55 protein-coding genes (2 of these 55 running past the window's edge) are annotated in these 57,671 nt (G+C 40.0%); 31 read left to right on the top strand and 24 right to left on the bottom strand.

Features of this window, described 5'->3' with window-relative positions:
• Positions 1 to 150 carry the 3' end of a hypothetical protein gene (locus H5126_RS05770; RefSeq protein WP_182719968.1) on the top strand. It extends 372 nt beyond the left edge of the window, so only the last 150 of its 522 coding nucleotides appear in the window; its start codon lies off the left edge, out of view; it ends in the stop codon at positions 148 to 150.
• Between the two features lie 80 nt (positions 151 to 230).
• Here the strand turns inward: H5126_RS05770 and H5126_RS05765 are convergent, their stop codons facing one another.
• Positions 231 to 2,483 (bottom strand): TonB-dependent receptor, encoded by a 2,253-nt coding sequence (locus H5126_RS05765; protein ID WP_182719967.1) that lies wholly within the window; start codon positions 2,481 to 2,483, stop codon positions 231 to 233.
• A gap of 285 nt (positions 2,484 to 2,768) precedes the next feature.
• Here H5126_RS05765 and H5126_RS05760 point away from each other — a divergent pair, with 285 nt between their 5' ends.
• The 4 genes from H5126_RS05760 to H5126_RS05745 all read left to right on the top strand — a co-directional run bounded on the left by H5126_RS05760 (position 2,769) and on the right by H5126_RS05745 (position 7,579).
• Positions 2,769 to 3,776, top strand: coding sequence for a LacI family DNA-binding transcriptional regulator (locus H5126_RS05760; protein ID WP_182719966.1), 1,008 nt, complete (start codon positions 2,769 to 2,771; stop codon positions 3,774 to 3,776).
• 175 nt (positions 3,777 to 3,951) lie between these two features.
• Positions 3,952 to 5,190 (top strand): sugar MFS transporter, encoded by a 1,239-nt coding sequence (locus tag H5126_RS05755; protein ID WP_182711757.1) that lies wholly within the window; start codon positions 3,952 to 3,954, stop codon positions 5,188 to 5,190.
• 14 nt (positions 5,191 to 5,204) lie between these two features.
• Entirely contained in the window at positions 5,205 to 6,707 is a 1,503-nt protein-coding gene (locus H5126_RS05750; RefSeq protein ID WP_182719965.1) for a trehalase family glycosidase, read from the top strand.
• A 182-nt stretch (positions 6,708 to 6,889) separates the two neighbouring features.
• A complete protein-coding gene (locus H5126_RS05745; RefSeq protein WP_024595599.1) occupies positions 6,890 to 7,579 on the top strand; it encodes a LuxR C-terminal-related transcriptional regulator in 690 nt (229 codons plus the stop codon).
• Between the two features lie 81 nt (positions 7,580 to 7,660).
• Here the strand turns inward: H5126_RS05745 and H5126_RS05740 are convergent, their stop codons facing one another.
• From H5126_RS05740 to H5126_RS05725, 4 genes are read right to left on the bottom strand one after another with little or no spacing between them, the layout of a single operon-like run.
• Entirely contained in the window at positions 7,661 to 8,434 is a 774-nt protein-coding gene (locus H5126_RS05740; protein ID WP_182197166.1) for a CsgG/HfaB family protein, read from the bottom strand.
• A complete protein-coding gene (locus H5126_RS05735) occupies positions 8,434 to 8,859 on the bottom strand; it encodes a curli assembly protein CsgF (RefSeq protein WP_024595597.1) in 426 nt (141 codons plus the stop codon). Before H5126_RS05735 ends, H5126_RS05740 begins: the two co-directional genes overlap by 1 nt.
• Positions 8,849 to 9,247, bottom strand: coding sequence for a curli production assembly/transport protein CsgE (locus H5126_RS05730; RefSeq protein WP_024595596.1), 399 nt, complete (start codon positions 9,245 to 9,247; stop codon positions 8,849 to 8,851). The genes H5126_RS05735 and H5126_RS05730 overlap by 11 nt, the downstream gene beginning before the upstream one ends.
• A gap of 41 nt (positions 9,248 to 9,288) precedes the next feature.
• Positions 9,289 to 10,791, bottom strand: coding sequence for a curlin (locus H5126_RS05725; protein ID WP_182719964.1), 1,503 nt, complete (start codon positions 10,789 to 10,791; stop codon positions 9,289 to 9,291).
• A gap of 584 nt (positions 10,792 to 11,375) precedes the next feature.
• Between H5126_RS05725 and H5126_RS05720 the strand changes: the two genes are divergently transcribed.
• Positions 11,376 to 13,877 (top strand): S8 family serine peptidase, encoded by a 2,502-nt coding sequence (locus H5126_RS05720; RefSeq protein ID WP_182719963.1) that lies wholly within the window; start codon positions 11,376 to 11,378, stop codon positions 13,875 to 13,877.
• A gap of 64 nt (positions 13,878 to 13,941) precedes the next feature.
• Here H5126_RS05720 and puuE read toward each other — a convergent pair whose 3' ends face one another.
• From puuE to xdhA, 8 genes are read right to left on the bottom strand one after another with little or no spacing between them, the layout of a single operon-like run.
• Entirely contained in the window at positions 13,942 to 14,874 is a 933-nt protein-coding gene (puuE, locus tag H5126_RS05715) for an allantoinase PuuE (protein ID WP_182719962.1), read from the bottom strand.
• Between the two features lies 1 nt (position 14,875).
• Complete coding sequence (locus H5126_RS05710; protein ID WP_182719961.1) at positions 14,876 to 16,087, bottom strand: urate hydroxylase PuuD; 1,212 nt, start codon at positions 16,085 to 16,087, stop codon at positions 14,876 to 14,878.
• Between the two features lie 5 nt (positions 16,088 to 16,092).
• Complete coding sequence (guaD, locus tag H5126_RS05705; RefSeq protein ID WP_182719960.1) at positions 16,093 to 17,457, bottom strand: guanine deaminase; 1,365 nt, start codon at positions 17,455 to 17,457, stop codon at positions 16,093 to 16,095.
• 2 nt (positions 17,458 to 17,459) lie between these two features.
• The gene (gene uraH / locus H5126_RS05700; RefSeq protein WP_182719959.1) at positions 17,460 to 17,798 is read right to left on the bottom strand and encodes a hydroxyisourate hydrolase; all 339 of its coding nucleotides are present in this window, start codon (positions 17,796 to 17,798) and stop codon (positions 17,460 to 17,462) included.
• The gene (gene uraD / locus H5126_RS05695; protein ID WP_096794328.1) at positions 17,795 to 18,295 is read right to left on the bottom strand and encodes a 2-oxo-4-hydroxy-4-carboxy-5-ureidoimidazoline decarboxylase; all 501 of its coding nucleotides are present in this window, start codon (positions 18,293 to 18,295) and stop codon (positions 17,795 to 17,797) included. The genes uraH and uraD overlap by 4 nt, the downstream gene beginning before the upstream one ends.
• Positions 18,292 to 19,182, bottom strand: coding sequence for a xanthine dehydrogenase accessory protein XdhC (gene xdhC, locus H5126_RS05690; protein WP_182719958.1), 891 nt, complete (start codon positions 19,180 to 19,182; stop codon positions 18,292 to 18,294). Before xdhC ends, uraD begins: the two co-directional genes overlap by 4 nt.
• On the bottom strand, positions 19,175 to 21,514 hold the full coding sequence (gene xdhB, locus H5126_RS05685) for a xanthine dehydrogenase molybdopterin binding subunit (RefSeq protein ID WP_182719957.1): 2,340 nt from the start codon (positions 21,512 to 21,514) through the stop codon (positions 19,175 to 19,177). The genes xdhC and xdhB overlap by 8 nt, the downstream gene beginning before the upstream one ends.
• A complete protein-coding gene (xdhA, locus tag H5126_RS05680) occupies positions 21,501 to 23,000 on the bottom strand; it encodes a xanthine dehydrogenase small subunit (RefSeq protein ID WP_182719956.1) in 1,500 nt (499 codons plus the stop codon). The genes xdhB and xdhA overlap by 14 nt, the downstream gene beginning before the upstream one ends.
• A gap of 197 nt (positions 23,001 to 23,197) precedes the next feature.
• Here xdhA and H5126_RS05675 point away from each other — a divergent pair, with 197 nt between their 5' ends.
• From H5126_RS05675 to H5126_RS05640, 8 genes are all read left to right on the top strand, one after another.
• Positions 23,198 to 24,757, top strand: a complete 1,560-nt coding sequence (locus tag H5126_RS05675; RefSeq protein ID WP_182695349.1) for an ABC transporter ATP-binding protein — start codon at positions 23,198 to 23,200, stop codon at positions 24,755 to 24,757.
• Positions 24,754 to 25,857 carry an ABC transporter permease gene (locus H5126_RS05670; protein ID WP_182719955.1) on the top strand — a complete coding sequence of 368 codons (1,104 nt, stop codon included), beginning with the start codon at positions 24,754 to 24,756 and terminating at the stop codon, positions 25,855 to 25,857. The genes H5126_RS05675 and H5126_RS05670 overlap by 4 nt, the downstream gene beginning before the upstream one ends.
• Positions 25,858 to 25,860: 3 nt before the next feature.
• Positions 25,861 to 26,787, top strand: coding sequence for an ABC transporter permease (locus H5126_RS05665; protein WP_024591976.1), 927 nt, complete (start codon positions 25,861 to 25,863; stop codon positions 26,785 to 26,787).
• A 72-nt stretch (positions 26,788 to 26,859) separates the two neighbouring features.
• Entirely contained in the window at positions 26,860 to 27,927 is a 1,068-nt protein-coding gene (locus H5126_RS05660; RefSeq protein ID WP_182719954.1) for a BMP family ABC transporter substrate-binding protein, read from the top strand.
• Between the two features lie 74 nt (positions 27,928 to 28,001).
• Positions 28,002 to 29,378, top strand: coding sequence for a uracil-xanthine permease family protein (locus tag H5126_RS05655; RefSeq protein WP_182719953.1), 1,377 nt, complete (start codon positions 28,002 to 28,004; stop codon positions 29,376 to 29,378).
• Between the two features lie 29 nt (positions 29,379 to 29,407).
• Entirely contained in the window at positions 29,408 to 30,142 is a 735-nt protein-coding gene (locus H5126_RS05650) for a DUF5020 family protein (protein ID WP_182719952.1), read from the top strand.
• 343 nt (positions 30,143 to 30,485) lie between these two features.
• A complete protein-coding gene (locus tag H5126_RS05645) occupies positions 30,486 to 30,887 on the top strand; it encodes a hypothetical protein (protein ID WP_024595034.1) in 402 nt (133 codons plus the stop codon).
• A gap of 578 nt (positions 30,888 to 31,465) precedes the next feature.
• On the top strand, positions 31,466 to 32,101 hold the full coding sequence (locus tag H5126_RS05640) for a trimeric intracellular cation channel family protein (protein WP_004334621.1): 636 nt from the start codon (positions 31,466 to 31,468) through the stop codon (positions 32,099 to 32,101).
• Positions 32,102 to 32,203: 102 nt separating this feature from the next.
• Here H5126_RS05640 and H5126_RS05635 read toward each other — a convergent pair whose 3' ends face one another.
• Positions 32,204 to 32,449 carry a GNAT family N-acetyltransferase gene (locus tag H5126_RS05635; RefSeq protein ID WP_259412863.1) on the bottom strand — a complete coding sequence of 82 codons (246 nt, stop codon included), beginning with the start codon at positions 32,447 to 32,449 and terminating at the stop codon, positions 32,204 to 32,206.
• Positions 32,450 to 32,799: 350 nt separating this feature from the next.
• On the bottom strand, positions 32,800 to 34,266 hold the full coding sequence (locus H5126_RS05630; protein ID WP_182719951.1) for a DASS family sodium-coupled anion symporter: 1,467 nt from the start codon (positions 34,264 to 34,266) through the stop codon (positions 32,800 to 32,802).
• 285 nt (positions 34,267 to 34,551) lie between these two features.
• Between H5126_RS05630 and H5126_RS05625 the strand changes: the two genes are divergently transcribed.
• The 14 genes from H5126_RS05625 to H5126_RS05560 all read left to right on the top strand — a co-directional run bounded on the left by H5126_RS05625 (position 34,552) and on the right by H5126_RS05560 (position 43,524).
• Positions 34,552 to 35,391, top strand: a complete 840-nt coding sequence (locus tag H5126_RS05625) for a DUF417 family protein (RefSeq protein WP_182719950.1) — start codon at positions 34,552 to 34,554, stop codon at positions 35,389 to 35,391.
• Between the two features lie 10 nt (positions 35,392 to 35,401).
• Entirely contained in the window at positions 35,402 to 35,653 is a 252-nt protein-coding gene (locus H5126_RS05620; protein WP_182711742.1) for a Rho-binding antiterminator, read from the top strand.
• Positions 35,654 to 35,888: 235 nt separating this feature from the next.
• On the top strand, positions 35,889 to 36,209 hold the full coding sequence (locus H5126_RS05615) for a hypothetical protein (RefSeq protein ID WP_024596161.1): 321 nt from the start codon (positions 35,889 to 35,891) through the stop codon (positions 36,207 to 36,209).
• A gap of 111 nt (positions 36,210 to 36,320) precedes the next feature.
• Positions 36,321 to 36,719 carry a hypothetical protein gene (locus H5126_RS05610; RefSeq protein ID WP_182716229.1) on the top strand — a complete coding sequence of 133 codons (399 nt, stop codon included), beginning with the start codon at positions 36,321 to 36,323 and terminating at the stop codon, positions 36,717 to 36,719.
• 79 nt (positions 36,720 to 36,798) lie between these two features.
• The gene (locus H5126_RS05605; protein ID WP_182719949.1) at positions 36,799 to 37,221 is read left to right on the top strand and encodes a hypothetical protein; all 423 of its coding nucleotides are present in this window, start codon (positions 36,799 to 36,801) and stop codon (positions 37,219 to 37,221) included.
• A gap of 319 nt (positions 37,222 to 37,540) precedes the next feature.
• The gene (locus H5126_RS05600; protein WP_024596159.1) at positions 37,541 to 38,125 is read left to right on the top strand and encodes a GNAT family N-acetyltransferase; all 585 of its coding nucleotides are present in this window, start codon (positions 37,541 to 37,543) and stop codon (positions 38,123 to 38,125) included.
• Positions 38,126 to 38,312: 187 nt separating this feature from the next.
• Entirely contained in the window at positions 38,313 to 38,774 is a 462-nt protein-coding gene (locus tag H5126_RS05595; protein ID WP_024596158.1) for a DUF2846 domain-containing protein, read from the top strand.
• A gap of 251 nt (positions 38,775 to 39,025) precedes the next feature.
• The gene (locus tag H5126_RS05590) at positions 39,026 to 39,403 is read left to right on the top strand and encodes a hypothetical protein (RefSeq protein ID WP_310736026.1); all 378 of its coding nucleotides are present in this window, start codon (positions 39,026 to 39,028) and stop codon (positions 39,401 to 39,403) included.
• Positions 39,404 to 39,526: 123 nt separating this feature from the next.
• The gene (locus tag H5126_RS05585) at positions 39,527 to 40,039 is read left to right on the top strand and encodes a hypothetical protein (protein WP_024596157.1); all 513 of its coding nucleotides are present in this window, start codon (positions 39,527 to 39,529) and stop codon (positions 40,037 to 40,039) included.
• Positions 40,040 to 40,210: 171 nt separating this feature from the next.
• Positions 40,211 to 40,435, top strand: a complete 225-nt coding sequence (locus H5126_RS05580; RefSeq protein WP_007378552.1) for a ribosomal protein L7/L12 — start codon at positions 40,211 to 40,213, stop codon at positions 40,433 to 40,435.
• 363 nt (positions 40,436 to 40,798) lie between these two features.
• The gene (locus H5126_RS05575; protein WP_182719948.1) at positions 40,799 to 42,337 is read left to right on the top strand and encodes a glucan biosynthesis protein; all 1,539 of its coding nucleotides are present in this window, start codon (positions 40,799 to 40,801) and stop codon (positions 42,335 to 42,337) included.
• Positions 42,338 to 42,573: 236 nt separating this feature from the next.
• Positions 42,574 to 42,936, top strand: a complete 363-nt coding sequence (locus H5126_RS05570; protein WP_007584341.1) for a 2OG-Fe(II) oxygenase — start codon at positions 42,574 to 42,576, stop codon at positions 42,934 to 42,936.
• The gene (locus H5126_RS05565) at positions 42,930 to 43,178 is read left to right on the top strand and encodes a DUF1272 domain-containing protein (RefSeq protein ID WP_182719947.1); all 249 of its coding nucleotides are present in this window, start codon (positions 42,930 to 42,932) and stop codon (positions 43,176 to 43,178) included. Before H5126_RS05570 ends, H5126_RS05565 begins: the two co-directional genes overlap by 7 nt.
• 43 nt (positions 43,179 to 43,221) lie before the next feature.
• On the top strand, positions 43,222 to 43,524 hold the full coding sequence (locus H5126_RS05560; RefSeq protein WP_007584337.1) for a hypothetical protein: 303 nt from the start codon (positions 43,222 to 43,224) through the stop codon (positions 43,522 to 43,524).
• Positions 43,525 to 43,662: 138 nt separating this feature from the next.
• Here H5126_RS05560 and H5126_RS05555 read toward each other — a convergent pair whose 3' ends face one another.
• The 7 genes from H5126_RS05555 to H5126_RS05525 all read right to left on the bottom strand — a co-directional run bounded on the left by H5126_RS05555 (position 43,663) and on the right by H5126_RS05525 (position 51,331).
• Positions 43,663 to 44,946 (bottom strand): allantoate amidohydrolase, encoded by a 1,284-nt coding sequence (locus tag H5126_RS05555; protein ID WP_182719946.1) that lies wholly within the window; start codon positions 44,944 to 44,946, stop codon positions 43,663 to 43,665.
• A gap of 14 nt (positions 44,947 to 44,960) precedes the next feature.
• A complete protein-coding gene (locus H5126_RS05550; RefSeq protein ID WP_024596152.1) occupies positions 44,961 to 46,190 on the bottom strand; it encodes an alanine--glyoxylate aminotransferase family protein in 1,230 nt (409 codons plus the stop codon).
• Positions 46,191 to 46,193: 3 nt separating this feature from the next.
• Positions 46,194 to 47,018: a sulfite exporter TauE/SafE family protein gene (locus tag H5126_RS05545; protein WP_007378545.1), complete on the bottom strand. Its 825-nt coding sequence runs from the start codon at positions 47,016 to 47,018 to the stop codon at positions 46,194 to 46,196.
• On the bottom strand, positions 47,006 to 48,589 hold the full coding sequence (locus tag H5126_RS05540) for a gamma-glutamyltransferase family protein (RefSeq protein ID WP_182719945.1): 1,584 nt from the start codon (positions 48,587 to 48,589) through the stop codon (positions 47,006 to 47,008). The genes H5126_RS05545 and H5126_RS05540 overlap by 13 nt, the downstream gene beginning before the upstream one ends.
• On the bottom strand, positions 48,586 to 49,788 hold the full coding sequence (locus H5126_RS05535; RefSeq protein ID WP_182719944.1) for an amidase family protein: 1,203 nt from the start codon (positions 49,786 to 49,788) through the stop codon (positions 48,586 to 48,588). The genes H5126_RS05540 and H5126_RS05535 overlap by 4 nt, the downstream gene beginning before the upstream one ends.
• 403 nt (positions 49,789 to 50,191) lie before the next feature.
• Positions 50,192 to 50,674 (bottom strand): putative 4-hydroxy-4-methyl-2-oxoglutarate aldolase, encoded by a 483-nt coding sequence (locus tag H5126_RS05530; protein ID WP_182719943.1) that lies wholly within the window; start codon positions 50,672 to 50,674, stop codon positions 50,192 to 50,194.
• A 3-nt stretch (positions 50,675 to 50,677) separates the two neighbouring features.
• Positions 50,678 to 51,331 (bottom strand): TetR/AcrR family transcriptional regulator, encoded by a 654-nt coding sequence (locus H5126_RS05525; RefSeq protein WP_004334664.1) that lies wholly within the window; start codon positions 51,329 to 51,331, stop codon positions 50,678 to 50,680.
• Between the two features lie 494 nt (positions 51,332 to 51,825).
• Between H5126_RS05525 and yddG the strand changes: the two genes are divergently transcribed.
• Positions 51,826 to 52,746 carry an aromatic amino acid DMT transporter YddG gene (gene yddG / locus H5126_RS05520; protein ID WP_182719942.1) on the top strand — a complete coding sequence of 307 codons (921 nt, stop codon included), beginning with the start codon at positions 51,826 to 51,828 and terminating at the stop codon, positions 52,744 to 52,746.
• A 56-nt stretch (positions 52,747 to 52,802) separates the two neighbouring features.
• Here the strand turns inward: yddG and H5126_RS05515 are convergent, their stop codons facing one another.
• Both H5126_RS05515 and H5126_RS05510 read right to left on the bottom strand, forming a co-directional pair.
• Positions 52,803 to 53,318 carry an ankyrin repeat domain-containing protein gene (locus tag H5126_RS05515; protein WP_004334678.1) on the bottom strand — a complete coding sequence of 172 codons (516 nt, stop codon included), beginning with the start codon at positions 53,316 to 53,318 and terminating at the stop codon, positions 52,803 to 52,805.
• 98 nt (positions 53,319 to 53,416) lie between these two features.
• Positions 53,417 to 54,943: a catalase gene (locus tag H5126_RS05510; RefSeq protein ID WP_182719941.1), complete on the bottom strand. Its 1,527-nt coding sequence runs from the start codon at positions 54,941 to 54,943 to the stop codon at positions 53,417 to 53,419.
• Positions 54,944 to 55,370: 427 nt separating this feature from the next.
• Here H5126_RS05510 and H5126_RS05505 point away from each other — a divergent pair, with 427 nt between their 5' ends.
• On the top strand, positions 55,371 to 56,045 hold the full coding sequence (locus tag H5126_RS05505; protein ID WP_149593207.1) for an HAD family phosphatase: 675 nt from the start codon (positions 55,371 to 55,373) through the stop codon (positions 56,043 to 56,045).
• A 280-nt stretch (positions 56,046 to 56,325) separates the two neighbouring features.
• On the top strand, positions 56,326 to 57,671 hold the 5' portion of the coding sequence (locus tag H5126_RS05500) for a cytosine permease (protein WP_004334683.1). 376 nt of this gene lie beyond the right edge of the window; only the first 1,346 of its 1,722 coding nucleotides appear in the window; its start codon is at positions 56,326 to 56,328; the stop codon falls past the right edge of the window.

The following is a 57,671-nucleotide window of genomic DNA, read 5'->3' as shown; positions in this document are numbered from 1 at the left end:
GATGGCGAGACAGTTCAAAAGTTTACAGGTAATCAAAGCCCAAATAACTCTCGTGTGGTACTTATAAATAGCAGCGGCGAAATTTTATATTTTTATGACCGAGGTTTTTCGGTAAATGCACTTAATAAATTAAAAGCGAGTATTGAGTAATTCACTTTAGCCTTTAAATTCATTTGTTTAGGTTAATTAAAGTGAAAGGGAGCGAATGCTCCCTTTATATTGTATTTTATTTAAAACGCGTAACTTACACTAAAGCGCGTTGTACGAGGCATAATGTAACGACCATTTGGTGCATCAGCATTACGTGGATCACCTTCTGTAATGCCTTGCTCATCCGTTAAGTTATCTATTGCTACTTGAAGCTTGATGCCTTCCATTGGTTCTAATATTAAACCTAAATCAACTTTTTCGTAGCCATCGAGTGTTACAGTGTTTTCGTTATTGCCAAAGCGATCATCAACCGCTGAAAGCGTACCGTATAAAGTTGCATACATACCTTGTAGCTCAAAATCGTAACTTGGCGTTATACGTACTTGCCATTTTGGTTGGCGCTGCGACTGGTTACCATCGTTTGTTGGGCTCTCTGTAATTTCAGCATTTTGTAATGTCGTATTTAAATTAACAGAAAAACCAGAATCATGATTAAAGTTGTAATCAAGCTCTATACCGTATGCTTCGTTTGTTAAAATTTCTGCTGGTACGCCAGGTCGTCTTACAAATGTGTCGCCTTTAACTTCATTTACAAATACGGTTGCATAAAAGTCGGTTGATTCAGTAATTAACTTATAGCCAAGCTCGCCTTGAGTTATTTCTTTAATAAGCTTTTCGCCGCCTTCGTAAGCATCAAAGTTATCTCTAAAGTCATCAAAGTAAGGCATTTTATAACCACGGTTAACACGGGCAAACACACCCATATCATCATTAATTGAATAGTTTAACCCTGTAGTCCACGATGTTTTACTTTCATCATAGCTAACGGTTTTAGTAATAATACCGTCAAGGCCCTCATCTACACTGTATTCTACTTCGTGGTTTTCTTGACGTACGCCAACATCAAGTGTAAACGCATCAGCAAATTTGTATTCACCGGTGACATAAAACGCGTTAGTGCGCGCATCACCTGTTGAGCTTATGTCGTAGTTAAAATCACAACCATCGGTGTTTTGATTACATTCAATCCCAGCCAATGCTTCGCCACCTGATTCAAGTACATGGTATGCAGTGTTACCTAAGCTCCACCAATCTTTTGCTGAAGTACTTGCAGTGTAATATCCAAAGGTTGTTGATAGGTCGCCAAATTTTTTCGAAAAAGCTAAATCATTAGTAAATGAGCTGATTTCTTTAAGTACTACCCATCGACCAAGTTGTTGGACTGGGGTATCGCTTGCGTATTCAGTGTTTGTAACTGCTCCAAATGCAGTTTGGCCGTTATCAGCAACTGCTCCAACCGTTGTTGCTGAGCCACTAGGTACTAAACCGTAGGTATTTGCATCGCCTTTGGTAATGTTAAAGCGATCTGAAAAATGCCAACCACCTTTTAGCTCTAGCTTAATACTACCGCCCGAAACATGGCCGTCCCATCCTCGGCCATCACCTAGGTCAATATCAAGTGCTTGTGCATCGGGGCCTGTAAATATTGTTGCTTGACGATTTAGCGTACCAAGTTGCGTATATTCTGCGTCAATACCATCAACATTAAGGGGTGTTGGTAAGTACCATGCACCGTGATCGTCTGTTTGGCGGGTATAAAAGTTAAGCTCACCGTTGTCTAAATCTTTAGTAATGTTGATTGTAAATTGGCTACCCTTTTCAGAAGTAAAGCCCGCATCACGAATACCCGGTGAGCTTTTTACGTAACCGCCAACCATAAAGTATAAATCGTCAGTAATTTCACCACTCATCACAGCATCAACTCGCTGTAAGTCGTAATCAGAAGTTGTGTATTTAAATAAGCCTTCTGTTTCTTCGCCACCACGTTTTAATCTAAAATTGGTTGTTAATCCTGGTTGTCCGTTAGATAAAACAGGATTAGGTCCACCACGCAGGGCTTCTACTGTCTCAATGGTTTCATCAATACGAAACATTGATGAGTTCTCTAAAAATGACAATGTTGAAGCAGGATAAATAGGTGAGCCTTCAATACTGAGTGTTAAAAATGGGGCATCACCACCACCAGGAAAACCACGAACAAATACATTAGCGCCCGATTCACCACCTGAGCTTTCTACCCAAACACCAGGTATTGCTTTAAACAAGTCAGCGGTGCTTTTTGGAGACAGTTTAATAATTTGTTCGCTATCGATATTAGTTACCGCATAGCTGGCATCTATCTTTCTAACTCCAACACCCGTAGGTGTTCCCGATACCACAATGCGCTCAACTTTCTGGTTTTCTTGTGTTTGCTCTGCTGCAAATGCGCATTGAGTGCTAAGCGCTAAAGTAATTGCACACGCTAATGTACTTTTTGCTTTATTGATTTTCATGTGTGTGATCCCGTTTTTAGTGTATTAAACAGTGTATTTCAGCAGCCTTTTTACTAAAAATCATTGTAAATAGGCTGTGTATAATGAAACCTTAGAGATAAATGCAAACGTTTGCAATATTTATTTGTAAATTATTTATGAATTTATATAGTTTATTTATTGAGCTTATTTATATGTTAAACACTTTTTAGGTCGTTGTTCGCGCCAGCAAAAAATAATAATGCTATATTGTCAGCGAGTTAGATAATTGTATTGATCAGTGGTAAGCGACTATTTAGGAAGATCATGAATAACAAAAAAATTAAATTAACTGATTTAGCGAAAATAGCAGGCGTGTCTACCTCTACAGTTTCGCGTGCGCTTAATGATAATCCGCTAATTAAGCAAGAAACCCGCGATAAACTTCAGCGCTTAGCTAAAGAGCATAATTTTAGTCTTAATACGGCTGCAAGTCGGTTGCGGACACAAAAAACCAATGTAGTTGCGGTTATAATTAACCTTGACGAACAAACAGAGCAGTCGATTAGCGATCCGTTTTTACTTAAAGTAGTGAGCGAAATTAATCTTGCACTTAATCAGCAAGGGTTAGAGCTTTTACTATCTAATTCAATCATGGCGCAAGACGATTGGGCTAATTATTTTATTAATAGCCGCCGTGCAGACGGTATTATTGTTGTAGGTCAAGGTAAAAACCAAACCAATATAGAAAATGCAGCTAACGCAGGTATTCCGCTGGTGGTATGGGGAGACCCTAAAACACCTAGCAACTACCCCATTGTAGGAAGTGATAATTACTTGGGAGGCTTGCAAGCAACAACGCATTTAATAGAGCACGGAGCTAAAAACATTGTATTTTTAGGCGACCCAGAACATGGTGAAATTAGTGAGCGTCATAGAGGGTACTCTGCCGCATTAGCATCCCATAAATTAGAGCAACATGTTGTATCTATTGATATTACAAGTAGCTCAGCGTATCGATCAATTAACCAATTACTGCGTGAAAAAGGTCTTTATTTTGATGCTATAGTTGCATGTAGTGATATGGTTGCCTTAGGTGCCATGAAAGCCTTAAAAGAGCGTTATGTAAGCATTCCTAATGATGTCGCTCTAGTAGGTTTTGATGATATTGCTATGGCCGACATTAGCCACCCTTCATTATCAACTATCCGACAAAACACACAGTACGCAGCCACGCTATTAGTTCAAAAGTTGATGCAGCAACTAGCTGGTGAAAAAGTTGAATCACAAGTAATTGATATTGAACTGATTACCCGCCAATCAAGTAAAAGATAGTTTATAAATCATGTTGAGTTAATGTTAAATTTAAAATGCAAACGATTGCATTAAGGGCTATTCTAAACTAAACTCAAACCTCACTGATATAAACACACACTGTGTATGCACTCGTTATGGGCATACAATAAAGGTCGTTATAGCGTTTAAATAACGCTGTAAAGCGAGGGCAATTATGAGTAAAACAAAAGTCACACTGGCAATTGCAGCAAGTTACTTTATTTTCGCTATTTTGTTAAATAGCGTGGGCACCGTTATTTTGCAGGCAATAAATACCCTTGGGGTAAGTAAAACAGAAGCTTCAGTGCTTGAGGGGTTTAAAGATTTATCCATTGCGATAATGTCATTTGTAGTGGCTTCGTTTATTCCTCGCCTAGGCTATAAACTGGCCATGCTTGGGGCACTTACTGTTGTTGCCCTTGCTTGTGTAAGTACGGCTTTAATTAGTGACTTTTATGCGTTTAAAATTTTATTTGCCGCCATTGGTTGTGGCTTTGCTGTGGTTAAAGTGTCGGTTTACTCTATTATCGGCCAAGTGACAGATGATGCAAATAGCCACTCTTCATTGTTAAACACCATTGAGGGCATTTTCATGGTTGGTGTGTTAAGTGGCTATTGGATTTTTACTGCTTTTATAGATCCAAACGATTCAACCGCGTGGCTCAACGTTTATTACTTGCTAGCAGCTCTGGCCCTAATCGTTATAGCGAGCGTAATTGCTGCGCCTATAAAGCCCGCCATTATAAGTAAAACTAAACGCTCCTGTTGGTTCGATTTTATCGCCATGCTTAAGCTAACATATCAACCGTTGGTACTCATATTTATAATTAGTGCTTTTTTATACGTATTAATTGAGCAGGGCGTAGGTACTTGGCTACCCACATTCAATAATGAAGTTTTAAAACTTCCTATAGCTATTAGTATTCAGCTGGCCAGTATTTTTGCTGCGGCACTTGCATTTGGGCGCTTAGTCGCAGGGCAAGTACTTAAACACATTCACTGGTTTGTTGTATTGAGCAGTTGTTTAATTGCGATGGCCGGCCTCATACTTATTACCCTACCGCTTACTGAGAATGTTACTGAAAATACAGTAATTAGCTTATTTGATGCACCACTTGCTGCATTTATTTTACCGTTGATTGGCTTTTTCATGGGGCCTATTTATCCGGTACTTAACTCAGTTATGCTCAGCGCTCTTGAAAAACATCGTCATGCCGCTATGACTGGCTTAATTGTAGTTTTTTCAGCACTTGGTGGAACAACAGGCTCAATAATAACTGGTTATGTATTTGAGCACTTTAGTGGCCAGCATGCGTTTTACCTTTCTTTGGTTCCCATTAGTTTGATTTTTATTAGCGTGATTTTTTTCAAAAAACGAACCGACGCTATCTCACAACACGCAACGACAGCTTAACAGTAAGGAAAGTTATGAGTTTTTTTGACAGCCAATTATTTAAAGATGTTCAAATGCAGCATGTATTTAGCGACTGTAAAACATTCGCAGATGCAATTGCGCGTGTTAATTGGCAAAGTGCATGTAAAAGGTATGAACAATTAGCGCCTTTAACTAATACGCAGCTTAGTGAGTTTGTAAACGCACACTTTATTACTTCTCCAGTGCTAGCAATGGGCACTGAGGCTGATACGTCATCGGTTAAACATTATATAGACTCGTTATGGAGTGGCCTTAGAAGAGAGGCGGATACCCCGAAGCAAGATTCATTACTAGCACTAAAGCACAGCTATATTGTGCCTGGCGGGCGCTTTCAAGAGATTTACTATTGGGATAGTTATTTTACAGCATTGGGCTTAATCGATGCAGATAAAGGTGATGTAGTTGAAGATATGCTACTTAACTTTGTCGATTTAATTAACGATTATGGTTGTATTCCAAATGGTAACCGTCGCTATTATTTATCACGCTCGCAGCCACCGGTTTTAGCACTCATGGTCGAGTTATTATGGGAACATACGCATAGCAAATCACTTAATGCGCAATGGCTTGCTATGTGTGTTGCAGCACTTGAAAAAGAATATATATTTTGGATGCAAGACGCGCAGTTGCTTTCGAGTGATTTATTGGGCTCAAAGCGGGTAGTAAGAATGCCTTGTGGTGGTGTTTTAAATCGTTATTGGGACGATGTAAGTGAGCCAAGAGCAGAGTCATTGCGTGAAGATTTAGCGCTAGCGGAAGGGTTGGCGAAGGAGAAAAAATCTGATTTTTATCGTAATATTCGCGCTGCATGTGAGTCGGGTTGGGACTTTAGTTCTCGTTGGCTTGGTGAGTCTAATTTACTAAGCTCTATTCAAACAACTGATATTGTTCCTATAGATTTAAACTGCCTTATGTATAACTTAGAGAATCAATTAAGCAAATTCTTTCAATTGCTCGGCAATAGTGAACAAGCAGAGCATTACCAATTACTTGCCAGCAATCGCAAGGCACTTATTAATACTTACCTTTGGAATGAACCAACCGGTTTTTTTGTTGATTATAACTGCCGTACAACGACTCAATCTCCAATACTTAGTGCAGCGGCAACTACTGCTTTATTTGTTAATTTAGCCAGTAATGAGCAAGCAATCAAGGTAGCTACAATATTAGCCAATGAATTTTTAAAAGAGGGTGGCATTGTTACAACTATTACTCAAACGCCTCAGCAGTGGGATAGTCCAAATGGTTGGGCTCCACTCCAATGGCTTGCGGTAAAAGGGCTTAATAACTACGGTATTACTCAATTGAGTACACATATAATGCAAAATTGGGTAAATATGGTTGAGCAAAATTTTGCAGTAAATAAGTGCTTACTCGAAAAATACAATGTGTGCACACCAGCGGTTTTAGCCGGTGGTGGTGAATATCAAGTACAGCAGGGTTTTGGTTGGACTAATGGCGTAACGACTCGATTTTATAAATTACTAAACTACTAATCCGATCTGTTATTTATCTTACAAAAAATTGTTAAAACAAAAGTAATGCAGGTTATGTATTGATTTAATAGGTTTTTATCTGTTTTAGGATGAGAAACGATAACTTTATTTAATACCAAAATCTCATTGTAAGTTGTATTTGATTTAGGTAATGTAGTGTAAATGTTTCAAGGACGAAATTTATGCCCCATAAAAACTCAGTATTCGTAAAAACTACATTTCAATCATCTTTTCATTCACACAACTACACAGCTATTTTAAGAACACTACAGGCCTTGTTTGGTGATATTAAAATGGACGATGTTATTCCTAAAGCTGAGCAGCGTGCAAATTATGATTTGTTTTTAATAGATGGTGCTAAAAGCAAATGGCAAGATCTCATTCCCGCAGACCTTATTTGTTTAGCTAAACACCATAGTGTTGTTATCTTTAATGTTGATAAAGAAGATGTGTGCGAGCAAAACTTATTGCTTAACCATTTTAATGGTGTTTTTTATAAATCTGATGCGCCAGAAGATATTTTTAAAGGGTTAGTTCGTGTTGATACTGGCGAGCTTTGGTTTACGCGTAAAGTAATTTCAAAAGCTTTTAACGACATTTTAGCCGTGGCATCATCATTTAATAACCTACATGACGACATTGAATTAAAGCAGGACGATTACGATCATTTAACAAAGCGAGAAAAGTCCGTTATTCATTTAATTGCACAAGGTGCGAGTAACAATACAATTGCTGATAAGCTCAACATTAGCGACCACACTGTAAAAACACATTTGTACAGTGCGTTTAAAAAAACTAACTCACGTAACAGGGTAGAACTTGCGAATTGGGCTCAGCGTTACGTTTCTGTTTTATTACCAATGGCTAAATAAATAGCATATATAATCTCAATTTCTCCTATAAAAAAGGCTACTGTTAGTAGCCTTTTTTATTTGTTATGACGGCCTGTGTAATTAGCTCACTTTTTTAGCCCATAAGCCTTTATCAATGCCTTTTGTTATAAGGTCTGTCAGTGCTTTTTCTATTGCCTGAGTTACACAAATACTCATAGGTTCGTTGTCACTAAAGCCGGCTTCAGCTTCAGCTAGACGTTTGTAGCTTACGTATCTAAAAAAGCCTGCACGCATCTCTTGGCTTAATACTTTTTTGCTGGTGGCCACACTAAGCAACACTTGGCCTGTACGAACATCCACAGCGCGTAGATAAATTGAAATAGCATCTTCACGGTAAAGCTCAGATGCGCCTATACCAAAGTATTCCATACCTAATCCACCCGTTTTTACATTGGTGTCATAGCTTATAATACCGCCCTCTAAAATGATTTTAGCTGTGGTAAGTGGAGGTAACTCAGCCTGGTTAGGGTTATCAGTTTGGCCTGCACGAATAATTTTTCGCTCAGTTAAAATGTTTTGTAAACCTTCACGCTCAACAGGTGTAAACCAATCAGATTCATGCAGTGCTTGTACGAGTATTGAATTAGCACCTTGTGTAACGGCAGTCGAAAACGAACTAACGTTAGTTTGTGGTTTGTATTGACCTGTTTGGTCTCTAAATGAGTAGACCGATACCGGAATGCTGCCAACAGGTTTTGGTAAGTTTTTTAAGTCTGCAAATAATTCAGTTGGCTCTAGGCTAATTGCTTTTTGCTGTGATGGTGGAATAAGCTTACCTAAACTTGTACAGCCGCTCAAACCCAGTAATGTTATTGTTATTAGTAGTTTATACATTATCCAAACCTCGGTACTTCAATGATCACAACAGAGTCATCTAATATGTTTGTTATTTTTACTGTAATAGAATCGGTTGTGCTGGTTATAACTTCAATTTGATAATCACCACTCATAAAAATTGAGTCCTGATTAAAAATACTATCTTCAATATCCTCACCAAAAGCCATATCGGTAATTTCTCTTACCATGCGGTTTAAGTAAGTGCGCTCTAAAGAGTCTTGAAATTGTTCAGCGTAACCTTTTTCGATTACCGGAGCCTTGTGCTTATTTTGAGCCTGTGCTTTGCTCAGCAGCATATTTGCATTGAGTGGATTACCACCAAAGCTTGGATTTATTGGGGTGTAAATTATTTCAGTCGCGGAAGCTGAAAAGCTTAATATTGTTATTATTATAAGGGCTATTTTTTTCATTTTACCATCCATCTTTAGCCATATCTGGTGTTGATGCAGCCATGTTTGAGCGAGCCATTGCATCTATTACTGTATAAACAGCTTGCTCAACACGTTCATCGAGGGGTTCTAATCTGCGACCTAAATAAGTCGCGTAAACAAGTTGGTTATTCATTATTAAAGAAAGTTGTGTACCCGCTTTTGGTATTACGGTTTCTTTTATTTCAATATTAAAACCAGCTGTTGAAGGGAGATCTCGCCAGTAGTTTGAAAATTCATAATAAAATTGATGACCAAAGCGGCTAATACTTCTATCAAGTAATAAGCCATCTATTTCTAGTTCATCCGCAGCATGAGTTGCCCCAGAAAAACATAGGAAAAGTGTGAGTAGGTAACGATTAAAGTTAATATTTTTTTTCATAATTTAAAAAGGGGAGAGGGTCGCTCTCCCCACCTCAACAATTACATTTGAGTAATTGTTGCTGCGTTTCCATCACCAATTTGGGTAACAGATACAGTGCTGTCAAAGCCAATTACTGAGCCTTCAACAATATTGTCGTTACCAATTTGAGTAACACTAAACGATACGTTTTCACCACCAACTAAAAATGCTGATTGTTCAACGCCAGTAACCCAGTTACCTTCACCTGTTTGTGAAATATCAATGCTGTGGTTATTGCCTTCAACCATCATATCAATAAGGTTTAACGTGCCACTTTGTGCAATATCAATTTGGTTATTATTACTATCTAAAATGCCAGCAAGGGTAACAATTGCTTCATTTTGAGAGCCGTCTTGAGCAATATCGATGTCATTATCGTTAGATGTAAGCGTTACATCTGGGTATGAAGATTGAACAAGTACGGCATTTTCATCGCCAGCTTGTACTAAATCAACATCATTGCCAGAGCCGTTAAAGTTAGCTAAGTGAATTGAGTTTAAATCACCTATTTGGGCTGATGTAAATTCATTGTCTGAACCAATTACACCCATGTAGGCTTCGTTTAAATCACCGTTTTGCATTGAAGTTAGTTCGTTGTTGTCACCAATTAAATCGGCTGTCATTAAGTTTTCAGCGCCAACTTGTGTTGCTGAAACCTCATTATTAGAACCTTCAAATAAGTTTGATTCAATTGTGTTAAGTGAACCTTCTTGATCTAAATCTATTTGGTTGTCGTCCCCAATTACAGTTGCAAACGTTACCGCATTAGTTAAGCCATCTTGCTCAATTTCAATTTCATTTGCATCACCAGAAATTGCACTAAATGCTACAGCATTACGATCACCTACTTGTTCAACTTCAAGCTCGTTGTCATTGCCTTGTAAACTACTTACTTTAAAGGTACTCCAATAACCGTCTTGAACTAAATCAAGAGTATTTTCGTCGCCTGTAAGCATCGTAATTTCTGCTTCATGCCATTCACCGGTTTGCAGTGAGGTAATTTCATTTGCGTTACCTTGCATATCCATGTTGTAGAACCAGTGACCACCAGTGCCTTGTTCAACATCAATAATATTATCATCACCAGTTACAATATTAATCGCTTCATTATTTACAAAAAAACCTTGGCCAAATTGTGAAACAAATAACATATTATTATTACCAGTCACTTCAGAGATAAAACCATTAGCAACGCCATCTTGGCTGTATACTTGCAGGTTGTTGTCACCTGTGGTGATTACTTCAGCATAATTACCAAATTGGCTCTGCACAACTTCAGTTTCGTTATTATTACCGGTTGTTGTTACAAGCATGGTGTTGCTATCACCATCTTGTGTAAGTAGTGCAGTATTTTCATTAAAAGTTTGGATAAGAGTCATTGAGTTTTCAACACTTGCTACAGAAACGTTGGTAGCAAGTTCTGAGCTTGATGCTGATTTGTTGTTAGTATCTGCATAAGAAGCAAAGCTAGTACCGATTGCAATTGCAACTGCGCAGCTTAAAAGTGATTTGTTCAACTTCATTATTTTCTCCTTGAAATATTAAAACCAAACACCTTAAATTTTATAGGTTTTATAAGGTATTTGCTGTGTCAGCATGCCGTGCCGATATAATGTTTTGTGATCCGCTTGAAAAGCTCTTAAAGTAAAATTTTTCGATGTAGTTAATAATTATCACTAAACGCTTTGTCATTATTTTTAACTTACGTTTAATAACTGTTAATTATTAAGTACCCAATTACTGTATTCCTCAAATGTATTTTCTGAAATCATCATTTTTTACCAATTTTTTAATTTTTATTTTTCAGTGGGTTATGGTGCGGTTGTTGAGGTTTTTTATTAATTCAATCTAAAAGCAGTAAAAATCTCCGACCCTTTATTAGGTAAATGGCTTTGCGTGAATTTCATTAAAAGGTCTGTCTTTAGTGTTTTTTTTATACTTTAACTGGTCAAAATTGTTGGTTTTAACAACGTTTTTATTTTTTAACTTGTTAAATGATTAGTTTGGTTGTTTCCTTAGGGTATGCCATGTGATCCCTTGTACTCGAAATAGTGAAAGAACGTGCTTAGAGCATCTAAGCTAACCCAACAAAACTATGGATAGAACAATGAAAACAAAATTATCTATTATTACTCTTGCCTTACTTCCGTGCTTAGCAGCTGCAAAAGTTCCTGATGTGGGTGTAAAGCAATCTGTAACTGCTAGCAGTGATTCTATAATTGTTAAATATAAAAGTAATGCAACGAAAGAAATGCGTAAGCAGGCTCGTTCATTAGTTAAAGCTAAAATTACTGATCTAAATAAAGATGAACTTGATGACAGCTATACGTCTTTACTTTCAGGTCGCTTAGCTAAGTTTAAAGTGTCGGGAATGAGTACTAAAGACGCAATTGCGCTTTTAAAGTCTCATCAAGCTATTGAATATGTAGAGCCTGATTACCAAGTAAGCATTGCACGTACGCCAGATGATCCTCGTTTTGATGAGCTTTGGGGCTTAAATAATGATGGCCAAACGGGTGGTACAGCAGACGCTGATATTGATGCAGTAGAAGCATGGGATATTTCGACAGGTAGCCGCGATGTAGTGGTAGGTGTAATTGATACGGGTATTGATTACAGCCACAGTGATTTAGCTAGCAATATGTGGGTAAATAGCAGCGAAATACCAGGAGATGGTATTGATAATGATGGTAACGGTTTTATAGATGACGTGCATGGTATAAATGCCATTACTGACAGTGGCGACCCTATGGATGACGAAGGCCATGGCACCCACGTTTCAGGTACTATTGGCGCAAGTGGTGGCAATGGTATTGGAGTTGTAGGTGTTAACCATGAAGTATCACTTGTTGGTTGTAAGTTTTTAGATGCTGCGGGTAATGGCTCAACATCAGACGCTATTAAGTGTATTGATTACATGGTTAGCCTTAAAAACTCAGGCGTTAACTTACGCGTATTAAATAATAGCTGGGGTGGTGGCGGTTACAGCCAAGCACTAGCAGATGCAATTGCATCAAGCGAAGCGGCGGATTTACTCTTTGTAGCCGCAGCTGGTAACGATACTATTGATAACGATGTTAACCCGCATTACCCATCTAACTACGAAAACGCAAGTGTATTATCGGTTGCAAGTACGGATCAAACCGATGGTATTTCATGGTTTTCACATTATGGTTTAACAAGCGTTGATATGGGCGCGCCGGGTAGTGCTATTTTATCTACTACACCAGGTGAGAGCTATGCATCTTACTCTGGCACATCTATGGCAACGCCACATGTAGCAGGTGCTGCAGCGTTAGTGTTGTCAATTAATCCTGAGCTTAGCACTCAAGAGTTGAAAGATTTACTAATGAACTCTGGCGATGCAAATGCTGCGCTACAAGGTGTAACGGTTGCAGGTACTCGTCTTAATGTTAACCAAGCGCTTATTGATGCAGACCCTACACCTGGCTTTAAAATATCAGCCGATCCACTTACGCAACAAATTGAAGCAGGCCAAGCTACAAACTACACATTTACAATTGGTTCAATTGCCGAATGGGATGAAGAAGTAACGCTTGAGTTATCAACAACATTAGGCGGCGCTTATTTATCATCGCTTACAGCGCGCCCAGGCGATGAAGTAATGCTAAATGTTGAAACCGATACTAACACTCAGTGGGGCGAATACGAGCTTACTGTAACAGCTACAGCTGCTGATATTGTTAAAGAGCAGTCAGTTAAATTAATGGTTCAACCTGTTGGTTTAAACGACTTTACTTACAGCAGTAACACAAGTGTTGATATTCCTGATAACTCGCCAGTAGGTGCAGTGTCAGTAATTAATGTTCCTGATGACTTAACAGTATTTGGCACTACTGCTGATGTAGATATTTCGCATACTTACTCAGGCGACTTAGTGGTTAAGTTAGTATCTGCTCAAGGCACACAAGTAACGCTACAAAGCAATGTGGGTGGCTCAAACGACGACATAGTTAGAAGCTTTACTTCTGAATCATTTAACGGCGAAGTTGCTACAGGCGATTGGACACTACAAGTAGAAGATACTGCCGCAGCCGATACCGGCACAATTAATGGCTGGTCATTAACGCTAAGCGCTATTGGCGAAGTTAGCCCACAACCACCACGTGCTAGTTTTGACGTTGAGACACAAGGCTTAACAGTTAACTTTATTGATTCAAGCACTGATTCAAATAACGATATTACACAGTGGAGCTGGAGCTTTGGCGATGGTGCAACATCATCTGATCAAAACCCTATGCATGTGTATGCAGCATCAGGTAATTACGATGTAGAACTAACGGTAACAGACAGTGAAGGCAATACAAGTACATCAACTCAAACGGTTGTTGTAAGTGATGTAGAGCTAGAAATTACCTTAAAACGTGCTAATAAGTCTCGCCTTGATACTATGCGTGTAGAGCTTAGTTGGGAAAGTGTTGGCGCTGAATCACTAAGTGTTTACCGTAATGGTGAGCTTGTAGATACTACTGCTGACAGAGGTCGTTACCGTGACTACGTACGTGGTGCTACATTACCATCGTACGATTACCAATTATGTGTAACTGAAAATGTATGTTCTAACATCATTACGGTTTCATTTAACTAACTACTCCTAAAGTGACTTTAAGCCCAGCATTGCTGGGCTTTTTTTATGTTTTAAAAAATATAAACTATGCTTTTTTATACGGATGGGTTTTAAGCCAGTGCTCGGCTATTTGCTCACGTGTGGCAAACCAAACCTGATCATGCGAGCGAGCATATTCTAAAAACCGTGCTAATGCTTTTATTCTTCCTGGTCTGCCAATTAGGCGACAATGCAAACCTATCGACATCATTTTAGGGGAGTTTTCACCTTCTGGGTCGCCTTCCTCGTATAGCGTATCGAATGCATCTTTTAAGTAATTAAAAAACTGATCCCCTGCATTAAAGCCTTGAACAGCTGCAAAGCGCATGTCGTTTACATCAAGCGTGTAGGGCACTATTAACTGTGGTTTACCTTCTTTAATACTGTAAAAAGGTAGGTCGTCGCTGTAATCGTCGGCATCATATAAAAACGAGCCATTTTCTACCACAAGGGCTGCTGTGTTAGGGCTTGTGCGCCCTGTGTACCAGCCTTTGGGCTTTTTACCTGTGAGCTTTTTAATTACATCAATGGCTTGTTGCATATGCTCGCGCTCGGTTTGCTTATCTATATTTTGATAATTAATCCAGCGCAGGCCATGGCTTGCAATTTCGTGCCCTGCTTCAACAAAGGCTTTAGCTACATCGGGGTGGCGCTCAAGGGCCATCGCCACTGCAAAAATGGTGACCGGTATATCGTATTTTTTAAATAAACGCAGTAGCCTCCACACGCCAGCGCGTGAGCCATATTCGTAAATAGACTCCATGCTTATATGGCGGTCTTCAACATGCGGGGCAGTGACTATTTCTGATAAAAACGTTTCAGCCGCAGCATCACCATGCAGCACGCAGTTTTCGCCGCCTTCTTCGTAATTTAATACAACTTGCACGGCAATACGTGCTTTATTGGGCCAATTTGCATGGGGTACATCAGGGCCATAACCAATTAAATCGCGCGGGTAGTTTTTAAATTGCTCACTCATTTTATTGCTCCTTTTTAAGTGCGCTGAGCCAAGAGCCTAGCGTTTCGCGCTCTGTGTCTGTCATTTTGGTCATATTGGCCAATGGCATATCTTTTGTTATAACCGCGCGGGTATGAATAAGCGTGCTGGCTTTTTTTACATCACTAATAGAGTTGAGCTTAAAGCCTAGCGGCGCTGTTTGAAAAAGCGCAGAAGTGGGTGTTTCGCTGTGACACCCAGTACAGTGTTTGCTGATTATATCCCACGCTTGTGCGTCGGTAATACTTGCTTGTAAAGGCGCGCTTTCGCCTGCATTTATTGGTGTACTGGGCCAAGGGGCTATGGCTAGCATAAGAGCAAAAAAGGCTGCAATACCGCTTACAAGTACTGAGGGCTTATTAACGCCTTGATGCTTTAAGTTAAAGTAATGGCGTATCCACATACCAATACCAAACAGCGCAATTAAAATAAGCCAGCCAAAGTTGTGGCTATACGTGTAAGGAAAGTGGTTGCTCAGCATTATAAATACCACAGGTAACGTGGCGTAGTTATTATGTATAGAACACAGCTTTGCCTTTAAACCTGGCGCTGAATCAGGGATTCTACCCGCTTCTACTTCACTCACCATATAGCGCTGGCCTGGCATAATAATGTGATACACATTACCCACCATACACGTGCCAATAAGTGCACCTACATGAATATAAACAGCGCGGTCGCTAAATAATTGATCAACCCCAAAAGTCCACAGAGCTAATAAACCAATAACTACAGCAATAAACACTTTGCCGTTTTCGACCAGAGGGGTTTTACACAATAAACGATAAACACCATAGCCTAAGCCAATAAAACCAAGTGATGCGCCAATAGCTGCAAATTTACTTAGCTCACTTTTACTGTTATCAATTAAGTAAACATCGGCGCCAACATAATAAAGTAAGCTAAATAACAATATACCGGTGATCCACGTTGTGTAGGCTTCCCACTTAAACCAGTGCAAAGTATGCGGCATTTGTTCAGGGCCATTTTTATATTTAGCTACTTCGTAAAAGCCACCACCATGCACGGCCCATAAATCGCCTTTTATGCCTTTATCTATTTTCCACTGCGGTGGTGTTTGTAGGTTGTTATCAAGCCATGCAAAATAAAATGAAGCGCCAATCCATGCTATACCAGCAATAACATGAAAATAACGCAGTACTAAATGAGTAAGCTCAAATAAATAGTTTTCCATAACGGTTAAGCCTCTTCTAATACCGGTGGGCGGGTGTCTGAAAATTGATTGTTATCATCGCGCTTATACACACTTTTACCCATAATGTAGGTTTGCTCAACGCAGCGGTCGTCGCCTAGCATCATCATTGCAAATAGTTTTTCATGCAGGGTTTTGGCATGTTGTATTCTAAATTTTAAAAACGAAGTTGCCGAACAATCCATTACAATAAAATCGGCCTCACAACCGGCTTCAAAATTACCAATTGTCCCTTCTAAATCAAGTGCTCTAGCACCGCCTAGAGTTGCTAAATACAGCCCTTTAAATGCTGAAAACTTTTGACCTTGTAATTGCTGGATTTTGTACGCTTCGTTACCTGTTTGTAGCATAGAAAAGCTTGTTCCTGCGCCTACATCGGTACCCATGCCTACGTTTATGCCGTGCTCTTCACAGGCTTTTAAATTTAATAAGCCAGAGCCTAAAAATAGGTTTGAGGTTGGGCAGTGAGATATTGCCGCATTGTTATCTGCAAGGCAGCAAAGCTCGCGCTCAGATAAATGAATACTATGGGCAAATACCGAGCGTTTACGTACCATTTTTGCTTGCTCGTACACACCTAAGTAATCTTTGGCTTCTGGAAATAGCCCTTTTACCCATTCGCATTCATCTTTGTTTTCCGATAGGTGAGTGTGCAGGTAGGTGTCTGGGTATTCTTCAAGCAACTGAGTGCATTTTTGAAGTTGCTCAGGGGTTGATGTAGGAGCAAAACGCGGCGTAACTGCGTAGCTTAGCCTGTCAACATTGTGCCATTTTTTTATTAGGGCTTTAGATTCGTCATAACTTGTTTGCGCACAATCAGATAAGTCGTCAGGGCAGTTACGGTCCATCATTACTTTACCGGCAATCATGCGTAAATTGCGTTTTTGTGATTCTTTAAAAAACGCATCAACCGATTGCGGGTGCACAGTACCAAATACAAGGGCAGTGGTTGTGCCATTGCGCAGTAGCTCGTCTAAAAAGCGATTAGAGATCTCTTTTGAATAATGCTTACATGTAAACTTTTTCTCTGTCGGGAAGGCGTATTCGGTGAGCCAACTTAGCAGTTGCTCGCCGTACGCACCCACCATTTCGGTTTGTGGTAAGTGTATGTGGGTGTCAATCATACCAGGCATAACGAGTTTGCCATCGTGGCGGATAACACGCGCTGATTTATCAATTGTTGGCAGTATGTCGTGCTCGTAACCAAGTTTAACTACTTTGCCGTGCTTGATAACTAATGCGCCTTTTTCAAAAAAACGATGGGCGTTTTCGCCAGCAATGGCAGGGTCGTCAACAAAGTCGAGTATATCGGCACAAACTACTGTTAAGTCATTATTGTTTTGTGTGCTCATAGTTAGCTACCTCTGTATGTAGAGTAGCCAAACGGGCTAAGCAACAATGGGATATGATGATGTTTAGTATCTTGTAATCTAAACGTTATTTGCGCCTCTGGGTAAAACGCAGGGGTAGGTTGGTTTTGGTAATAACTATCTAAATCAAATACTAGCTTATAAGTTGCAAATTCTAATTTTGTATTTAGCCAGTCGGTAATTCGCCCATCGGAATCGGTTTTGCCTTGGGTTAGTTGTACCCATTCGTTATTTGTAAGTTTAAATAGCTTAACAGCAACGTTTGCTGCTGGTTTTCCGGTGCTTGTATCAAGTATATGGGTAGTTATAGGGCTTTTGCTCATAGCAGTGACTCCAATCTTATTTTTGTTATTTTGGCTTGTTCGCCCGCGGCTATATTTAGCTCTGTACTGCGGGTGTTGTGTATGCGCTGCTCTATGAGTTCGAGCATTTGTTCGGCCGTTTTACCGGTGGCGCACACAATAAAAATAAAGCCAAACTTGTTCAGGTACTCTTTATTGAGGGCAATCATTTTGGTAAGTACGGCTTCGTTTGCTTTGCTCATACCCGATTGCTCATGCCCCGCTTTTTGTGCGGTAGCAGCGTATTTTTTGCTAAGGGTTGATAAGTCGCCTATTTGCGGGTGGCCTTCAAAGGCAGCTAAATAGTCGCTTTCGCCAAGGCTATCCCATATGCTTTGTGCGCATTCAAACAGCTGCTGAGCACTTTTAAATGGCATTGCTTTTACCATGCCCGCCACCCAGTTAGGGGCCGCGCAGCAATGCTCAAGTGCTTGTTTTACTTGTGCATCATTTAGCGTATTTATTTGTAAACTACTCATGCGTTTACTTCCTCTTGCGTGGTGCTAATTAAGGCATTTTTTAGTGTGCGCCATTGCAAGCCTTGGCGTTTTGGCTCTTGGGTTTGCATAGCCTGATAAAGGCCAATTAGCTGTCCACTAATCGAAATAGCCACTTCCATTGGTAATTTGCCCGAAATGTTATTAAGCCCAACAGGGCAGGTCATTTGCTGTATTTGATCGGCTGTAAAATCGCGATGTGCTAGGCGCTGCTTAAAGCGTTTGGCTTTAGTGTCAGAGCCAATTACACCAAGCCAATTGGCATCGGCGCGTTTAATAATGGCTTGGGTGAGTGCAAAGTCGAGCTGGTGGTTATGGGTCAATATTAAGTAGTTGTTAGCTTTAGGCGCACGTTTTACTTGCTCTGTTGGTTCTTCATCAACCACTTTTACTACGTTATTTGGAATAGCCTGTGGGAATACATCGGCGCGGCTATCTATCCAGCGTATGCGCATAGGTAGTTGTGCCAATATACCAATAAGCGCCTGTGCTACGTGGCCTGCGCCATAAATGTCTAAGGTAAAGCGCTCGCATTGCATGCATTCAAGCATAACGGTGGCAGCCCCGCCGCAGCACTGGCCTAAATTTGCACCTAGGTTAAATTGCTCAATTACTTGGGCGGCTTCGCCTTTGGCAAGTAGTTCGCGGGCTTTTTCTATTACTACGTACTCAAGATGGCCACCGCCAAGGGTGTCGTAAATATGCTCGCCGCTTATTACCATTTTAGAGCCTGTGCCGCGTGGGGTTGAGCCATTGGTGCCAAGTACCGTGGCAATTACATAGTTAGTGCCGCTTTGTTCGTGCTCGTTTATAGCCTGCGCCCAATTTTGCGTATGAAAACCCTGAAACGACTCATTTAAATTAGTCATGTTGATGCTCCTTAAACCAGCTAGCGGTTTGCTCAATTGCACTCAATACTCGCTCTGGGGTTGCGGGTGTATCCAGTGGGGCGGTGTATTTATAATCAGCCACACTGCTTATTGCATTACGAATGGCGCTCCATACACTAAAGGCCAGCATAAATGGCGGCTCGCCTACGGCTTTTGATCTAAACACGGTGGTTTCTGGATTTGCTGAGTTATAAAGATTGACGTTAAATTCGGCAGGGGTATCGCCAATGGCTGGTATTTTGTAGTTGGCTGGGCCAAAGCTTGCAAGCTGGCCTTTATCATTCCATTGTAAGTCTTCGGTTGTTAGCCAGCCCATACCTTGCACAAAGGCGCCTTCAATTTGGCCTATATCAAGAGCTGGATTAATTGAGCTGCCTACATCGTGCAGTATATCAACGCGAGTTACCGTGTTTTCGCCCGTAAGCGTATCTACTTCTACTTCACTCAGTGCAACGCCGTGTGCGTAGTAAAAAAATGGGCGGCCTTCGCCTTTGGCTCTGTCGTAATGAATTTTGGGTGTGGCGTAATAACCGGTAGATGAAAGCGATATACGATTCATGTAAGCAAGATTCGCAAGTTCGCTAAAGCTAATTTCCCCTTTACTAAAAGTAATGAGGTTATCTTTAAATACAACAGTGTTGCTGTCTACTTCAAAGTGCTCGGTAATAAAATCAATTAAGCGCTCTTTTATTGTGTTTACTGCATTTAGCGCCGCCATGCCGTTTAAGTCGGTACCACTTGAGGCCGCTGTTGGCGAGGTGTTTGGTACTTTGTCTGTACGGGTAGCGCTAATACTTACAGCGTTAAAATCAACCCCAAAACCATGAGCCACAATTTGTGCAATTTTAGTGTTAAGCCCTTGGCCCATTTCGGTGCCGCCATGGTTTAAATGTATTGAGCCATCGCTATATACATGCACAAGTGCACCAGCTTGATTTAAGTGTTGTACAGTAAACGATATACCGTATTTAACCGGCGTCATCGCAAGGCCTTTTTTGATAATAGGTGACGATGCGTTAAATGCTTTAATAGCATCTTTACGTGCCCAGTAGTCACCCGACTCCTCAAGCAGGCTTATCATATCTATTAAAATATGTTGCTCTACGGTTTGATGGTACGGCGTGGTGTCGCGGCCTTTTTTGTATAAATTAAGTTTTCGGATCTCAAGCGGATCTTTACCTAATTTGGCGGCTATATCGTCCATTATTAGCTCGCCCATAATCATGCCTTGCGGGCCACCAAATCCTCTAAATGCGGTATGGCTTACGGTATTTACTTTACAGCGATTACCCTTAATTGTGGCGGCTGGGTAGTAGTAGGCGTTATCGACATGAAACATGGCGCGGTCTACAATTGCATCTGATAAATCAGGCGAGTAGCCACAAAATCCGTTTACGGTAATGTCGGCACCTTCTATTAAACCATTTTCGTCAAAACCAACATGATAGTGATTATAAAACGGGTGGCGCTTACCGGTTAATTTAAAATCGTCGCTACGGGCTAGGCGCATTTTTACTGCGCAGCCAAGGTGGTAAACCGCAAGAGCTGCAAGGCATGCCCATGGTGCGCCTTGGGTTTCTTTGCCGCCAAAAGCACCGCCCATACGGCGGGTTTCTACGTTTACAAAGCTAAATGGCTTTTTTAAAATTTTAGCAACTAAGTGCTGCACCTCAGTAGGGTGTTGCGTAGAACACTGAACATGAATACCCCCGTCGTTATCAGGTTGCGCCAGCGCTATTTGGCCTTCTAAATAAAAGTGTTCTTGCCCGCCTATGTTTATTTCGCCTTTAAGCTGGTGGGTTGCGTCATTAATGGCGTTTTCGCTGTTACCACGGTTAAGTGAATGGGGCGGCCTTACCCAATGCTCTTTGCTAATGGCTTCTTTAATATCAAGTATTGGAGTAGTTTGCTCGCACTCTATAACCACCAAGCGTGCAGCGCGGCGCGCTATTTCATAGGTGTCGGCAACGACAATTAATACAGGTTGCCCGTGGTATTGAATTTCATGGCTGGTCAGCAGTACATCACCAGGAAATACCGGGCCAATATCTAATTTACCCGGAACATCTTCGGCCGATAAAATACGTTTAACGCCTTCAACTGCCAGTGCGAGACTTGTATCAATTGATTTAATAAAGCCGCTTGTAACAGGGGCGAGCACTGGGTAGGCATGCAGGCAACCGTAAGGCTCAGGGTTATCGTCGGCAAAATTTGCACTGCCACAAACTTGTTTAATAGCGCTTTCGTGATATTTAGATTCTCCAACGCTACCACCTTGCGCTTTTAGTTTATCCATTTCAAAGTGACGCATGTGAGATCCTCGTAATGGCAATGTTGTTATTGTTGCGTGCTTGTGGCTCACAAAACTCAATACCAATGCGTTGTAATAAGTTTTTGCTTACCGTGGTGCGATAATGCGCACTGCTTCTTACATCGCTCATGGGCGTAAAGTCATCGTTAATAGCCGTTGCTGCGTCTATAAAACTACTTACTTGTAATGATTGAGATATCAGCTTTTGCTCAATATGATGTGCGCGCTTAGGAATAGCAGCCATACCGCCCATAGCGCAGCGGGCTTGAGTAATCATGTTTTTTGAATGCTCTATAGCAAGCACCAAACAAACGGTAGATATATCGTCTTCAAAGCGTTTTGATATTTTATGACATGCCAGTTTTAGCGACTCTGGGCGCTTTGGAATGGTGAACTTACTAATTACTTCATCGCTTTTAAGAACCGTTTTTTTGTAATCAATAAAGTAGTCGGCAACTTTAATAGTGCGCGTACCAGCGCTGCTTAATAAATCCATTGATGCATTAAGAGCGATTAAAAGGGGAGCGGGATCGCCAATAGGAGAGGCATTCCCTATGCTGCCACCAAGCGTGCCGCTGTTACGTACTTGGCTTGATCCTAAGCGTTCAAATAGCTCTTTTGACTCTGGGTAATGGTTATAAAATACTTCAACAAATTGGCTATAAGGTAGTGCTGCACCAATGTGTAACTCACCGTTATTATCTGCCAAGGTGCAAAACTCCTTTACTTGGCTAAGGGAGATAATTACATCTGGTAAGAGCATGTTTTGGCTAAGCTCAATGGCAAAGTCGGTGCCACCAGCAACTAAATGTGCATAAGGATAAAGCGCTTTTAGCTCAACAAGTTGCTGGGCAGTTTGTGGTAAGTAAAATTTACGAGGACCATTTTTTAAAAATGGAATATCGTCATCATATTGCGTATTAAGTGATGCTTTAAATTGAGCGGCCATTGCTGAGTACGGTTCAGCTTTACGCTCATAGCTATAGGCTTTTTCGGCTGCAAGTAATATAGGGCTATAACCTGTACAACGGCATAAGTTACCGCCAAGTGCATGAATAACCGCTTTTTTACCAGGGTACGTTGGCTCATTAATATAAAGAGCCAACAAACTCATTATTATACCGGGCGTGCAAAAACCACATTGCGAACCATGGCACTCTACCAGTGCACGTTGTACGGGATGTAAATCGGTTAAGTTTGGGTATAAGCCAGTAGTCACAGCCTCTACCGTTACTATATGTTTTGCATGCGCATTACCTAATAACAATAAACAGCTGTTCATTGTTTTGTATTGCCAACTAGTTTGCCCGTTTGCATTTATACGCTCTTCACCCACTAATATTGTGCACGCACCACAGTCGCCAGTTGCACACCCTTCTTTGGTGCCCACTTTCCCTTTTTTGGTGCGTAGCCAGTCCAAAATGGTGAGACTTGGCGAACATTCTTGTACTTCAATTGGCGTGTTATTTAATAAAAATTGAATCACACAGACCCCCTTAATTTTTATAAAGCCCTGATACATAAAGGCTTGGCGTATGTTTTTTCTTGTTGTTTGCGCACGGGTAAGAAAAATACTTTTTCATCTTGGTAAGTATATTGCAGTTACCATGCCATTGTTGACCGGTTGGTCAGTTGATGTTTTGAGTATGCTAAATTGCTCATTAAGTACAAATAGGCCTAATAATGAATAATAAATACCGCCTTACTATGCAGGGAATGACAAAGCAGTATCCCGGATGTATAGCCAATAATGACGTAACCTTAAAAATTAAGCATGGTGAAGTGCATGCCTTATTAGGTGAAAACGGTGCAGGTAAAAGCACATTAATGAAAATGCTTTATGGTGTGGTTAAACCTGACCAAGGGGACATGTTTTTCAACGGCCGTATAATGAATATAAAAGAGCCTGCTGATGCGCGTGATTTAGGCATCGGAATGGTGTTTCAGCATTTTTCGTTATTTGAAACACTTACGGTTGCCCAAAATATTGAACTAGCGTTAGGTGATTTAGCAGGGCATAGCAGCACGCTTGCGGGTCGAATTACAAAAACATCAACACGTTATGGTATGCCATTAGACCCCCATAGACTGGTATCAACACTTTCAACTGGAGAGCGCCAACGAGTAGAAATTGTTAGATGCTTATTATTAGATATTCAGTTACTTATTTTAGACGAACCCACTTCAGTACTTACTCCACAAGAAGTCGATGCATTATTTAAAACCCTAAAGTCACTTAAAAAAGAAGGCTGCTCTGTGCTGTTTATCAGCCATAAACTGCACGAAGTGATTGAGTTATGTGACAGTGCGACCATTTTGAGAGGCGGGAAAGTAAGCGGGCATTGTATTCCTAAAAACGAAACTAGTGAGTCAATTGCTAGGCTGATGGTAGGCGACAACACGCCAATTAGTAACCAAACTCGCAGAGCTTTGGGTACTGCGGATTTTTTAACCGTTAATAATCTAACCACCGCCGCACAAGCATTATTTGAAACACCCCTTAAAAACATTAACTTTGCAGTACAGCAAGGCGAAATAGTGGGGATTGCGGGTGTTGCAGGCAACGGACAAGAAGAGTTATTAAAAGTGCTTTCGGGGGAGCAAATTCAAGCTAGTAGTAGCGCCATTAAATTTAAAAATACCGTAGTTGATGCACTGTGCCCGCTAAAAAGGCGCCGCCTTGGGCTTGCATGTGTGCCAGAGGATAGGCTTGGGCGAGGAGCCGTGCCCACTATGGATTTGGCACAAAATGCATTGCTTACTAGTTTTGATAGTGGACTAGTTAAAAATGGCTTTTTAGTAAAACAAAAAATTACTGAGCTTGCTAATAAAATCATTACAAAATACAAGGTTAAAACGCCAAGTTTTCGCACTCATGCAGCTAGCCTTTCAGGTGGTAATTTACAAAAATTTATTATTGGTCGCGAGGTAGAGCAAAGTCCAAAACTACTCGTTATGTCGCACCCTACTTGGGGTGTAGATATAGGTGCACAGGTGGCGATACATGAAGCTATTTTAAAGCTTCGCGACGAAGGGTGTGCGGTACTCGTTATTTCAGAAGATTTAGACGAACTTTATAAAATTTGCGACCGCATTGGCGCAATTTGTGATGGCAAACTGTCTCCTATTTTAAATACCGATACCGTACCGCTTGTGCAGTTAGGGCAGTGGATGGCTGGCGACTTTAGCGATGTTTTTAATAACCAGCCTAAAGTACACACACCACAAGGGGCACTCGTATGATTAAGTTAGAACCACGTGTTGAACGCTCACCAGCGTGGAGTTATCTCTCTCCTGTTTTAGCTATTTTACTCACATTAATAACCGGTTACGTGGTGCTTGCCTTATTAGGGCATGATCCTCTAAATGCCCTGTATACATTGCTTATAGCACCTGTTGCCGATTGGTATGGTGTAACAGAGCTACTTGTAATGACCATTCCTATTTTGCTATGCGCCTATGGCTTAGCGCTTTGTTATAGAGCATCGGTTTGGAATATAGGCGCAGAAGGGCAACTGCTTATTGGTGGTGTATGTGCAAGTGCTGTAGCCGTTAACTTTGTTGACTCAACAAGTGCTTTTGCAATGCCACTTACATTATTCGCTGGTATTGCTGGTGGCATGTTGTGGGCGGGGCTTGCTGCTTTTATGAAGCTGCGTTTAAACACCAATGAAATTTTAGTCACCATAATGCTCAACTACATAGCAGTAAATATATTGCTGTGGGCTGTTCATGGGCCACTCAAAGATCCTCACGGTTATAACTTTCCTGAAAGTGCATTGTTTGGCGATAGCACGTTATTGCCTGTTTTATTCGACGGTACTCGATTGCACTTAGGCCTGGCGTTTGCGTTATTAGCGCTATGCGCCACATGGGTTTTTATTAGTAAAACCTTTATAGGCTTTCAAATACAAGTACTTGGGCTTGATGCATCCGCGGCCAAAATGGCGGGTTACAAGCGAGCATTATTAATTGCCGGAGTGCTAGTTATTAGCGGGGGCTTGGCGGGGCTTGCTGGAGCGGGCGAAGTAGCTGGGCCTATTGGGCAGCTGGTTCCGCAAATATCACCCGGTTATGGCTATGCCGCCATTATTGTTGCTTTTTTAGGGCGACTCCACCCAGTAGGAATTACGTTTGCGGGTTTATTAATGGGGCTTATTTATATGGGAGGTGAGCTTGCGCAAATTAACATGGGATTACCTAACGCTATAACCGGTATTTTTCAGGGGTTAATGCTGTTTTATTTACTCTCGTGCGATGTGCTTATTACTTATCGCCTTAAATTTTCGCTGCCATTTAAACAACAAAAAGCGCAGCCAATACATATTGCACAGGAGTCTTAAATCATGGAATTAGATGTAATTACTAATATTTTATACGCCACTATTCGTACAGGCACTCCCTTATTGCTGGTGGCGCTGGGTGAAATGGTATGCGAAAAAAGCGGCACCTTAAATTTAGGGCAAGAAGGCATGATGCTTTTAGGCGCAGTGGCAGGGTTTATAACTATGTACCAATGCGACAACCTATTTATTGGTTTTACGGTAGCAGCTTTGGTCGGGGTTATGGCCTCACTTATTTTTGCTTTTGTAGCACTTAATTTAAATGCTAGCCAAGTAGCGGCAGGTTTAGCGCTGACTATTTTTGGTACAGGCCTCTCGGCATTTTTAGGTGCTGACTATGAGGGAAAAACCATTAACGCGTTACCTACTTTAGCAATTGCAGGGTTTGAGCATATTCCGGTTTTAGGCAAAGCGCTATTTTCGCAAGACGCCATTGTGTATTTAAGTTGGGGTTTAGTGCTTGGTGCGTATTTGTTTTTTAAATACCACAGAGCAGGGCTTGCAGTACGAGCTATTGGCGAAAACCCAAGTGTGGGTAATAACTTAGGATTACCTGTAATGCGTACACGTTATTTAGCCGTAATGTTTGGCGGCGCACTGGCTGGCATTGCGGGCGCATACTTGTCGTTGGCTTATACACCACTTTGGACTCAAAACATGACGGCAGGGCGAGGTTGGATAGCCCTTGCGCTCGTGGTATTTGCAAGCTGGCGTATTGAGCGCGTAATGCTTGGCGCTTATTTATTTGGCTTTGCCAGCATTATGCACTTAGTGGCACAGGCTTTTGGGTGGGCTGTGGAGTCTAACTTACTGGCCATGTTGCCTTATGGTGCAACACTTATTGTACTGATTATGCTAAGTAAAAATAAACAAAAATTAAAAATGTACGAACCCATGTGGCTAGGTAAACCTTGGCACAAGGGTCATTAAATTAATTACAAAATCAATAAGGCAAATCACCTGCTACAACAGGATATTAAAAATATAACACGGAGAATAACAATGAAAAAACTTATAACAGCAATCGGGGTTGCATTGAGCTTAGGCATAAGCGCATCTGCTATTGCAAAAGATAGCGTAAAAGTTGGCTTTGTATATGTAAGCCCCATAGGTGAGGCCGGTTGGACTTATACACATGACTCTAGCCGCCACTACCTAGAAGAAAAGTTTGGCGACAAAATAGAAACTACTTTTGTTGAAAGCGTACCAGAAGGAGCGGATGCAGAGCGTGTTATTACGCAACTGGCTAAAAGCGGGCACGATTTAATATTTACCACGTCGTTTGGCTACATGAACCCAACACTTAAAGTGGCTAAACGATTTCCTAATGTAAAGTTTGAGCATGCCACAGGCTATAAACGCGCAAAAAACGTAAGCACTTACTTTGATCGCATTTACGAAGGACGCTACCTAACAGGTGTTATTGCAGGACACATGAGTAAAACCGACAGCATTGGTTATATTGCTGCGTTTCCTATTCCGGAGGTAATACGCGGTATAAATGCATTTACGCTTGGCTTGCGCTCAGTAAAGCCGAATGCAAAAGTAAAAGTAGTGTGGGTTAATAGCTGGTTTGATCCGGGTAAAGAGCGCGAAGCTGCCGATAGCCTAATAGATCAAGGCGTTGATATTATTACTCAACATACTGATTCGCCTGCACCACTGCAAGCAGCGCAAGCCGCTGGTATTTACGCTATTGGCTACCACTCAGATATGAGCGGTTATGGTAAAAAAGCACATTTAACGGCAGCGGTTCATCACTGGGATGAATTTTATGCAGAGCGCGTACAGCAAGTACTTGACGATAAGTGGCAATCGCAAGATATATGGAAAGGGATAGGCTCAGGGATGACTCGCTTGGCGCCGCTAAGTAAAGATATTCCAAGTGATGTAGTGAGTGAAGTAAATGCTATTTCAGAGAAAATTGGTAAAGGTGAATTTCATCCATTTACTGGCCCTATAAAAAATCAGCAAGGTGAGCTGATTATTGATGCGGGTAAAACAATAGACGACAAAACGTTGTTGGGTATGGATTTTTATGTTGAGGGCGTTGAAGGGCAGCTTAAATAAGCGGTTAACGCAATAACAATGAGTTAATCACTTAGACAAATACAGTGGCTAACTTGCAAAACGTAGAGGTTTATATGTCAATAAATACAAGCTCGTCTGACGATATTATATATGCAGTTGATGACAAACCAGGCGTAACTGAATCATTTTTTGCCGCACTACAGCACGTACTCGCAAGCTTTGTAGGTATTATTACACCCACGCTTATTATTGGCGGTGTGCTTGGTTTAGCTGCTGAAATACCTTATTTAATTAGTATGGCATTATTTGTATCTGGTGTGGGCACGGTTATACAAGCGCGGCGTGTTGGCCCTGTGGGTTCAGGATTAATATGTGTGCAAGGTACAAGCTTTGCCTTTTTAGGGACTATTTTAGCAACAGGCTTTACCGTTAAAGCCACCGGAGGCAATAACGACGAGGTCCTTGCCACTATATTTGCAGTGTGCTTTTTGGCCGCTTTTGTTGAAGTATTTATTAGTTTTTTTATTAGTAAATTAGGCAAAATAATTAAGCCAGTAGTTACTGGTGTGGTCATCACTACTATTGGTATTTACCTAATTAAAGTAGGTATGACTGATATAGGTGGCGGGCAATGGCTACTTACTAATATGCCTGAAAAATTTGCTTCAACGAGCAACTTAATTGTTGGTTCTTCGGTTGTGGCTTTAGTGGTGCTGCTTAATGCAAGTAAAAACCAATGGGTGAGGCTAACGGCTGTGGTAGTTGCAATGATACTTGGCTGGTTACTTGCGTTTGTATTAGGTATCGCTAATTTTAAATTAGGTGAATTTGACCTAATTGCTATCCCACTGCCTTTTAAATACGGCTTTAATGTTGATTTTGGTGCACTCATAGCCTTTGGTTTTTTATACCTTATTACTGCAATTGAATCGACAGGCGATATTACTGCCAATTGTGCGGTTTCTAAGTTACCTGTTAGAGGACCTAGTTACTTAGCACGTATTCGCGGCGGTATTTTAGGTGATGGTGTTAACTCGATGATTGCCGCTTTATTTAATACTTTTCCTAATACTACTTTTAGTCAAAACAACGGCGTTATTCAGCTAACTGGAGTTGCCAGCAGATATATTGGCCTGTGGATAGGCAGTATTTTAATCATTCTTGGTTTGTTTCCTGTGATTGGCGCTGTATTACAAAATATACCTAAACCTGTTTTGGGCGGTGCAACGCTTGTAATGTTTGGCACCGTAGCAGCCGCTGGGGTCAAAATACTCGCCAGCGAAAAAATAAATCGCAGAAGTTTACTTATTATTGCGGTGAGTTTGGGGCTCGGGCTAGGTGTTAGTTTTGTACCGGAGTTGTTTGCAAACGCACCTAAGTTAGTTACTGCCATATTTGGTAGTGCAGTGACGGTGTCGGGTATCACCGCAATAATAATGACGTTGGTACTACCAGAAAATTACTCAGCAAGTACGGATCATCTTAACTAAACTAATAAAAATAATAAAAGGGATTAACAATGAAAATCAAAACAATAAAAAAATTAGCATTAGTAACTGCAATTGCAATGTGCTCTACAGGTGTATCGGCTAAAGAGCTTTGGTCTGATTTTAGTATTACCGCAATGACAGGAGCCGACTACCTAGAGCCGTTTTCAGGGGAGGAAGATGATAGAAGTGTTGTTACTATAGAGCATGCATCGGGACATACATGGGGCAGTACGTTCTTCTTTATGGATAGACTAAGTAATCCCGATGAAGTGTACGGTGAGCTAAACATAAACCCTACTCTTTACAAGCCACAAAAAAGCTTTGTTAAAGAGGTGTTTTTAGGCCTACAAACAGAGTATGGCTCGGGAGATACGGATCAAAATAACTATTTATTAGGGGGCGGTGTATCACTTGATGTACCTGGCTTTCAATATTTTAATGTGGCTTATTATCGTCGTTTTCAAGATGATATAGGTATTCAACGTGAAGATAATAACCAAATAACAGTCACGTGGGGCTACAACAAAGGTAACTTTAGATACGATGGCTTTTTAGATATTGTAGATAGCACCGACACAATGTTTGGTAAAAGTGAAGGTGGCTTTAACTTTACCTCGCAGATTAAATACAATATTGCCCCTATGCTCGGCTTAGATACAGGCCGCCTTGATGTGGGTATTGAGTATGTTTATTGGAAAAATAAATTTGGTGTAGATGGTCAAACCGAACATAATCCAAACTTGCTAGTTAAATGGCATTTTTAACAGCAAATTGAATGGTATTTAATTAATAATTAAAGGCTACTTTTTAGTAGCTTTTTTATTTGATAATTTTAAATAATTGAATAGCTTAAATTAATTGTGTTAAATTACTTTTTAATAACACTATATGGATTTTTTGCATGGATTCTGAAATTGATTTTTCTACCTACACTTTAGATGAGCTTTACTCATCAGCGAGAGCCTAATATTTTATTGCGGATTTAATAATGTATCAAACGCTGTTTGATTAGCAAAAGTTACAAAATGGCGTATTTCACTAAATTGGTAATTGGTAATATAATTAAAAAACCTTACCGATTTTTTTGACTAGTAACCAAGGATGATTATGAAAAACAACACACAGCTAATTTTAGCACTAGCGGCCTCTTTAATTTGTTACTCAACATATATTGTATTGATAGATAAACCTTTTAGTTTGCAAGCGCTTAACCTGTTTTTATTTCCCGTTATTTTATATTTTGTGTTTATTCGTTCGCGTAATGTTGAGCAAAGCCCGTTAAAGGCTGTACGCGTTGAGGGGCAAATATTATACGTTTATAAGCAAGTGTTTAATATTAACGATATTAACAAAGTCGTTATCGACAAAACTAAGAGGCACGGTGTATTTGCACTACCGTATAATCAAGTTGATGGTAAAACAACTGAGTTTATTTTCAATAAAGATGCGTTTGAATCTTTAAAATCCTACCTTTTACAAAACATTCCAAATGTAAAAATTATTGAATAAAGTAAAGAAGTAACAATGAATTTAAAGAGCATATATTATTCATTGGTTTTCTTACTGCGGCGAAAATCAATGAGGTGATAAATGAGAATATTTAGGAAAACAAACGAGTTTGATAAACTGTCGAGGTGTTACGCATGTATTAAATGTGGTACTTGGGTGAGCATAAAAGCCCAAAACTGTATGCAGTGCCAGCATAGTTTTACCAATAATGATAAAAGCTCAATGCAAACACTCTATAATCAAAATAAAGAACAAAACTGGCAACATGCAATATTGCCTATTATTTTTGTAATATTGGTAATAGCTTTATTGTTCATTTAATTTCTGCTTAAAATTTAAAAGTGCTCGACTGCAACTCTGTGACAAAATCCCTCTGTACTTTCACGTGTAAAAACTACCCATAATTAAAATAATTACTCTTGTTAACCCTTCACTAAATATCACATAGCTAACGTTTTTTAATAAATGAAATAAGCTTATAAATTTCAGTCACTTAAATTATGAGTTTATTTATATTTACTCAGTTTTTTGGCACGTAAGTTGATACAACTCCTAATAAACTTTAAAAAGGAATTACCATGACTGCTGAATACTTTATGGTACTAGGGTTACTCGGTGTTGCATTTTTTGCTGTTGCAGGGGCATTGCTTGGGTATGAAAAAAACATTAGTGGCTTTGGCGTCGTAGTGGTTGCAACCGTTACTGCACTAGGGGGCGGTACCCTCAGAGATATACTTTTAAACAAACCGGTATTTTGGATTGCAACCCCAGAGTATTTATATTCAACCTATGGGGCCGTTATAGCAACAATTGCCTTTATTCGATATTTACCGCGCGTTAATAACTACTACTTTTTATTGGTAGACGCTGTGGGTATGGCGCTATTTAATATTATGGGGATAGAAAAAGCACTCATTAATGGCTCTGGCATGGTGGTCGCAATTACCATGGGTATCACTACAGGTATATTTGGTGGTTTAATACGTGACGTAATTTGCCGTGAAGTACCAACTGTTATGCGCAGCGAACCTTACGCCTCTGCGTGTTTAGCGGGTGGCGCAGTTTATGCTGCTTTATTTAGCCTTAATGTAGATTACATTTGGTGTATTTTAGGCTCATTTTTCACGACTATCTTTTTAAGATTAGGCTCTTTGCATTGGGGTTGGCATTTAACTATTTTCAGAAAAAAAGACTTCAGAGATCAAAGCGACTAATTTTAGCTACGAGTAGCTCGCGTTTGCATGTGGTACTCGTAATTATCCTCATCCGTTATAGTAAAACCCAGCCGCTTATAAAGTCCTAATGCTGGGTTGTTTTTAAAGCACGGTGAGTTTAATGGGTTTTGACTGCGCATTTGTAATTACTTGTTCAATAACCGCTTTCCCATACCCTTTATTTTGATTCAATGGATGTATTTGTAATTGCATTATTTCAACGTGTTGAGCGTGCGTTTGGTATTTTAAAGTACCAATTGGTACCTCATTTATAACTATAAGATGGGAGCAGTCATATTGATCATTAAGCCTTAAAACATGCTGTTGATCTGTTATACCAATCCGCAATAATACTTAATCATTTTGCGGGGCTAAACGTGTCGCTACCTGCGTTAAAAAATACTCATTTAGAACAACTAAATAGCGAATTTTTTGCCTAGCTATCAACACGTTTTTCCAGCCTCAAAATAGATCACTTAATTAAGCGAATTGGTATTAAAAATAACCCGGCATTTTCTAAGTGTTCAACCATAGTCAGCTTTCTGAGGCTTAATAAGTAGTCTCGGTCTGAATATGCTGCCTTTATGAATTTAAAAAACATAGTGCTCCCTTCTAACAGCCTTAATGTTTATATTTGTAGAACGAACCAAAATAAGTGCGCAGTATTAAATGTGCAAGCCAAACTAACAAAGGCAAGACTACCAATACCCAAGTGCTTTCCACCAAAGCCCGCCAATAACTCCCCATACACTTAAATTAATAACGCTCATTATAAGGCCCATTACCCACCAGTCTTTTAACGATACATAGCCTGAGCCAAACACTATAGGTGATGTGCCTGTTGCGTAATGTGTTAACGACATCATGAGTGATGAGGCGCCAGCTAACAGTAAACCTAAAAATAAAGGCGGAGCGCCAAGCGCTAAACCTGCGGCGTAAAATGCGGCAAACATAGCAGTGATATGTGCTGTGGTACTGGCAAAAAAGTAATGAGCATAAAAATACACAGCTACCAATATAATAGCCGATACAATCCAGTCAAAGCCCAGTTGCGCAATGTTGCTCTCAACAAGTGTTGAAAACCACGTTACCAAACCTAGTTTATTTAAAAAAGTGGCCATCATTACTAATGCAGAAAACCAAACAACGGTATCCCACGCTGACTTTTCTTTAAGTACATCGTCCCAGCTTAATACACCAGTCACTAATAAAACCGACAAACCCAAAAAAGCCACTGCGGTTGTATTAACTGCGTATTCAGCCCCTAAAATCATTGCAGGCACGCCGGCCCATAAAATAAGCAGCATAGCAAAAACACCCACCATTATTTTTTCGCCATAACTCATTGGGCCCATTTCAGTTAATTTAGATTCTGCGTAGGTTTTAGCGTCGGGCGTACTTTTAACTTCAGGTGGGTAAATGGCATAAACAACCAAAGGCACAAGGGCAATACATAGCAAACCAGGAACAAGCGCTGCCAGCGCCCACGTACTCCAAGTAATACTAATATTTGCACCAGTAGCATCTGCAATCAGCTTTACAATTAGCGGGTTAGGAGCCGTGGCGGTAATAAACATAGCTGATGTAATAGGGTTTATATGGTAGCTAACTAAAGCAAGGTAGTGGCCAATTTTACGAGATGTGCCTTCCTCAGGGGAAGAGCCAAAGCTTGTTGCTATAGACTTCATTATTGGGTGAATAATAGCGCCGCCTCGCGCGGTATTACTTGGCGTTACAGGCGCTATAACAAGTTCAGAAAGTGCGAGTGCATAGCCAATACCAACTGTTTTTTTACCAAAAAGAGAAATAAAATTATAGCCAATACGATTTCCCAAACCAGTTTTAGCTAAACCCCGAGAAATAATAATAGCAATACCAATCAACCAAATTAATGAGTTAGAAAAGCCACTTAATGCATCTTTAATAGCGCCAGATGGGCTGTCATTAGTTACGCCGGTTAACGCAACAGAAGTAATAGCTAAAATAGCAATGGCACCGATAGGCATTGCTTTACCAATAATGGCAACTACAGTACCAATAAATAAAGCGAGCAAATGCCATGCGTTTTCGGTAACACCTTGCGGAGGCGGTACAGCAAACCAAAGTAGTAAAACAATGGTTATAGAAATCAGTCCAGAGGTAACTCGAATATCAGTACCCTTCATTAAAAATGTCCCTAAGTTTTAGAAATACATGCATTCTGTTTATTGAAAAGGCGACATTATTCTACTTCATTTAATAATAAAAAAGATGACGCACATCATATGAATATTAGACTTATTTGATTTTATTAATAAAGAGGTAATAAATCATAAACTAAAGTGATTGATCACATTACCCTATGAGAGCTTACGTTGTGCTTAATCAACTCTTATTTTTTAAGAGTTAGCTTGAATTGTTTTATAGGTTCGTAAGGTCTTTGTAAGTCTTAACGAATACTTGGAAATACAATGAACTTAAAACTAACCAACAACGTGATTACTTTTTTATTAGCGAGTAGCTTTTTACTACTTGGCTTATCGTTTGCGTTAGGAGCAAACCCTAATACGTTAACGGCTACGTTTAGTTTTTACGGCGTTGATTCGCTAATGTCTGTATCTGCGTTAGGTTTAATTAGTGGCTCATTTATGATTGCCTTAGCGTTTGCCACCGTGCTCGCTCGCCTTAAACTAATGAAACCTACACCAGCACTTTTACTTGCAGCAATTATAAGTTTAGTAGCATTACTTACCTTGTTTGCCAGTAACCGTTGGATGGCGCAACTTGGTGGCTTTCCAATCATTGGTAGCGGGCAGGGCATAATTAAATACTTCGCTGTAGTGCCTTTGTATTTGTTTTTGTTTTATAAAGACAAACTTACCGACAAACAACACGTACTATTAAACTTTATACCTGTTGCTATGGTTATATTATGGATTGGCGGCATGAAGTTTTATGAGTTTGAAGCAAAAGGCATTGTAAGTTTAGTAGAAACCTCACCGTTTATGTCGTGGTTATACACGGTATTTAGCGTACAAGGCGCGTCTAACATGATTGGCGGGTTTGATGTATTATTTGCTGTGTTATTGGGCTTAGGGCTATTTTTAAATAATAAAAAGCTAATTATTGTAAGTGGCTTAGCGTGTTTAAGCGTATTTATGATGACCCAAACATTCTTAATTACCGCAACCGGTGCATTTAGTTCATCCACTTTATTGGATCGTTTAGGGCAATTTGTAATTAAAGATTTGTGGTATATAGCCAACCTTGTTGTTATTGCTTTTTTAATGATTTTTAAGCCGACTAAATAAAGAGAGCGTTATGATCAGTTGCAACCAATACGACTACATCGAAATTGCTTGTATGCACCATTTAAGCATTGAGCTTATATTAAAAAATGGTGATGGTGTATGTGGGATAGCAACTGACACAAAACGCAATGCTAATAGAGACGAATGCATAGTTGTTAATGTAAATAGCGAGTTGAAACTCATTGTGCTAACTACAATCAGCGTACTTAAAGCGCATGAGAAAAACCCATACTTTGACCATGTGAATTTTGAAGTAAAGTAAATGCCTCACTCATTCGTTTTTATCATAAATAAAGCTCTATTTTTGTTTTGTCCAATAACATTATTAAACACCGTTTTGGTGAAAAATTACAAAGGTTTTTTTGTAACATATTTAATTACTTGTTTACACTGAAGTTGTTTAGTGGAATTATTGAACACTGTAATATACGCCGTTTTGGGGTGCTATAAATCCCCAAAGTGGTGCTCAATAAGCTGTTAGGTGTTTAAGGATAAGTATGAAAAAGTATCTACCTTTAATCATATTAATAATCTCTGGTTGTGTTGGTATGAAAACTTATAAAGGTGTCATAGTCCAATATAGCGATGTAAGCAAAAACTCTGATGGGACGTATTCAATTGAGGTTCTTGGTCATACCGATCTTAATGAAACAGATATGGTCGAATTGGTAGAGCTCAAAGGAAAAGAGTTATGCAAATCTAGTGATATATACGTAAAAAAATATAAAATGGGTACTTATGGCTCGCATAGTCAGTTTGGTTCTGTCTACCCACCAAAGATTAACGCAACAATTGACTGTAGTGTAAACAATGCATAACAGGCTGTTAAACAAGGATAAAAATAGTTGGCTTTGTTCCTTTGTTGCTAATTTAACTAACTATTTTCTGCCTGTTAACAGGCTCTTTATATAACTACGTGAGGAGAGATGATGAACAAGGAAACTATAGGGAAATACGTCGCAGTTCTGGGATTATTGCTTTTCTGGGCACCTCTTTGGGGAATTGTTGATTCGTATTTAATTATGTCCTCTTCATTTCAAGAGATAACGCTGTTTGGAAGTAATGAACCTAAAATATCACAAGAAGAAATGTCATCAACAGCTTTGTCTACAGTAACAGGGTTCATCTTATTTTTAGTTGCACTTTGCTTTTTAACATTTTCCGTTGTGGGCTTAAACTATCGAACTAAGTGGCTTTTTTGGGCACTAATAATATATTCAACATTGTTACTCTTCATGTTCCCTGTTGGTACAGTGTTAGGAGTAACTGTGCTGGCAGCGCTAGTTTTGAACAGAAAAAAATTTGGACTTGACGGTGACCTTACATAACAAAACCATTAACCGGATTTGTGCAAGAGCGCCACAAATCTGGTTATGGCAGGCGTTAGCTTTCTAAGAGGGTTTCGAGTTGAGAACAATATTTAGCTTTATTTTAGCCTTTTTAGTTGTTGCATTTTTAGCGCCAATGGCAATTGAAATGAAATTTACTATTATTCCTTTTGGTATATTTATTTGGACGTTAATAGTTGTTCTAATTTTAGTTCCAGTAACAGCATTTCCAATTTATAAATTTATCACTAAAAGTTGTGATTATTCGCTAAATACAGTGCTCAAATCTTCAGTTATATCTACTTGCTTAGTTTCTTTCTTTTTTGTTTTCCCTTCAGGTTTAGATAGCTCAATTATTAATGGTAAGGTATTGGTCGAAAATGGTTCAATTACGTTAATAGGTTATGGATATAGCTTTTTACAATTGTTTTTATTTTCTATAGTAGGCCTTGTTGCTGGTATTGTATTTTACGTTTCAAAAATAGAGTTAAACAAAAGCTAAAGAATTAGGATGAAATTCATTCTAACTTTTACATAAATAATAAATTAAAGCAGCGGGTTAAGTGAGTTTTATAAAAATGAATCACGCAAAAAGCTGAGCTACAATGAAAGAAAGAGTACAAAGACACTCACACTAAATTATCCAGTAATACCCTCCAAAACATCAATTAAAACAACAGTTAACAATTTTTTATATTCCACGTGAAATACAGTAATAGATTGAACCTAAATAGGAACTCAGCTATGATTTGTTTACCAATAAAAACAAATAAAAAAACGAGTTGATCTACAGGCTTGTTATATTTCACGGAGGATTTAGGTTGTCATTTCCAACTTTAGAGACAAATCGCTTAAGGTTAGATCAATTATCAAAAGAAGATTCAAATAGTTTGTTTGAGTTGTTCTCGGACAATTCAGTTGTAGAATATTATGATTTAGAGGCGTTTACTGAACTGTCACAAGCCAGCCATTTAATTGAGTTTTTTAACGCTCGTTTTAAAGAAAACTCAGGTATTCGTTGGGCTATTCGCCTAAAAGAAACAGATCAACTTATAGGTACTTGCGGCTTTAATACTTGGAGCCCTAAAATGAAAAATGCTGTTATTGGATATGATTTACTGCCTAAATATTGGGGTAAGGGTTTTTCCACTGAAGCAGTTCATCGAATAGTTAAAGCCGCATTTTCAGGTGACCTATCTTGCGGTAAACTTAATCGTATTCAAGGCGATACTGTTCTTGGAAACTCTGCATCTGAGTCACTCCTTTTAAAAGTTGGGTTCAAAGAGGAAGGTATAAGGCGTCAAAGTGGTTACTGGAAAAATCAGTTTCACGATCTTAAATGCTTTGGGTTAATTCAGTCCGAGTACTCTGAAATACGGCAAGTTAGGATAATAACAAACAGTTAGCATACTAAATTTCCAGTAATACCTTCCAAAACGTCAATTAAAACAACACCTAGTCCTCTTTTTATATTCCACGTGAAATGCAATAACGATTGAACCAAAATAGGAACTCAGCTATGGTTTGTTTATCAAAAAAATAAAAAACGAGTTAATCTACAGGCTCGTTATAATTCAAATCTGATAGGTGTTTATGCGTTATATATATTTTTTCTTACTATTATTTTTAAGTGGTTGTGCTTCAGCCCCAAGAGATGCTTTAACTTTTGACCAGGTACAGCTACCTCAACCAAATGAAGAGCAAAGTGTTTTAGTATTCCATAGGTTGTTAACCCCACCAGCGGCATCAGATATGCGTGTAAGTATAAATGATAAAAAAATTGTAGCACTACCAAACAATACTTTCTCTTACATAAAATTACCTGCGGGTAATTACGATTTAAAAATTAGCTGGAGCCCACTCACAGGAGTGTGGAGTAATACAAAACAGCTAATAATTGCACCTAATCAAACTAAATATTTACAATTAAATAGCAGTGTTTATACGGCAATGGGTGTTGAACTAGGTTCGAGTAAACATGATCAGTCTAACAAAGAGGCCGCAGAGACCTTGTTAAGAGAGTGCTGTAAATATGTACAAGCTACTGAACTCTAATAGTTGCTTAAACGGACTTCTAATAGTTAGTTTTTTGTTCGTACCTAGCTTATTGTAACCAGCTATTTTACGCTGTTTAATTGAGGCGTTGAGATTGTAGAATTACTCTTTTTATGAAAACAGCCTGTTTAATGGGTAATACATTTATTACACATTGCTTTAAAATGCTTAGAGTTAATTAAAGAAACTAATTAATTGAATTTGGCTATAGAAGTTATTCTACAGCCTCGTTGTATTGCTAAAGGATTATCGTGCAATGCTCTAGGATTGTACTCTTTTCAGTAGGCTTGTATTTATTGCTAGTTGCTTTATCAACAATAGCAACAAAGATTGTTGGCTTTGATGAAATGACTCAAAGTACCTCATTAACTTTTACTTATTACGTCCTCGGATTTGTAACCTCTTTAATCGTTTATTGTTACCTAGGCTATAAGCAAACAGTGAGTCCGTATAAACAAGCCTTTTTAGTTGCGGCGGTTTATTGGTTTATTGATCTAAGTGTCGGTGCCTTACTATACATTTTATTAGAAATATCAATGGATCCTCTGATATATTTAATTTCAGCTTTGCTGCATGTTATTGCTGTTTTATTAGGTACATTACTTGGTATTCAATTACGTCGAAAATAGTTGAGCGTAAATAAACAAATCGTAAAGCAGAGCAAAAACAGCTGGTTTTTGCTTTTTCGCCCTAACCTTAGATAACAACCTTACGGCCTATTTATTCGGCGTAAGTAAAAAAGGAATTTAAATTTGCTATTCGATTGGTTTAGCTCTGAAAAGCCAAATGTTTATTTGGGATCGTTAGCTGTAGCTAATAACAGCCATTTTTCTAAGGTAGAGTCGTTTTTTTATATAACGGGCGATTCACTACAAGATCATATGCACAAGAAGCTTGAAGATATTTTTTGTCTTCACAGTATTTCGTCTATTAAAGAGCCTAAAAAGTCAGATATTGGTTTAGATGTTGTTATAGTTACTTTGCATGGTGGTGATGCATTCACTATAGATTTTGATACAGCTATTATTCCGCTATTTTGGCGACCAAAAGTTAAGTTAGTATCGCGCTTGTATAATATTAAACACAATAAGACGATTAAAACGTTCAGCGTTTCTAAATCTGTTACGTGGCGCGAATTCATAGCTAAAAAATTTAGCTTAAGAGGCTTTTTTCGTTGGGGTCCTTTGTACCATAACGAAGACATGGAAATACTGTTGTATAAAGCATGCTACGAGTTATTAAATAAAATGCGAAAGGCTATTTAACCAGTAGCCAATAAGAATAATTAAAATAAGATAAAATAAAAATACATTTTGCTCTTGGTGAACATTATTACAAACAAAAGAGGAACTCAGCTATGGTTTGTTTATCAATAAAAATAAATAAAAAACGAGTTAACCTACAGGCTCATTATTTTTCGAACATCGAGGATATTTATGGAAATTGAATATATTTGGGGTGTTTTAGCGGTTATTGCAGTTTTATTTATATTAATATTTGGTAACTCAATACCTAAGCATGGCAGCGTAACCGAAGGTGATGTTATTGTTGCTTTAAAATCAGGTCATAAAGTTAGAGCAATAAAATATTATAGATCTGTTCATGGTGTAAGTTTGAAAGAAGCTAAAGATGCTATTGAAAAATTAACTTCAAAAACATAAAAACATGCCCTGAAGTGAGGGCCAAATAAAACTCAGCCATTAATTGCAAGTTTTAAAAGTGGTGAGCCTCTTCGTTTTCCACCACCTAAATACAACCCTTATCCATTTGAATACCAGCGATCTAATAATAAATTGGGCTATCCCACTTATTTTCACTTCAGCGATATCATCAAACGCGCGCAATATCCCTTAAAACCAATACCTAAAAAAATAACTATGGGAGGTCCTGTAGTCAAATAACTATATTTTAGTAAACACTAGTTCATATTACGTCACGTAATATCCATACAGAACTTTAAGTTAAACATACGTTCGTGCAGCGTTCCCATTTTTATTTGACTCAATTTATTGGACATTCTTTTTATGAAATTAAAGTTATTTATCGCAATTATTTTTAGCACTTCGATGTCGTCTTACGCGACAGAAGCAGTAGATAAAACGGAGTTTTCATTCGAAGACTTAAAAGCCCTAGCAAAAGCCTCAGCCGAAAAGCCCTATACGCCAACTAAGGTTCCAGCGCCGGAGTTAATCGATAAAATTACCTATGACGAACACTGGAAAATACGTTTTAAAGAAGATGAAACCTTATACCCAAGTGGAAAAAAGGCGCCCGTACAATTATTTTACCCTGGGCGATATTTTCCTGAGCCAGTAAGTATTTACATCAGAGACGATAAAAATCAGGTACAAAATGTACCTTTTAGTAATGATGTTTTTGATATGCCTGATGACAGCCCAGCTCACGATCTCCCAGAAGGATTTGGATTTGCAGGTTTTAGAATAATGCGCCCAGATATGAAACCCGATTGGATATCTTTTTTAGGCGCGTCTTATTTTCGTACCGACGGGCCAGAGGGGCAATATGGACTGTCGGCTCGAGGTATTGCAATTAATACGGGTATGAATCAGCCAGAAGAATTTCCGCGCTTTTCTGCATTTTGGATTGGCCCCGCAGAGAAAAAAGGTGAAAGTGTGTCTGTTTGGGCATTGCTTGAAGGGCCTTCTATCACTGGTGCTTATCGATTTGGTTTAAGCAAAGATAACAAAGAAGCCAAAGGCCATATTACCTCTGTAACGGCAAATTTGTATATGCGCGCCGATGTTGAACGCTTAGGCGTAGCACCGTTAACCAGTATGTATTGGTACTCACAAAAAGATAAAACAGAAGCTAAAGATTGGCGCCCAGAAATTCACGATAGCGATGGCCTTGCGATTCACACAGGATCGGGTCAATACGTTTGGCGCCCATTAAATAATCCTCAGTCGGTGTCAACCAATAGCTTTATTGATGAGAACCCAAAAGGGTTTGGTTTAATCCAAAGAGATCGTGACTTTAATAACTACCAGGACGACGGCGTATTTTACAATAAGCGTTCATCAGCGTGGATAAAACCTACTGACGATTGGGGCAAAGGCGCAGTACAGTTAATCGAAATTCCTACAAAAGATGAAACGTTCGACAATATTGTTGCCTATTGGGTGCCTGAAAAAGAGGCGCGCAAAGGTGATGAGTTTACCTTTTCTTATGATATTGAATGGCGTCCACTCGATCCAAAATCAAAAAACCTTGCAAGCGTTGTAAATACTCGCCAAGGCTTAGGCGGAATTCCCGGCCAGCCTATTCCTGAAGGCGTTAACAAGATGGTGATTGATTTTGAAGGTCCAGTATTTAAAGGCTTAGATAACAAAAGTGGTATAAAGCCGATTGTTGAAGCCAGCAACGGTGAAATACTAGAACCTATTGGAGTTTATCCGGTAGTTGGTACAAACCAATGGCGATTAGCGTTTGACTACAAACAAGCTAACAACAATCCGGTGAACATACGCGCGTATTTAGTTGATAAAAATGATGAAGCTATAACTGAAACATGGGTAAGTGATGCAAAGGTAACGATTAAATAAGACCTTAAATAAGCATTAAAGTAAAACGGGTGGCTATATTTTGATTTTCTTGTCAATTATAGCCACCATAATGTCTTTTAAAGCGCCAATCAAAACACCATTAAAACTCCCTTTTATATCCCACCTAAAATACAGTAATCGATTGAATCAAAATATGAACTCGGCTATGGTTTGTTTATCAATAAAAATAAAAAAACGAGTTAACCTGCAGCTTGTTAGCTGTTTCGAGGGATTGTATGTTTTTTTTGAGTAAATTATTTTGTTGGGAGCGAGGCCGACAAAAATCAGGCTACGATAAAATGTTGATTTGTGGTGCTACGTGGCCAATTAAATTTGATACATATTTGCTTAAATTCCCACAAGGAAGTGAAATAGCACCACACACAGACAAAGTTGAATCTGGTAAACACTATCGATTGAATATAGTGCTTAAAGAAGCAGATTTGGGTGGTGAGTTTATTTGCAGTAATCCGATATTTGAAACAAAGCGGGTTAAGCTATTCCGCCCTGATGTAAGTGAGCATCAGGTATCAAAAGTTATAAAAGGTAATAGATATTTACTCAGCATTGGGTGGATAAAAGGGAGCGCTAAATGCTAGATTTAAGACCTAATTGTGAATGTTGTGATAAGAATCTACCTGCAAAGTCCACAGAGGCTTTTATTTGTTCATTTGAATGCACATTTTGTTCTGGCTGTGCTCAAACGGTATTAAATAACGTGTGCCCAAACTGCTCAGGTAATTTGGTTCAGCGGCCCATTCGCCCTTTGGCTGCACTAAAAAATTACCCAGCATCGACTAAGCGGGTGTTAAACGAAAGTGGTTGTGCGCCAAACACATAAAAACATAAAGTATAATAATTACATTTCTGGGTATGGAGATCTGATGAGAAAATCCTTTGAATTTACCGTTAAATCAATCAAAGTTAAAATAATTAACTCTTGGTTTAGTGGTGCTAAATTATATGTGAATGGTGACTTACGAGATACTGACAAAACTTTGTTAGCTATTAGGAATAATACTTTACTATCTGCAAATTTAGGTGAGTTGGGTGTTCTAGAAATCAAGCCATTATCGGGGCTAATTACCGTTGAAATGGATGCATATTTGGTCAATGGTACAAACATTCAACATGTATATAGCTCACATAAACGCCTTAGCCTAAAAGAGCAAAGGGCAGCTCGATAAAGCTACTTTAAATAACGTATATTCCTGTGTTTTCCTGCATTTACCTGCCTTCAGTAATAACCTCCAAATGACTTTGAGGAGGTTTAAGCCCCTAAGCATACCAAGTTAATATACTTGGTTTACTCGATTACCTTAAAATCACTCAAACTCTTTCACATAAAGTAAAAGCGCGCTGTACATTACACTGAGTGCCTTTGTTACATCGCTGTCGATAACCGCTTCTGCTGGGTGATGGCTTATACCGCCAGGGCTGCGTATAAACAACATGCCAACGGGGCAAATTGGAGCGATTGCCATTGCATCGTGCCCTGCGCCTGAGGCAAGTGAAGGCGATGCTTGGTTATTGAGTTTACATGCGCTTGAAAACAAATGCTGAATAGTGGTGTCGCACGCTACGGCATCGGCGGCATGCGTCCATTGCCAATCAAGCGTTAAATTGCGTTTGCTTGCTATAGATTGAGCGCTGTTTTGTATGACGCTTAGTAAGTTAGCGAGATCGGTGTCGCTTTGTGCGCGTGCGTCTAGGCTTATGGTTGTTTTGCCTGCAATCACGTTTGTAGCCCCAGGGCGAGACTGTATTTGCCCTACGGTGGCAACTTCGCCATTTTTAGCATTACTTGCTAGTTTTTCAATTTCGGTTACTAATTCAGCGCAGCCTGCTAGTGAATCCTGCCTCAAGTTCATTGGCGTTGTACCCGCATGACCGCTTTGCCCTGTTAGGGTAAGCATGGCGCGTTTTGCTCCTGCGATTGCAGTTACAACCCCTAACGCCTGATTAACCGATTCGAGCACCGGACCTTGTTCAATATGAGTTTCCCAGTAACCTAGTAATTCGTTTTTGTTTAGTGCGGCCTTTGCGTAGTCGTTAGGGTTTAGGCCAAAGTCGAGCATGGCTTGGCGCATAGTTATGCCGTTTGTGTCTTCAATGTTTAGCCACTGTGGGTCAAATTCGTTAGCGAGGGCTTTTGAGCCAATTAAAGTTGTGGCAAAGCGGGTGCCTTCTTCATCGCAAAAGCCCACTACATCTAAATGAAAGGGCAGGTCGAGCTTTAACTTATGTGCAAGCGCTGCAATTTCTATTCCCAGTAGTACACCTAAAATACCATCAAACGCACCTGCATTTGGAACGGTGTCGAGGTGCGATCCTATAATTAAACGTTTAGCATGTGGGTTTGATGATTTTAGTCGCCCCCAAAGGTTACCCACTTCGTCTTGCCACGACTGCATGCCTGCCTCAACCATCCACGATGCAGTAACGGCGTTACAGTCTTTGTGCTCTTTTGATAAGTACACGCGGTGAATACCGCCTTGCATTTGCGATAGTGCGCTGAGGGTTTTACAGCGAGATAAAGCGCGTGTTGCGTATTCATCAGCAAGTTCTTTATCTAATAAAGGGCTGTGTTGTGGGCATTCAATCGTCATGCTAAATCCTTTTTTTATTTATAGTGAGCAAGGGCGGCAATAGCGGCTTCGCCTTTAGGGCCTTTGTAACCGTTGGCATGTAAGCAAGCGTCTAAGCTTGCGAGTGTTTGTAATACAGCATCTTTGCGGGCGTTGTAGCCCATAGTGCCAATACGCCAAATTTTGCCATGCAGCGGGCCAAACGAGGTGCCAATTTCTATTCCGAAATCGGTTAGCATTTGTCCGCGTACGTGATCGGCATTAATGCCCTCGGGTATATACACACCCAGTACGTTGTTCATTTTATGTGTTAAATCACCAAATACATTTAAGCCGAGCGCTTGAATGCCTGTTAGCATGGCATCGCCATGTAATTTGTGGCGCGCTACGCAGTTATCCACGCCTTCTTCAATAACAATGCGAGCACATTCTGAGGCGCAATACAGCATGCTGGTGGCTTCGGTGTGGTGGTTAAGGCGCTCTTCGCCCCAGTAATTCATGATCATACCTAAATCAAAGTAGTTTGAGCGTACAAAGGGCTCGGTGCCGTCGGTATGCTCCGCTGTACGAATACCCGCCTCTACTTTTTTACGTTTTTGGATCCAATCAGCGCATTTGTCGCTCAGTGTTAATGGCGCTGATCCAGAAGGTCCGCCTAAACATTTTTGCAGGCCAACCGAAAGTGCATCGAGTTTCCACTCATCGGCAGGAAGTTCGTTACCCACAATGGAGGCGGTAGCATCACAATAAAATAGTACATCGTGCTTTTGGCAAATATCGCCAATATGCTCAAGAGGTTGGTTCATGGTGGTGGATGTATCGCCTTGTACCATAGCAAGTACATGGGGTTTTACATCAACAATGGCTTTTTCGATTTGTTCTGGCGTAAACACTTCGCCCCACGGTACTTCTATTGTGTGCACCTTTGCGCCAACGCGTTCTGCTATTTCAGCAAGTAGGTGGCCAAAGCGCCCCATAATTGGCACAAGTACTTTATCGCCTGGGCGTAAAATTGAGCATAATACGGCTTCAATCCCTGCGCGCGATGTGCCATCTATTAGCATGGTCCATTCGTTTTTAGTTTTAAAAATTTCGCGGTAACGTGCCATGGTTTCGTTCATAAAACCGGTCATTACTGGGTCGTATTGGCCTATAAGCTGCGCCGACATAGCACGTAAAACACGAGGGTCGGCATTAATTGGGCCTGGTCCCATTAATAAACGCTGTGGTGGGTTTAAGGTTTGAACTTGCGTGTTATTAAACATATTTTAGGCTCCCAGAGTCTGAATAAGCATGCGTATGCCGGTTATCATTAAGACAACGGCAAAGGCGCGTTTTAGTTGTTTTTGATCCAGCTTGCTACCAATTTTTACGCCAATAGGCGCAAATAAAATAGTCAACGGAATAATAAGAAAAAAGGCAGGGAGGTTAACCAACCCCCACGTACCTAGGGGAGCATCGGTTGGCGTTGTGCCAATACTTAATAAGGTAATAACGCCAGGTAGTGCAATCAATAAACCAAAAACGGCCGCAGTACCTACTGCAACATGGGCGCGTACATTAAATGCGTTTAGCATAGGTACGCCAATAGTGCCGCCACCTATGCCAATCATTACCGACAAACCACCTACAATACTTGCCATAACCCCTTGACCAAATTTTCCTGGCAGTTGTTTTACAAGCGCGGGTGCGCCGGCTCTAAATAGCATGTTTAAACTGACTAAAATAGCAATACAGGCAAACATAAGTACCAGTGCATTACCGCGTATTGAGTGCGCTAAGTAGCTGCCTACAACGGCCATAACTAAAATAAATGGTGCCCAGTATTTTATTAGCGCAAGGTCAATATTCCCTTTGCTATGATGCGAGCGAATAGATGAAAGCGAAGTAGGTACTATGGTTGCAAGTGATGTAGCGGTGGCTATCATCATTGCCGACTCTGGGCTTACGCCAAAACCTTGCAGTAAAAAATACAGCACAGGGACGATAACAATACCGCCGCCTACACCAAAAAGTCCTGCTAAAATACCGGCAAAAATACCGGTTGCTATTAAGGCTACTATAATTGGCCATTGATTTATTATTTCTGACATTGTGTTCCTGCTGTAGTTACTGTTGCACGTCCATCTGAACGAGGATCTGTTGCAGCTTCAAGGCTTGTAGGTGTATCTAAAATAGCCCCAGCGTGCCCCATCATTTCGTTATTATTATCAACGCTTACCCAATCGTGGTCACGTTGATTTAATTCATGTTCTATATGAAAAACTAACTCTTTTTCAATTTTTAAATTTGTACTCGTATCGCCCCATGTTCGTCCAAGTAACCAACGAGGGTCGCTAATTGCTTGTTTTATAGATTTATTTCGCCACGCGTAGCCTGCAAAAACAGCGGCTTGAGTTTGTGGCTGCCCTTCACCGCCCATTGTTCCGTAAGCAAGTCGACGACCATCGCTAAACTTTGCCAGTGCTGGGTTAAGTGTATGAGCGGGCTTTTTATTTGGGGCAAGGGCGTTGGTATCTTGATTGTTTAAACTAAAGCTTAAACCACGGTTATTCCACACAAAGCCGCCTTCACTCATTAATATTCCGCTGCCAAATTCCCAGTAAATGCTTTGAATAAAGCTGACTAATTGCCCGTTTTTATCTCTGGCTGCCATCCACACAGTATCGCCAGGCTCTGCGTTAAATGGCCATTTTTTGGCTTTGGCCATATCAATATTGTTAGCAAGTTCGCTTAAGCGATTATCGGTTAGTGCGTTTTTATAATCGTCTCCTAATGCTTCAGGGTCAGCCCAAAGGGTAGGGCGATGGGTAAAGCTTTGTTTAGTTGCCTCAACAATTAAATGTGTCCAGTCGGCATCGGTTTTAGCTAAATGCTTTAACTTATTTACGGCACCAATTATTTGTAGTGAATGCACGCCCTGTGTTGGCGCGGGTAAGTTGTAGCAATCAATACCACTGAGGTTTGCATTTAGCGCAGTAACTACCTCGGCTTTAGTATTTGCAATGTCACCTGCGGTAATTGAGCTGCCTGCTTTTGCTAAGTCGGCGGCAAATGAGTTGGCAAGTGCGCCTTCATAAAATGCGTTTAAGCCATGTTTTGCTAGGTATTCAAACGTTGCTGCAAGTTTAGGGTTTTTAAAATGCTGGCCTGCTTGTAAGGGCTTGCCATTGGGTATGTAGAGGCTTTTAAACGCCTCATTGGTATTGTTAGCAGTGGCTAGTTTTTCGCAGCCTGCTTGCAAGCTTTTTGTAACTGTAAAGCCCTCGCGCGCAAGCTCAATAGCGGGTGCTAAAATTTGTGACAGTGCTAGTGCTGCGTGCTCATCTAGTTCAAGCGCCTTTTGCCAACCGCGAATTGTACCCGCTTGAGTCAGTGCGCTTAACCCGCCGCGCTCTGGTATTTGCGCGAGCGAGTTATAGGGCGTTGTATTAGTTGCTGCAGGGCCGCAGGCGTCAATAGCGGTAGGCGTTTTTTGGTTTGGGTTATCGATAAGCCAAAAGCTGTCGCCACCAATTGAGTTCATATGTGGATATACAACGCTAATAGCAGCGGCAGCCGCTACCATAGCCTCGGTAGCTGTACCGCCTTGTTTTAGTATATTTATACCCGCCTCAGTGGCCGAAAAATGAGGCGCGGTAAATGCAATGTTGTGTGTGGTCATACCGGTGTGTCCTGTTTAAAGTGTGCAGCTAGGTGCTTAACGCAAGCAAGTAGGCTTTTATCGTTACCGTGGCTCATCATTAATGAAAAACCATACGGATGATCATTTGCTAAATCAGCCAGCGGTAAATGCACTTGCGCTGAGCCACTAAGCCCTGCAATTGCCGAAAGCGTAATAATTTGCATGCGTAAGGCGCTTGTGTCGGCGCCTAATTTAGGTGCGGTTGTGGGGGTGGTTGGCAAAAATAAACAGCTGTTTGTATTTAGGTTTTTAGCTATTAGTGTTTGCCATTGGGTTTGTACTTTTAGTGCTTCTTGTTCTTCTTGAACAGTTAGGGCAAGCGCCATATTAAAACGTGCCGCAATTGCTGGAGCAAACTGGGGAAGTTGCCCCGGCAATTGAAGCCAGTCTTTATGCGTTTTTGCGATTGCTCGCCCTTGCAGTACTCTAAAACTATCAGCAAGTTCATTTAATAAGCTGCTGTTAGGTAGTTCAAATTCTTTATGGTGCTTAAAATTAGGCTTGGTTTTTTCAAGCAATTGTTTAAGTGGGGCTTGTAAAACAGGGTCAACGAGTTCAAATAACGGCTCGCAAATAACTAAGGTATCAACGTTATTAATAGCTTGATTTGGTAGCAGTACATTACCTACATCGCTTAATAGCTCGGCGCTTTGGGTAAGCCAACCTATGGTATCAAAAGGCGGAGCCAACGGTATTAGGCCGTCTTTTTCAATCACGTTATGGCTTGGCCTTATGCCATATAAACCACAATAGCTGGCGGGTATTCTAATTGAGCCGCCGGTGTCGGTGCCTAAGCCAATATCAGCTAAGTTAGCAGCAACTGCAGCAGCAGACCCCATACTCGAACCACCGCAAGCATGCCCTTTTAATTTAGGATTTTGCGCAGCGCCATAATGTATATTATTACCCTCTAAGCTATAAGCCAGCTCGTCAGTATGGGTAAAGCCTATAAAGTTACAACCAGCGGTCATGAGCTTATTAACCGAGCTTGCCGTATTTTGAGCCGGTTTAGCTGTTTTAAACCAGTGTGGGTTGCCTGCGCTGTTACGCTCGCCCTTTACTGCAAATACATCTTTTACAGCTAAGCGATTGTTTGCAAGCACTCCAGAGTGGTTTGTTTGCCACAGGGTAGGACCGTGATTGCAAAATATACCTTTGTTGTTTTTTTTATCACTCATTTGCAGCTCATTATTATAAAACTGACCAAGTACTTACTTATTAAGTTAAGAGTGATTAAAAAGCGGGCTGGTTATTATGAATACCAATTTTATTAAAAACATGATCATTTTATCGGATTAAATAGCGCACTCACTGCGTCATTTTCTTCGCGTTATAATAGATCACTAATTTAATGCAATTGGTATAACTCCGCTTTTTAATCGGTAGTTTTGATTTTATAGTGCTTAGACTAAGCAAGAGGAATGCCATAAATTAAAATCCTGTCCAACTGGTCAGGATTTAGTGGGTTGTATGAGATTTGTAAGTGTGGGCTGTAGAAATAGTGAGATTAAAATGAGCTAAAACAAACCAATTTGGTGCGCAGATGCACCAAGTTGGTCTTTATTTATATGGCTTTGAGTGCTAAATAAGGGGCGTTTTACTGATGATTAAACCGTTAATATCGGCGTAAACCCAATCGTTAGGTTCAATAGTAGTGCTAAGCATGGTAACAGCTTGGTTTTTATCACCAAAGCCGCGCTTTAAGGTACTACGCGGTGTAGAACCTAGCGCCATTACAGGTAAGTTCATCGTGGCGAGTATTTCTATATCTCGGCAACAGCCATTTATTATTACGCCTTCCCAGCCATTACTTAAGGCACGCTCGGCCATAATATCGCCTATAAACGCAAAGCGTTTGCTCGAAAACCCGTTTATAACCAATACTTTACCTTCACCATTTTCATGCAATATATCGGCGGCAAAAGAGTTGTCTTCTGGGCAGGTAACGGTAACTACTTTGCCATAAAACGTGGTTTTTTTACCAAAGTGATAAAGGCCGCTGTCTGCTACTTGCACGTTATCGCGATGATCGTCAAATAAATCGGGTGTAGTAAAGGATGTCATGGGTTAAGTCTCACTTTGCTCAGGTATTTTAAGACCAATACCTTTTAAAATTATGTGGGCAATTGATTGCGTAATTTGTGCCACATCGGTTTCGTCGTACTCTAATTTGTTCATTACGAGTAAAACCTCAGCCTGAAAGTCGGCGTAATATTGCGTGGTAGACCAAATAGTAAAGAGCAAATGGTAGGGATCAACCTTATCCATTTTATCAGCGTCCATCCATGCTTGAAGTACATCAACCTTTTGTTTAACCCAAGGGCGGGTATTGGTTCTAAAGTAGTTTTGTAAATAGGGTGCACCGCGCAGTATTTCACTGGCAAATAAGCGAGATTGCATTGGCTGATTTACGGCCAGTATTACTTTGCTTTTAATATAGTTATAAAGCACGGTAGCTGGATCGTCGTTAATTGTGACGTTATCGAGCCCTAAGTTCCAATTAGCTATTATGCGGTCAATCACAGACTCGTACAGACCATCCTTACTTTTAAAGTAATACAAAATATTAGCTTTTGGCACCTGCGCTTCTTTAGCAACCATGCTCATACTTGCTCCGTCGTAACCTAATTGCGAAAACAATTGCTCGGCGGCATCTAAAATTAGTTTTTGGTTTTTCTCGCGTGTGACTTCTTTTTTATTTGGCTTTATTTGTGTGGTCATTATAAAGTTTGCGTGTTTAACGTATTGATTGATTGTAGCTTTACTGACCAAAAGGTCAATTACTAAAAAGGGTGAATGCTAAAAACAAATGAGAGGTTTAAGCTATTAACTTTAGGGTCTGTTGATCTTTGCGGATTAAAATTTGTTCAAACTAGGGGCTATTTAATCGCGGCGCGAGATTTGTAACCTAGTGGGCTAAGTAAAAACCGAGCAAAGCTTCCGCGTCCTGCTCACGCCCCTTACCTACATCCATGTAGGCAACAAAGAGTAAGTAGCCCCTAGGAAGAACCCTTTGGGCAGCGCCTGTTTGGCATTAATGCTACGTTATCGCCCATTAATGGGGAATAACCACACTATATAGGCTCTGCCTTGCCTAAATACCAAACAGACTGCTGCAAATTCAACCTTGAAAGAACAACAGACCCTTATTGTTTAATTAAATAATTACTGTTAGTTTAGTTTCAAATTTACGAGTAGTACTTTTGGATTGGCAAATGGATTTTATAAGCAAAAATAAATACACGCTTTATGGAGTCGCGGCCATATTACTGTGGAGTTGCTTAGTTGCATTACTACGGGATATTTCTGAGTTGTTTAGCCCCATTGGTGGTGCGGCGGCTATGTATTCTGTCAGTGCGATATTTTTAATTTTGGTTATGGGAGTGCCCAAGTTTAGTGGTTTTTCGAAACGTTACTTGGTAATAGGTACTTTATTATTTGTATCGTACGAAATTTGCTTGGCGCTTTCTATTGGTATGGCAAACAGCCGTCATCAGGCAATGGAAATGGCGGTTATTAATTATTTATGGCCCACGCTGACTATATTGCTCTCTATTATTATTGGTCGTAAAAAAGTAAGTTACTGGGTTTACCCAAGCATGATCATTGCTTTTTTAGGGGTTGCTTGGTGTATTACAGGCGATCAAAAAATGTCACTCGATACGCTTGTTACTAACTTTGCTGATAATCCTGCTACTTACTTAATGGCATTAGCTGCAGCGTTTATATGGGCTATTTATTGCGTAGTAACGCAAAAGCTGAGTAATGGTAAAAATGCCATTACGTTATTTTTTGCGGTTACGGCAATGAGCTTGTGGGCGCAATATGGTTTTAGTAATGAAGCGCCATTAACGTTTTCACTGGGCTCAAGCATAACATTGCTATTAGCTGGTGTAGTAGTGGGGAGCGGTTATGCACTGTGGAATCAAGCTATAATTGGCGGTAACTTAATGCTGTTGGGGACGCTTTCGTACTTTACACCGGTGTTTTCTACTATTATTTCGGCGTTGTATTTATCTATTACGCTGAGCGCTTCGTTTTGGCAAGGGGTTGTACTGGTAACAGTGGGCTCGCTAATTTGCTATTTTGTAACGCAAGAAAAGCCTAAACAACCTCAAATAGCTTCTGCAACATAAGGCTAATTTTATTAAAAATAAGCCCTATTATTTTAGGGCTTTTTGTTGCGTGCAGATTATTTTGCATTATTTACCTGCGCTAGTAACTCTATAACTTTTTGTTGACCAAATGTTTGTGCAAATTGCTCTGCTGTTTGGCCTGCTTTGTTTTGATGCGCGTTATCGCAATCAAGTGATACGAGTGTTTTAGCTATACTAAATTCACCTCTAAAAATAGCGGCCATTAGCGCTGTGTTGCCACGGTTATCTTCTAGACAGGCATTAGCGCCTAAGTGTAAAAGTGTGTTAACCGTGTTTTTATTACCATGGTAAGTAGCAATCATTAACGCGGTGTAGCCTTTATTGTTGTAGCTGTCGATAGGAATACCGGCATCTACAAATTGCTCTATTACAGCTGTGTCGTTTGTGCGTGCTGCGGCAAAGTAATAAGCAAATAAACTATCGTATTGAGTTTTTGCAGAATGTTGGGTTTCAGATTGCGTACTGGGTGTTTGTGTATCTGATGTATTTTGAGCGTAAACGCTACTGGTAAAGCTCAGAAATAGAGCGACTATAATTAATAAATTACGCATAACAATTGTCTCTTATAAAAGAGGAAGGGTTTATTCCTTCCTCATGATTGTGGTTTAAATAGCTATTTAGTTGGGACTAATTGCTTTTAACTAGTTGCTTATAAGTTAGCGGCTAGTTGTTTAACCATTTTAAGGTCGCCGTTTACAGCTTTAGTTAAGCGTGTACCGTACTCACTATCAGCTTTATAAAAGTGGCTAAGCATTTTGTGTTTAACACTGCTGTTTTGCACTTTGCCTAAATCGCCTGCTAGGTTATTAATTAGGTTTGTACGTTCTTGCTTGCTAAAACCACGGTATATAACACCTGCTTGCGCGAAGTTTTGCTGCTTTTTAATCGCAGCTTGTTGTACAAAGCCTTTTAGCTCTGTGTTACTTCTACGTGCAATTGGGTTTTCAGCTACGTTTTCTTGGCTTGGCTGGTAGTTCACATTGCTTATAGTGTTACCAATATTCATTGCGCCGTCTTGGTTGTAGTTAACCACTTCAACTTTTGCACGGTTAATTGGCAGTTGCTGGTGGTTAGCACCTAGGCGGTACATTTGTGTATCAGCGTAAGAAAACATACGACCTTGTAATAGTCTGTCTTCTGATGGCTCAATACCTGGAATAATGTTTGCCGGTGCCATTGCTACTTGTTCCGTAGATTGGAAGAAGTTAGTTGGCATACGGTTTAGGGTCATTGTTCCTACTTTAGTTTCTTTAATGTCTAACCACATTTTTGTTGCATCTAACGGGTTGTAATCAAAGTCATCAAGCTGCGATGGATCAAGCGTTTTAATGTACAGATCCCATTTAGGGAAATTGCCTTTGCCAATTTCGCTGTAAAGGTCGCGTGTTAAGTGTTGGAAGTCTTGGCTTTGCACTTTAGCTACTTCTTTTGCGTCAAGGTTATCAATACCTTGTTGGCTTACCCAATGAAACTTAACGTATTTAACATCGCCCGATTTGTTAATCATTTTGTATGAATGTACACCCCAACCGTCCATTTTACGAAGACTTGCTGGTGTACCGTAGTCGCTGTAAACCCACGTTAGCATTTGTGTAGAACCTGGTTCGTGCGAGAAAAAGTCAAATACGCGGTTAGGATCTTGAATGTTATCAACCGGTGATGGCTTTAACGAGTGAACCATGTCTGGAAATTTAATCGCATCGCGAATAAAGAACACCGGTAAGTTGTTACCTACTAAATCCCAGTTACCTTGGTCTGTGTAAAACTTAGTTGCAAAGCCACGTGGGTCACGCAGTGTTTCTGGGCTGCCTTTTGAGTGAATTACCGATGAAAAACGAACAAATACGTCTGTTTCTTTACCAGCTTTTGCAAACGGTGCTGCAATTGTTAAATCATCTAGCTCTTTTGATGCTACAAACACACCGTGTGCGCCAGTACCACGAGCATGCACAACACGCTCAGGAATACGCTCACGTGCAAAGCGTTGCAGTTTTTGAATTAGTTGCACGTCTTCTAGTAATACACTGCCACGTTCGCCAGCAGTAATTGAATTTTGGTTATCGCCAACAGCTGCGCCGTTATCTTTAGTAAGAGTTGTTGCTGCGCTTGCCGGTAATGCCATTGCAAGTGCCAGTGCAGTTAGTGTTAATTTTGTTTTGTTTATTTGAGTATTCATTGTCGACCTCATCTATTTAAAAGTGCCGGCAGTGGTGCAGGCTGTTAATCTGTTAACGATAGTATTAATTTTATTAACTTCGGTAAAACTGATTAATTAGATTGATGTAATTTGTAAAACAGATGAGATGAATTTGCAGATACACTTTTTACATTAATGTAATTTTTTTACTACGACCTTAGTCGCAATATGCTTTTATAAAATTTATTAAATACAAAGGTTTTTAGTTTTATCTGGCGGTATTTTCACCAAGCTGGTGCGTTTTATACTTACAGTGTGTTGACATATTCGCACAATAAAGGGAATATGCTCAACCAGTGAGCTTATGCCCATTACTGAGTTGCACTAAAAAGTTGCACAATATTAATCGCGCTTAACTCGTTATACTTAAATTAGCTAAACCAAACAGTGTTAATAAGGTGACAAGATGAATACTAATATTGAGCTAGTGATATTTGATTGTGATGGCGTTGTTATTGATAGCGAAATTTTAAGCGCACAAGTACTCATTAATATGCTTGTTGAAAAAGGCGTTGAGATTGACCGCGCTTATGTACAGCAACACTTTTTAGGCTGCAACTTTAAAACAGTAAGCCAAAAAATAGCGGATGCATTTAATGTCACTCTTCCTGAAAGCTTTGAAGGTGACTACCGCGAGGCACTATTAAACGAATTTGAAACCGGACTAACCACGACTGATGGTATAGAAGACGTACTTAACAATTTAGCTGTGCCTATTTGTATAGCTACAAGCAGTAGCCCAGCACGCACCGCAAAAGCGTTGAGCGTAGTGAGTTTAAGTAAGTACTTTAGCGATACGGTTTTTACCAGCAGCGAAGTTAAGCGTGGTAAACCGGCGCCTGATTTATTTTTACATGCAGCTAAGCAAATGGGTGTAAAGCCAGAGCATTGCTTAGTAATTGAAGACAGTAAAGCCGGCGTAAATGCAGGAATTGACGCCAATATGCAAGTACTGCATTACAGCGGTGGGCAACATATGCAAGGCTCTGTTAATCATGTACACAGTGCTTACCCAAATGTTGATCATTTAACGCATTGGCAAGATTTTTTTAGTGCATACCCTGCACTTAAAAAGCAGTAAACACGCAGCTTTTTAAATAAACAAAGTTTTAAACGCGATTTGCTCGCCTTACACACTGACAGGCAAGCAAACGCAAAATATAAATGTAGATGGTTTTGCTTTACTAAAAATAAAACAAAACATGGCAAAAGATCATGCGTTTATAAGCCAAATTATAAAAGGCAAAGTATGTAGGTACTATGCCAATCTGCTTAAATATAGAGTGATTTAACTTGTTAAATTATTCAAATAGTTATGCAGATTGGTATCAAATGCTTTGCTGTTAACATTAGGAAATACCATGGCAACGAGTCCACACACACAAACATTTAAAGATGTAAACGAAGAGCAACTTCCTGTTGCTAATAATAAGCTTCACGGCTGGAAGCATTTTGCAGGGCTATACGCCGGCGAACATGTTGCGGCTACTGAATTTGTTATTGGTGCAACGTTTGTTGCATTAGGCGCTTCAACCATCGACATTCTACTGGGTTTATTAATAGGTAACCTGTTAGCAATGTGTTCTTGGTGGCTGATTACTGCACCCATTGCAGTAGAAACCCGCTTAAGTTTATATAACTACTTAAACAAAATTGCTGGTAACTCAATGACCAAGCTCTATAACTGGGCTAACGTGGTTATTTTTAGTGTTATATCGGCCGCGATGATCACGGTATCCTCCACCGCCGTGCGGTTTTTGTTTGATATACCTGCGCAACTTGATTGGTATCCAAATAGCTTTTGGTTTGTAGCCATTGTTTTAGCTGTTGGCTCCATTGTTGTATTTGTTGCGATGTATGGCTTTTCTACGGTTGCTGACTTTTCAAAGCTGTGTGCGCCGTGGCTATTTGTTATATTTATTGCAGGCTCGTTTGCGTTATTCCCTGAGCTTTCAAATCACGTATTAGGTTCTACCTCTTTAACTAGCTTTAGCGACTTTATGACCATAGGCGACTCCTCCATATGGACGGGCACCAATGCCGATGGTGAAAAGGGCATTGGCCTATTAGAAGTGATTGGCTTTGCATGGGCTGCTAACTCAATAACTCACTTTGGTTTAATCGACATGGCTATTTTTAGATTTGCTAAACGCAAAAGCTATGGTTTGTTTTCTGGTGTGGGCATGTTTTTTGGTCATTACTTAGCGTGGATCTCTGCCGGTATTATGGGCGCAGGTGTTGCGGTATTACTTAAAACAACTATTTCATCACTTGATCCGGGCGATGTTGCATACCATGCATTAGGTTGGACTGGCTTTGTTATTGTAATTATTGCCGGTTGGACTACAGCTAACGCAAACCTTTACCGTGCAGGCCTTGCAGCGCAATCTATATTTGTTAATCAATCACGTGAACGCACCACCGCTATTGTAGGTGTTGTAACCGTAATTATTGCATGTTTCCCGTTTGTATTTTCTCAAATGCTTCCGCTACTTACTTACGCAGGCTTATTAGTTGTACCAGTAGGCGGCATTGTGTTTGCTGAGCATGTGTTATTTCCTAAAATTGGCCTAACACGTTACTGGGCTAAATATAAAAATATTACCCGCAGCGTACCGGCTATAGCATCTTGGGCGTTAGCACTTGTGTTTGGCTTTGGCTTAAACGCAATTGATGTAATGTCGTTTTACTACTTGTTTATTCCTAC

This window comes from Pseudoalteromonas sp. SG45-3, assembly GCF_014164075.1.
GTDB classification, from domain to species: Bacteria; Pseudomonadota; Gammaproteobacteria; order Enterobacterales; family Alteromonadaceae; genus Pseudoalteromonas; species Pseudoalteromonas distincta.
This window is presented reverse-complemented; position numbering and strand designations above follow the sequence as displayed.

Bases quoted from the DNA above. Each gene is read 5' to 3' on its own strand.
- H5126_RS05530 (WP_182719943.1), bottom strand. From the start codon at position 50,674: ATGACATCCTTTACTACACCCGATTTATTTGACGATCATCGCGATAAC.
- H5126_RS05650 (WP_182719952.1), top strand. From the start codon at position 29,408: ATGAAAATCAAAACAATAAAAAAATTAGCATTAGTAACTGCAATTGCA.
- H5126_RS05560 (WP_007584337.1), top strand. From the start codon at position 43,222: ATGAGAAAATCCTTTGAATTTACCGTTAAATCAATCAAAGTTAAAATA.
- H5126_RS05595 (WP_024596158.1), top strand. From the start codon at position 38,313: ATGCGTTATATATATTTTTTCTTACTATTATTTTTAAGTGGTTGTGCT.
- H5126_RS05750 (WP_182719965.1), top strand. From the start codon at position 5,205: ATGAGTTTTTTTGACAGCCAATTATTTAAAGATGTTCAAATGCAGCAT.
- xdhC (WP_182719958.1), bottom strand. From the start codon at position 19,182: ATGACTAATTTAAATGAGTCGTTTCAGGGTTTTCATACGCAAAATTGG.
- H5126_RS05625 (WP_182719950.1), top strand. From the start codon at position 34,552: ATGAACTTAAAACTAACCAACAACGTGATTACTTTTTTATTAGCGAGT.
- H5126_RS05570 (WP_007584341.1), top strand. From the start codon at position 42,574: ATGTTTTTTTTGAGTAAATTATTTTGTTGGGAGCGAGGCCGACAAAAA.
- H5126_RS05740 (WP_182197166.1), bottom strand. From the start codon at position 8,434: ATGTATAAACTACTAATAACAATAACATTACTGGGTTTGAGCGGCTGT.
- H5126_RS05675 (WP_182695349.1), top strand. From the start codon at position 23,198: ATGAATAATAAATACCGCCTTACTATGCAGGGAATGACAAAGCAGTAT.
- H5126_RS05575 (WP_182719948.1), top strand. From the start codon at position 40,799: ATGAAATTAAAGTTATTTATCGCAATTATTTTTAGCACTTCGATGTCG.
- H5126_RS05655 (WP_182719953.1), top strand. From the start codon at position 28,002: ATGTCAATAAATACAAGCTCGTCTGACGATATTATATATGCAGTTGAT.
- H5126_RS05760 (WP_182719966.1), top strand. From the start codon at position 2,769: ATGAATAACAAAAAAATTAAATTAACTGATTTAGCGAAAATAGCAGGC.
- H5126_RS05725 (WP_182719964.1), bottom strand. From the start codon at position 10,791: ATGAAGTTGAACAAATCACTTTTAAGCTGCGCAGTTGCAATTGCAATC.
- H5126_RS05580 (WP_007378552.1), top strand. From the start codon at position 40,211: ATGGAAATTGAATATATTTGGGGTGTTTTAGCGGTTATTGCAGTTTTA.
- H5126_RS05545 (WP_007378545.1), bottom strand. From the start codon at position 47,018: ATGTCAGAAATAATAAATCAATGGCCAATTATAGTAGCCTTAATAGCA.
- H5126_RS05620 (WP_182711742.1), top strand. From the start codon at position 35,402: ATGATCAGTTGCAACCAATACGACTACATCGAAATTGCTTGTATGCAC.
- H5126_RS05565 (WP_182719947.1), top strand. From the start codon at position 42,930: ATGCTAGATTTAAGACCTAATTGTGAATGTTGTGATAAGAATCTACCT.
- H5126_RS05510 (WP_182719941.1), bottom strand. From the start codon at position 54,943: ATGAATACTCAAATAAACAAAACAAAATTAACACTAACTGCACTGGCA.
- H5126_RS05765 (WP_182719967.1), bottom strand. From the start codon at position 2,483: ATGAAAATCAATAAAGCAAAAAGTACATTAGCGTGTGCAATTACTTTA.
- H5126_RS05755 (WP_182711757.1), top strand. From the start codon at position 3,952: ATGAGTAAAACAAAAGTCACACTGGCAATTGCAGCAAGTTACTTTATT.
- H5126_RS05640 (WP_004334621.1), top strand. From the start codon at position 31,466: ATGACTGCTGAATACTTTATGGTACTAGGGTTACTCGGTGTTGCATTT.
- H5126_RS05645 (WP_024595034.1), top strand. From the start codon at position 30,486: ATGAAAAACAACACACAGCTAATTTTAGCACTAGCGGCCTCTTTAATT.
- H5126_RS05615 (WP_024596161.1), top strand. From the start codon at position 35,889: ATGAAAAAGTATCTACCTTTAATCATATTAATAATCTCTGGTTGTGTT.
- uraD (WP_096794328.1), bottom strand. From the start codon at position 18,295: ATGAGTAGTTTACAAATAAATACGCTAAATGATGCACAAGTAAAACAA.
- H5126_RS05720 (WP_182719963.1), top strand. From the start codon at position 11,376: ATGAAAACAAAATTATCTATTATTACTCTTGCCTTACTTCCGTGCTTA.
- H5126_RS05540 (WP_182719945.1), bottom strand. From the start codon at position 48,589: ATGACCACACACAACATTGCATTTACCGCGCCTCATTTTTCGGCCACT.
- guaD (WP_182719960.1), bottom strand. From the start codon at position 17,457: ATGAGCACACAAAACAATAATGACTTAACAGTAGTTTGTGCCGATATA.
- H5126_RS05630 (WP_182719951.1), bottom strand. From the start codon at position 34,266: ATGAAGGGTACTGATATTCGAGTTACCTCTGGACTGATTTCTATAACC.
- H5126_RS05610 (WP_182716229.1), top strand. From the start codon at position 36,321: ATGAACAAGGAAACTATAGGGAAATACGTCGCAGTTCTGGGATTATTG.
- H5126_RS05735 (WP_024595597.1), bottom strand. From the start codon at position 8,859: ATGGATGGTAAAATGAAAAAAATAGCCCTTATAATAATAACAATATTA.
- H5126_RS05525 (WP_004334664.1), bottom strand. From the start codon at position 51,331: ATGACCACACAAATAAAGCCAAATAAAAAAGAAGTCACACGCGAGAAA.
- H5126_RS05730 (WP_024595596.1), bottom strand. From the start codon at position 9,247: ATGAAAAAAAATATTAACTTTAATCGTTACCTACTCACACTTTTCCTA.
- puuE (WP_182719962.1), bottom strand. From the start codon at position 14,874: ATGAGTGAGCAATTTAAAAACTACCCGCGCGATTTAATTGGTTATGGC.
- H5126_RS05505 (WP_149593207.1), top strand. From the start codon at position 55,371: ATGAATACTAATATTGAGCTAGTGATATTTGATTGTGATGGCGTTGTT.
- H5126_RS05745 (WP_024595599.1), top strand. From the start codon at position 6,890: ATGCCCCATAAAAACTCAGTATTCGTAAAAACTACATTTCAATCATCT.
- H5126_RS05535 (WP_182719944.1), bottom strand. From the start codon at position 49,788: ATGAGTGATAAAAAAAACAACAAAGGTATATTTTGCAATCACGGTCCT.
- H5126_RS05550 (WP_024596152.1), bottom strand. From the start codon at position 46,190: ATGTTTAATAACACGCAAGTTCAAACCTTAAACCCACCACAGCGTTTA.
- H5126_RS05515 (WP_004334678.1), bottom strand. From the start codon at position 53,318: ATGCGTAATTTATTAATTATAGTCGCTCTATTTCTGAGCTTTACCAGT.
- H5126_RS05555 (WP_182719946.1), bottom strand. From the start codon at position 44,946: ATGACGATTGAATGCCCACAACACAGCCCTTTATTAGATAAAGAACTT.
- H5126_RS05710 (WP_182719961.1), bottom strand. From the start codon at position 16,087: ATGGAAAACTATTTATTTGAGCTTACTCATTTAGTACTGCGTTATTTT.
- uraH (WP_182719959.1), bottom strand. From the start codon at position 17,798: ATGAGCAAAAGCCCTATAACTACCCATATACTTGATACAAGCACCGGA.
- H5126_RS05660 (WP_182719954.1), top strand. From the start codon at position 26,860: ATGAAAAAACTTATAACAGCAATCGGGGTTGCATTGAGCTTAGGCATA.
- H5126_RS05665 (WP_024591976.1), top strand. From the start codon at position 25,861: ATGGAATTAGATGTAATTACTAATATTTTATACGCCACTATTCGTACA.
- H5126_RS05670 (WP_182719955.1), top strand. From the start codon at position 24,754: ATGATTAAGTTAGAACCACGTGTTGAACGCTCACCAGCGTGGAGTTAT.
- yddG (WP_182719942.1), top strand. From the start codon at position 51,826: ATGGATTTTATAAGCAAAAATAAATACACGCTTTATGGAGTCGCGGCC.
- xdhB (WP_182719957.1), bottom strand. From the start codon at position 21,514: ATGCGTCACTTTGAAATGGATAAACTAAAAGCGCAAGGTGGTAGCGTT.